This window comes from Sulfitobacter undariae, from assembly GCF_014196805.1.
In the GTDB taxonomy this organism is placed as follows: Bacteria; Pseudomonadota; Alphaproteobacteria; order Rhodobacterales; family Rhodobacteraceae; genus Sulfitobacter; species Sulfitobacter undariae.
In genome coordinates, this window is record NZ_JACIEI010000010.1 from 1 (window position 1) to 55,901 (window position 55,901).

Annotated in this window: 57 protein-coding genes (1 of these 57 running past the window's edge); 30 read left to right on the forward strand and 27 right to left on the reverse strand. The window is 55.2% G+C overall.

Annotated features, from left to right (window positions below; all coding sequences use genetic code 11):
- Positions 1–358 precede the first annotated feature (358 nt).
- Positions 359–742 carry a hypothetical protein gene (locus GGR95_RS12930; protein ID WP_184566496.1) on the reverse strand — a complete coding sequence of 128 codons (384 nt, stop codon included), beginning with the start codon at positions 740–742 and terminating at the stop codon, positions 359–361.
- Between the two features lie 87 nt (positions 743–829).
- Here GGR95_RS12930 and GGR95_RS12935 point away from each other — a divergent pair.
- Positions 830–1,926, forward strand: a protein-coding gene (locus tag GGR95_RS12935) for an IS3 family transposase (RefSeq protein ID WP_184566507.1) whose coding sequence is annotated in 2 segments (ribosomal slippage) — positions 830–1,076 and positions 1,076–1,926 — 1,098 coding nt in all. Because the reading frame shifts where the segments join, the coding sequence is not laid out codon by codon here.
- 460 nt (positions 1,927–2,386) lie between these two features.
- On the opposite strand, the gene GGR95_RS12940 is transcribed toward GGR95_RS12935, so the two are convergent.
- Both GGR95_RS12940 and GGR95_RS12945 read right to left on the reverse strand, forming a co-directional pair.
- On the reverse strand, positions 2,387–2,812 hold the full coding sequence (locus GGR95_RS12940) for a hypothetical protein (RefSeq protein ID WP_184566509.1): 426 nt from the start codon (positions 2,810–2,812) through the stop codon (positions 2,387–2,389).
- 9 nt (positions 2,813–2,821) lie between these two features.
- Positions 2,822–3,598: a phospholipase D family protein gene (locus GGR95_RS12945; protein WP_184566511.1), complete on the reverse strand. Its 777-nt coding sequence runs from the start codon at positions 3,596–3,598 to the stop codon at positions 2,822–2,824.
- Positions 3,599–3,836: 238 nt separating this feature from the next.
- Here GGR95_RS12945 and GGR95_RS12950 point away from each other — a divergent pair, with 238 nt between their 5' ends.
- The 5 genes from GGR95_RS12950 to GGR95_RS12970 all read left to right on the forward strand — a co-directional run bounded on the left by GGR95_RS12950 (position 3,837) and on the right by GGR95_RS12970 (position 10,220).
- Positions 3,837–4,274 carry a hypothetical protein gene (locus GGR95_RS12950; protein ID WP_184566513.1) on the forward strand — a complete coding sequence of 146 codons (438 nt, stop codon included), beginning with the start codon at positions 3,837–3,839 and terminating at the stop codon, positions 4,272–4,274.
- Between the two features lie 1,162 nt (positions 4,275–5,436).
- Positions 5,437–5,787, forward strand: a complete 351-nt coding sequence (locus tag GGR95_RS12955) for a hypothetical protein (protein ID WP_184566515.1) — start codon at positions 5,437–5,439, stop codon at positions 5,785–5,787.
- A 379-nt stretch (positions 5,788–6,166) separates the two neighbouring features.
- Entirely contained in the window at positions 6,167–6,946 is a 780-nt protein-coding gene (locus GGR95_RS12960) for a TnsA endonuclease N-terminal domain-containing protein (protein WP_184566523.1), read from the forward strand.
- Positions 6,943–9,258 carry a DDE-type integrase/transposase/recombinase gene (locus tag GGR95_RS12965; protein WP_184566525.1) on the forward strand — a complete coding sequence of 772 codons (2,316 nt, stop codon included), beginning with the start codon at positions 6,943–6,945 and terminating at the stop codon, positions 9,256–9,258. The genes GGR95_RS12960 and GGR95_RS12965 overlap by 4 nt, the downstream gene beginning before the upstream one ends.
- Positions 9,258–10,220 carry an ATP-binding protein gene (locus tag GGR95_RS12970; protein WP_184566527.1) on the forward strand — a complete coding sequence of 321 codons (963 nt, stop codon included), beginning with the start codon at positions 9,258–9,260 and terminating at the stop codon, positions 10,218–10,220. The genes GGR95_RS12965 and GGR95_RS12970 overlap by 1 nt, the downstream gene beginning before the upstream one ends.
- Positions 10,221–10,459: 239 nt before the next feature.
- Here GGR95_RS12970 and GGR95_RS12975 read toward each other — a convergent pair whose 3' ends face one another.
- Genes GGR95_RS12975 through GGR95_RS13000 form a run of 6 tightly spaced genes read right to left on the reverse strand, consistent with a single transcriptional unit; the run spans position 10,460 to position 16,395 of the window.
- Positions 10,460–11,260, reverse strand: coding sequence for an FAA hydrolase family protein (locus GGR95_RS12975; protein WP_184566529.1), 801 nt, complete (start codon positions 11,258–11,260; stop codon positions 10,460–10,462).
- Positions 11,257–12,111, reverse strand: coding sequence for a fumarylacetoacetate hydrolase family protein (locus GGR95_RS12980; protein ID WP_184566531.1), 855 nt, complete (start codon positions 12,109–12,111; stop codon positions 11,257–11,259). Before GGR95_RS12980 ends, GGR95_RS12975 begins: the two co-directional genes overlap by 4 nt.
- Positions 12,108–13,511 (reverse strand): pyridoxal phosphate-dependent decarboxylase family protein, encoded by a 1,404-nt coding sequence (locus GGR95_RS12985; RefSeq protein ID WP_184566533.1) that lies wholly within the window; start codon positions 13,509–13,511, stop codon positions 12,108–12,110. Before GGR95_RS12985 ends, GGR95_RS12980 begins: the two co-directional genes overlap by 4 nt.
- Positions 13,508–14,488: a 3,4-dihydroxyphenylacetate 2,3-dioxygenase gene (gene hpaD, locus GGR95_RS12990; protein WP_184566535.1), complete on the reverse strand. Its 981-nt coding sequence runs from the start codon at positions 14,486–14,488 to the stop codon at positions 13,508–13,510. Before hpaD ends, GGR95_RS12985 begins: the two co-directional genes overlap by 4 nt.
- A gap of 12 nt (positions 14,489–14,500) precedes the next feature.
- Entirely contained in the window at positions 14,501–16,006 is a 1,506-nt protein-coding gene (gene hpaE / locus GGR95_RS12995) for a 5-carboxymethyl-2-hydroxymuconate semialdehyde dehydrogenase (protein ID WP_184566537.1), read from the reverse strand.
- Positions 16,003–16,395: a 5-carboxymethyl-2-hydroxymuconate isomerase gene (locus GGR95_RS13000; RefSeq protein WP_184566539.1), complete on the reverse strand. Its 393-nt coding sequence runs from the start codon at positions 16,393–16,395 to the stop codon at positions 16,003–16,005. Before GGR95_RS13000 ends, hpaE begins: the two co-directional genes overlap by 4 nt.
- An 84-nt stretch (positions 16,396–16,479) precedes the next feature.
- Between GGR95_RS13000 and hpaR the strand changes: the two genes are divergently transcribed.
- Entirely contained in the window at positions 16,480–16,947 is a 468-nt protein-coding gene (gene hpaR, locus GGR95_RS13005) for a homoprotocatechuate degradation operon regulator HpaR (RefSeq protein WP_184566541.1), read from the forward strand.
- Here hpaR and GGR95_RS13010 read toward each other — a convergent pair.
- On the reverse strand, positions 16,944–18,590 hold the full coding sequence (locus GGR95_RS13010; RefSeq protein WP_184566543.1) for a sulfatase-like hydrolase/transferase: 1,647 nt from the start codon (positions 18,588–18,590) through the stop codon (positions 16,944–16,946). The two genes, hpaR and GGR95_RS13010, sit on opposite strands and share 4 nt — an antisense overlap.
- Positions 18,591–18,887: 297 nt before the next feature.
- Here GGR95_RS13010 and GGR95_RS13015 point away from each other — a divergent pair, with 297 nt between their 5' ends.
- Positions 18,888–19,958 (forward strand): Hint domain-containing protein, encoded by a 1,071-nt coding sequence (locus GGR95_RS13015; RefSeq protein WP_184566545.1) that lies wholly within the window; start codon positions 18,888–18,890, stop codon positions 19,956–19,958.
- A gap of 45 nt (positions 19,959–20,003) precedes the next feature.
- Here GGR95_RS13015 and GGR95_RS13020 read toward each other — a convergent pair whose 3' ends face one another.
- Positions 20,004–20,576: a TlpA family protein disulfide reductase gene (locus tag GGR95_RS13020; RefSeq protein ID WP_184566547.1), complete on the reverse strand. Its 573-nt coding sequence runs from the start codon at positions 20,574–20,576 to the stop codon at positions 20,004–20,006.
- A 24-nt stretch (positions 20,577–20,600) separates the two neighbouring features.
- Between GGR95_RS13020 and argH the strand changes: the two genes are divergently transcribed.
- The 6 genes from argH to GGR95_RS13050 are packed head-to-tail and all read left to right on the forward strand — an operon-like array spanning position 20,601 to position 26,581.
- Positions 20,601–22,010 (forward strand): argininosuccinate lyase, encoded by a 1,410-nt coding sequence (gene argH / locus GGR95_RS13025; protein WP_184566549.1) that lies wholly within the window; start codon positions 20,601–20,603, stop codon positions 22,008–22,010.
- A complete protein-coding gene (locus tag GGR95_RS13030) occupies positions 22,007–22,177 on the forward strand; it encodes a hypothetical protein (protein WP_184566551.1) in 171 nt (56 codons plus the stop codon). Before argH ends, GGR95_RS13030 begins: the two co-directional genes overlap by 4 nt.
- A complete protein-coding gene (locus tag GGR95_RS13035) occupies positions 22,174–22,335 on the forward strand; it encodes an argininosuccinate lyase (protein ID WP_184566553.1) in 162 nt (53 codons plus the stop codon). Before GGR95_RS13030 ends, GGR95_RS13035 begins: the two co-directional genes overlap by 4 nt.
- On the forward strand, positions 22,335–22,652 hold the full coding sequence (locus GGR95_RS13040; protein ID WP_184566555.1) for a DUF2834 domain-containing protein: 318 nt from the start codon (positions 22,335–22,337) through the stop codon (positions 22,650–22,652). Before GGR95_RS13035 ends, GGR95_RS13040 begins: the two co-directional genes overlap by 1 nt.
- 31 nt (positions 22,653–22,683) lie before the next feature.
- Positions 22,684–23,967, forward strand: coding sequence for a diaminopimelate decarboxylase (gene lysA, locus GGR95_RS13045; protein WP_184566556.1), 1,284 nt, complete (start codon positions 22,684–22,686; stop codon positions 23,965–23,967).
- 25 nt (positions 23,968–23,992) lie between these two features.
- Positions 23,993–26,581, forward strand: a complete 2,589-nt coding sequence (locus tag GGR95_RS13050) for a TIGR02302 family protein (protein ID WP_184566557.1) — start codon at positions 23,993–23,995, stop codon at positions 26,579–26,581.
- 26 nt (positions 26,582–26,607) lie between these two features.
- On the opposite strand, the gene GGR95_RS13055 is transcribed toward GGR95_RS13050, so the two are convergent.
- Positions 26,608–27,429, reverse strand: a complete 822-nt coding sequence (locus GGR95_RS13055) for a zinc-ribbon domain-containing protein (protein ID WP_184566558.1) — start codon at positions 27,427–27,429, stop codon at positions 26,608–26,610.
- Between the two features lie 165 nt (positions 27,430–27,594).
- On the opposite strand from GGR95_RS13055, the gene GGR95_RS13060 reads away from it, so the two are divergent.
- The 4 genes from GGR95_RS13060 to GGR95_RS13075 are packed head-to-tail and all read left to right on the forward strand — an operon-like array spanning position 27,595 to position 30,506.
- The gene (locus tag GGR95_RS13060) at positions 27,595–28,272 is read left to right on the forward strand and encodes an ATP-binding cassette domain-containing protein (protein WP_184566559.1); all 678 of its coding nucleotides are present in this window, start codon (positions 27,595–27,597) and stop codon (positions 28,270–28,272) included.
- Positions 28,269–29,177: a cell division protein FtsX gene (locus tag GGR95_RS13065; RefSeq protein WP_425506403.1), complete on the forward strand. Its 909-nt coding sequence runs from the start codon at positions 28,269–28,271 to the stop codon at positions 29,175–29,177. The genes GGR95_RS13060 and GGR95_RS13065 overlap by 4 nt, the downstream gene beginning before the upstream one ends.
- The gene (locus GGR95_RS13070) at positions 29,174–29,908 is read left to right on the forward strand and encodes a lysophospholipid acyltransferase family protein (protein ID WP_184566560.1); all 735 of its coding nucleotides are present in this window, start codon (positions 29,174–29,176) and stop codon (positions 29,906–29,908) included. The genes GGR95_RS13065 and GGR95_RS13070 overlap by 4 nt, the downstream gene beginning before the upstream one ends.
- Positions 29,901–30,506 (forward strand): pyridoxamine 5'-phosphate oxidase family protein, encoded by a 606-nt coding sequence (locus tag GGR95_RS13075; RefSeq protein WP_184566561.1) that lies wholly within the window; start codon positions 29,901–29,903, stop codon positions 30,504–30,506. Before GGR95_RS13070 ends, GGR95_RS13075 begins: the two co-directional genes overlap by 8 nt.
- A gap of 16 nt (positions 30,507–30,522) precedes the next feature.
- Here the strand turns inward: GGR95_RS13075 and lpdA are convergent, their stop codons facing one another.
- The 14 genes from lpdA to GGR95_RS13145 all read right to left on the reverse strand — a co-directional run bounded on the left by lpdA (position 30,523) and on the right by GGR95_RS13145 (position 44,694).
- Positions 30,523–31,911 carry a dihydrolipoyl dehydrogenase gene (gene lpdA, locus GGR95_RS13080; RefSeq protein WP_184566562.1) on the reverse strand — a complete coding sequence of 463 codons (1,389 nt, stop codon included), beginning with the start codon at positions 31,909–31,911 and terminating at the stop codon, positions 30,523–30,525.
- Positions 31,912–31,983: 72 nt separating this feature from the next.
- The gene (locus GGR95_RS13085) at positions 31,984–32,379 is read right to left on the reverse strand and encodes an MAPEG family protein (RefSeq protein ID WP_184566564.1); all 396 of its coding nucleotides are present in this window, start codon (positions 32,377–32,379) and stop codon (positions 31,984–31,986) included.
- Positions 32,379–32,642: a hypothetical protein gene (locus tag GGR95_RS13090; protein ID WP_184566566.1), complete on the reverse strand. Its 264-nt coding sequence runs from the start codon at positions 32,640–32,642 to the stop codon at positions 32,379–32,381. The genes GGR95_RS13085 and GGR95_RS13090 overlap by 1 nt, the downstream gene beginning before the upstream one ends.
- 80 nt (positions 32,643–32,722) lie before the next feature.
- Complete coding sequence (locus GGR95_RS13095) at positions 32,723–33,160, reverse strand: PaaI family thioesterase (protein WP_184566570.1); 438 nt, start codon at positions 33,158–33,160, stop codon at positions 32,723–32,725.
- 24 nt (positions 33,161–33,184) lie between these two features.
- Positions 33,185–33,730 (reverse strand): L,D-transpeptidase family protein, encoded by a 546-nt coding sequence (locus GGR95_RS13100; protein ID WP_184566572.1) that lies wholly within the window; start codon positions 33,728–33,730, stop codon positions 33,185–33,187.
- 19 nt (positions 33,731–33,749) lie between these two features.
- Entirely contained in the window at positions 33,750–35,249 is a 1,500-nt protein-coding gene (odhB, locus tag GGR95_RS13105; RefSeq protein WP_184566573.1) for a 2-oxoglutarate dehydrogenase complex dihydrolipoyllysine-residue succinyltransferase, read from the reverse strand.
- A 3-nt stretch (positions 35,250–35,252) separates the two neighbouring features.
- The gene (locus tag GGR95_RS13110) at positions 35,253–38,210 is read right to left on the reverse strand and encodes a 2-oxoglutarate dehydrogenase E1 component (RefSeq protein WP_184566574.1); all 2,958 of its coding nucleotides are present in this window, start codon (positions 38,208–38,210) and stop codon (positions 35,253–35,255) included.
- Positions 38,211–38,303: 93 nt separating this feature from the next.
- Positions 38,304–39,191 (reverse strand): succinate--CoA ligase subunit alpha, encoded by an 888-nt coding sequence (gene sucD / locus GGR95_RS13115; protein ID WP_184566575.1) that lies wholly within the window; start codon positions 39,189–39,191, stop codon positions 38,304–38,306.
- Between the two features lie 145 nt (positions 39,192–39,336).
- Positions 39,337–40,530 (reverse strand): ADP-forming succinate--CoA ligase subunit beta, encoded by a 1,194-nt coding sequence (gene sucC, locus GGR95_RS13120; RefSeq protein WP_184566576.1) that lies wholly within the window; start codon positions 40,528–40,530, stop codon positions 39,337–39,339.
- A gap of 328 nt (positions 40,531–40,858) precedes the next feature.
- On the reverse strand, positions 40,859–41,893 hold the full coding sequence (locus GGR95_RS13125) for a MaoC family dehydratase (protein WP_184566577.1): 1,035 nt from the start codon (positions 41,891–41,893) through the stop codon (positions 40,859–40,861).
- 2 nt (positions 41,894–41,895) lie between these two features.
- On the reverse strand, positions 41,896–42,099 hold the full coding sequence (locus tag GGR95_RS13130) for a DUF1737 domain-containing protein (RefSeq protein ID WP_184566578.1): 204 nt from the start codon (positions 42,097–42,099) through the stop codon (positions 41,896–41,898).
- A gap of 15 nt (positions 42,100–42,114) precedes the next feature.
- Positions 42,115–42,669, reverse strand: coding sequence for an NnrU family protein (locus GGR95_RS13135; RefSeq protein WP_184566579.1), 555 nt, complete (start codon positions 42,667–42,669; stop codon positions 42,115–42,117).
- Between the two features lie 3 nt (positions 42,670–42,672).
- Positions 42,673–43,530 carry an HpcH/HpaI aldolase/citrate lyase family protein gene (locus GGR95_RS13140; RefSeq protein ID WP_184566580.1) on the reverse strand — a complete coding sequence of 286 codons (858 nt, stop codon included), beginning with the start codon at positions 43,528–43,530 and terminating at the stop codon, positions 42,673–42,675.
- A 408-nt stretch (positions 43,531–43,938) separates the two neighbouring features.
- Positions 43,939–44,694 carry a sulfite exporter TauE/SafE family protein gene (locus GGR95_RS13145; protein ID WP_184566581.1) on the reverse strand — a complete coding sequence of 252 codons (756 nt, stop codon included), beginning with the start codon at positions 44,692–44,694 and terminating at the stop codon, positions 43,939–43,941.
- 231 nt (positions 44,695–44,925) lie between these two features.
- Between GGR95_RS13145 and GGR95_RS13150 the strand changes: the two genes are divergently transcribed.
- From GGR95_RS13150 to GGR95_RS13205, 12 genes are all read left to right on the forward strand, one after another.
- The gene (locus GGR95_RS13150) at positions 44,926–45,483 is read left to right on the forward strand and encodes a PRC-barrel domain-containing protein (protein ID WP_184566584.1); all 558 of its coding nucleotides are present in this window, start codon (positions 44,926–44,928) and stop codon (positions 45,481–45,483) included.
- 183 nt (positions 45,484–45,666) lie between these two features.
- A complete protein-coding gene (gene mdh, locus GGR95_RS13155) occupies positions 45,667–46,629 on the forward strand; it encodes a malate dehydrogenase (RefSeq protein ID WP_184566586.1) in 963 nt (320 codons plus the stop codon).
- 243 nt (positions 46,630–46,872) lie between these two features.
- Positions 46,873–47,256 carry a succinate dehydrogenase, cytochrome b556 subunit gene (sdhC, locus tag GGR95_RS13160; RefSeq protein ID WP_184566588.1) on the forward strand — a complete coding sequence of 128 codons (384 nt, stop codon included), beginning with the start codon at positions 46,873–46,875 and terminating at the stop codon, positions 47,254–47,256.
- A gap of 10 nt (positions 47,257–47,266) precedes the next feature.
- Positions 47,267–47,638, forward strand: a complete 372-nt coding sequence (sdhD, locus tag GGR95_RS13165; RefSeq protein WP_184566590.1) for a succinate dehydrogenase, hydrophobic membrane anchor protein — start codon at positions 47,267–47,269, stop codon at positions 47,636–47,638.
- 139 nt (positions 47,639–47,777) lie between these two features.
- Complete coding sequence (sdhA, locus tag GGR95_RS13170) at positions 47,778–49,583, forward strand: succinate dehydrogenase flavoprotein subunit (protein ID WP_184566592.1); 1,806 nt, start codon at positions 47,778–47,780, stop codon at positions 49,581–49,583.
- A gap of 2 nt (positions 49,584–49,585) precedes the next feature.
- The gene (locus GGR95_RS13175; protein ID WP_184566594.1) at positions 49,586–50,482 is read left to right on the forward strand and encodes a hypothetical protein; all 897 of its coding nucleotides are present in this window, start codon (positions 49,586–49,588) and stop codon (positions 50,480–50,482) included.
- The gene (locus tag GGR95_RS13180; protein ID WP_184566596.1) at positions 50,479–50,802 is read left to right on the forward strand and encodes a hypothetical protein; all 324 of its coding nucleotides are present in this window, start codon (positions 50,479–50,481) and stop codon (positions 50,800–50,802) included. The genes GGR95_RS13175 and GGR95_RS13180 overlap by 4 nt, the downstream gene beginning before the upstream one ends.
- Before the next feature lie 45 nt (positions 50,803–50,847).
- Complete coding sequence (locus tag GGR95_RS13185) at positions 50,848–51,627, forward strand: succinate dehydrogenase iron-sulfur subunit (RefSeq protein ID WP_184566598.1); 780 nt, start codon at positions 50,848–50,850, stop codon at positions 51,625–51,627.
- Between the two features lie 9 nt (positions 51,628–51,636).
- Positions 51,637–52,413 carry a DUF1963 domain-containing protein gene (locus GGR95_RS13190; protein ID WP_184566600.1) on the forward strand — a complete coding sequence of 259 codons (777 nt, stop codon included), beginning with the start codon at positions 51,637–51,639 and terminating at the stop codon, positions 52,411–52,413.
- Entirely contained in the window at positions 52,413–52,628 is a 216-nt protein-coding gene (locus GGR95_RS13195; protein ID WP_184566602.1) for a hypothetical protein, read from the forward strand. The genes GGR95_RS13190 and GGR95_RS13195 overlap by 1 nt, the downstream gene beginning before the upstream one ends.
- Positions 52,629–52,697: 69 nt before the next feature.
- Entirely contained in the window at positions 52,698–54,341 is a 1,644-nt protein-coding gene (locus tag GGR95_RS13200; RefSeq protein ID WP_184566604.1) for an FAD-binding dehydrogenase, read from the forward strand.
- Positions 54,338–55,180 carry an urea carboxylase-associated family protein gene (locus GGR95_RS13205; RefSeq protein ID WP_184566606.1) on the forward strand — a complete coding sequence of 281 codons (843 nt, stop codon included), beginning with the start codon at positions 54,338–54,340 and terminating at the stop codon, positions 55,178–55,180. Before GGR95_RS13200 ends, GGR95_RS13205 begins: the two co-directional genes overlap by 4 nt.
- Before the next feature lie 29 nt (positions 55,181–55,209).
- On the opposite strand, the gene deoD is transcribed toward GGR95_RS13205, so the two are convergent.
- A protein-coding gene (gene deoD / locus GGR95_RS13210) for a purine-nucleoside phosphorylase (RefSeq protein WP_184566608.1) crosses the window boundary here: on the reverse strand, positions 55,210–55,901 show its 3' portion. 19 nt of this gene lie beyond the right edge of the window; 692 of the gene's 711 nt are visible here — the last part of the coding sequence; its start codon lies off the right edge, out of view — the gene reads right to left on this strand; its stop codon occupies positions 55,210–55,212.

Genomic DNA, 55,901 nt, shown 5'->3' on the forward strand with positions numbered 1-55,901 from the left:
GGCGAAATTCGTCCGTCCGTTTCAGTCCCATAGTTTATCTCCTTTGTTACAGTAAATGCTATCAAAGGAGCGGCATCAAACCGCGACAGGTCCACTCTGGTGCCAGAGAACTGCCGAGCAACGCGAGAATAATGCCGTTCAGTTTTATGAATAATCCTTTACATGGCGAAAGGTAAAACTCGCCTGCCTGCTCCTACGGTGCTCAATGGTAGCCATCCGACCGCAACTACCACGTTGTGGTGAAAAAGACTCGAATTTCCATTTTCTTAAAATGAAATGCTACCCAAGATACCTCTCGATGGCCACTTCCTTGCCGTCGATTAAGATACGCCAATATAGTTTTTTTGTCTCCAGGACTTCAACATTTCCATAGTGAGCTTGCCTGTGGTGATTTGGACAAAGGACCATGATGTTGTCGCAACCAAGAGAACCTTTCGCGAGTTCCGATATGCTTACTGATCTTGTACAGAAGCTCTTCAATATCTTGTTCGAGCCATTTTTCTGCATCCCAAAGACGGGGATTGCAGATGAACATCCAGTAGCCTGTTGGAGGCAACTTTCTTGATGTCGGCGTATCGGTTAGCGTGGGATACAATGGAAATGGAGACGTCTTGTGAGAAAGGTGCTCTTCTACATATGCTGTTAAAGAAGGCAAAATGCCACTGCCAATATTGGGAAGTGGCTTGTATCCTTTGATCCAGATTTCTCCCTTCTCGTGCAGTACATGGGAAATGTTTTGCATCCGGTGGTCTACACTGGTTCTGGTGACCTGAGCCCCTAAAACTCCTCCAGATTTGTGTAGAGTCCGCCCAACAAAAGGACGGACAAAATGAAGGCACGATTTACGGACGAACAGATCATTGCGATGATTAAGGAACAGGAATCTGGTGAGAAGACCGCTGACGTGTGTCGACGGCACGGGATCAGTTCTGCAACGTTCTACAAATACAAATCGAAGTATGGGGGCATGGAGCCTTCTGATGCGAAGCGGTTGCGGGCTTTGGAGGACGAGAACGGGAAGCTCAAAAAGCTGCTGGCCGAACAGATGTTGGACAACGCTATGTTGCGAGACATCAATTCAAAAAAATGGTGACGCCTGCTGTGAGACGGGAAGCGGTGGTTCATTTGTGCAAAGTGCACGGTGTGAGCCAGCGGCGGGCGTGTGATGTGCTGCAGATTGATCGGTCAACGGTGCGATATCTGTCGCGTCGTGGTGATGATGCGGAACTGCGAGATGCAATCAAACGCGTGTCGCGCGAACGCCGTCGGATTGGTTGCCGCCGTATTCACGTGATGATCTCCCGAGAAGGTTTTGAGGTGAACCACAAGAAAGTGAGGCGCATCTACCGTGAAGAGAAGCTGCAGGTGCGGCGCAGAGGCGGTAGAAAGCGTGCTTTGGGCACAAGGAAGCCAATGGTGCTACCGGATGGCCCAAACCAACGCTGGAGCTTGGATTTTGTATCCGATGCGCTGACAGACGGTCGCAGGTTTCGCATCTTGGCAGTCGTTGCTGATTTCAGTCGTGAGAACTTGGTTCTGGTGGCTGATACGTCGCTGTCTGGCCACCGCGTTGCACGTGAGCTGGATCAGATCATCATTGAACGCGGCATACCGACGACGACTGTGTCGGACAACCGGACTGAGTTCACCAGCATGGCAATCCTCAAATGGGTTCAGGATACAGATATCGATTGGCATTACATTGCACCAGGAAAGCCCCAGCAGAACGGCTTCATTGAAAGCTTCAACGGCAAGCTGAGAGACGAATGCCTCAATGAAACGCTGTTCGGCACATTGGGCGAGGCCCGCAAAACGCTCGAAGAATGGCAGGAGGATTACAACTGGCGCAGACCACATTCAGCATTGGGCAACCTGACACCAATGGAATTTTTGCAGAGAAAGACGATGGACAAGATGGCGGCCTAACGCCAAAGATTTAACACCAAGGACTCCGCGCAAAGCTGGATGGAACTTGGGGCACAGGTCACTGGTTGGAAGGTGTTGCTCTATCAATTTCCGAATGAAGTATGATTTATTGAACTTTTCGCCACGCTTCTCGAGAGTTAGCATTTGAAAGTATGTATCTACTGCAGCTTTGAGCTCAGTATTTGTCCAGTTATTGTCGGCCATAACGTCTCGCGATCCCCGGGTTTAATTCAGAAATTTTTGTTTCCTGAAGCATAAATATTTTCGTTCGGCTGAATCGGATGTTGATCTGTTTGAAACTGCCAACGATCGCTCCGCCACCTTATACAAGCCGAGCGCCCGGTCGCATATCATCGGCACCAAAGTCGGTGAAACTACACGACCAGGAAAATAGTTGGACGTCAGCCATTCGCGTGGCTCACAGAATAAAGCACCAACTCGGCTACGGTGTTGCCGCCTTTCATCCGACGGGCTCGTAGTAGATGGCATCGAGCATGGCGGCGCGTGCGTCCCATAGCTCCATGTTACGACCGACTGGACGCGGGGCATTGTACCAAGGTGCTTGCTGGATTGGCTGGATCACTCTCTCCCAGTAATTTTCGAGTTTGATAGTGGTAGGCGCAAAGGACAGAGCCTCGGCGAGGCCAGCAGTGTTACCGCCATTCACACAGACAAAAATATCGGGGCGTTTCATAGCGAGAAGCCGGGTTGCAGGGGCAAGGCCTGCGGTTCGGGAGGCCCCTGTGAAAGCAGATGTGAATGTCCCAACAAAAGCGTCAAACTGCGCTTCGGTAACAGTACCGCGCTTTGGTACTGCATCTATAGCATCCCCCAATACAGTGTTTTTCTGGCCGATCAATTCTGCAAACGTACCCGCACCGCCCATTGAGCCAAATCAGCCCCATTCGAGGCCGCTAAGGTCAGTTTCTTTCGCCTCCACAATTCCGAGCACTCCCGCAATACCCTTCCATTCGGCAACAGAAAGGTCACCGAACACAGCAGTCTGCGCGAACATTTGTTGGATCTCGCGAAGTAACTTCATGCGCTTTTCGAAATCGTGGTAGACATCTTTGCGCGCTTCTTTGGCGAAGCGCTTCCACGACATGGTGGCGAGCGGCGAGTTTACACGTGCCCAATCTTTCTGCTGATCCAGCAGGACCGGGTTTTTTGGCCTTGGCGTTTTGGCCGCCGCTTCCGCTGAACGGCGATAGCTATCGGCCAGCGGCTTCGTGATGGGGATACGCAAATTTCTGTAGCCATTAAGCTGCTTGCGCACCTGTTCGAAGAAGGGGTTGTCGGTGGCTCCTTTTGCGTGGACGCTCGCCTCGAAATTGGCCCCAAGTCCGCCGTTCGTCAAATTTGCGCTGCCGACAATCGCTTCAGCTTTGAGCCCTGACTGGAAATAAAAGATTTTTGGATGGAAGCAACCTGGTCGGTTCTTGCTGACAAAGGCGTTGGGGACGTCAACGAGACGGTCAATCAAGTCAGGGTCAGTTGCAGAAAAGTCGAGGCCCAAAAGGAAGGATTCGAGCTTAGATGTGTTGGCGAGCAATGCCTCAGCAACCGGTGTAATCCCGCCCCAGGCAACAGCAATGCTGATATGGTCGTGCTTTTTAATGAGCGCTGTCAGTCGTCGTGCAACCGCCTTGGCCTCTAAGAGTGAAATCTGCATCCCCGGACTTTTCCTTAAATATGACCCGAAAAACAGGCATCGACTGGTGGTCATCATGATTGAGAATAGAGGCGGTTTTGGAAATGTCTCTGACAAAGTCCGAAATCCGGCCATTTGGCGTGCTTGAAGTTCCAGTCATCACGCGCAAAGGGAAGAAAAAATATCATTAGATTCTGGCCAAGGGATGGGGTGTAGCTCATAATGAGCTACACAAACTTGTTACGAGGCAACCAAATTTATGGAAATATCTACCATCGTTCTTAGCGCGATAGTCTCGATCATCGTAGCGTATGCAACAGCAAAGGCATCAAGCTATTCAAAGGATGTCGTGGGCGAACGAAAAGAATGGCGCAATAAAATGCGTGAACTTACTGTTGAAGTTTTTCAGATGGTGCGAAGCGAAGAAACGCAATCGCAAAGATTCAATGACATTGTTGCGGAGTTCCGTCTCCGCCTAAATCCCGATAGTTGTGATGACAATCAGATACTGGAAACGCTCGAAATGTGCATGCGGGCACCAGATTGCATGTTGGGTAAAAAGCTATTAGCGCAAGTTGCCCGCCTTCTGAAACATGACTGGGAACGCTCCAAATCTGAGACACGTTTGCTGGGTTTTTTCAAACCAAATGAAAAAGAAATTAGAAGACTCAGATCCTCTGATTACTTGGATTTATAAGCCTTCGCATGTTTCAAGAAAGTGATATGTAGCGGACCTGCAAGCGCAATGCATTAACGCTGATTTTGTGAAATATGAGTGAGCCACTTCTTTTGCCGCCGTTAAAAGACCGTCCAAAACCCTTTTAGTTGTCGAAAGATTTTACATCTCTTTTGATAGCACCCATTCGCGGCGTTGCTGGATTTTGGTAAGATATGGGAACCAAAGCCCTGATGCCGCAGGGATCAAGGAAGCACTGCAGGAGATCGGATGCTCACTGTCAAAGCAAACATCAGCAGTCGTCGATAATGCTGCACGCGATCTAAAGCTCGATGCCTCTGCAGCCCTGCGCGGGCATGGAACACGAATATGGGATGGCACCCTGTTGTGGCATTCACGTCTACCTGGGCCCGCTCACCGCGGTTGACCGGGCCTAATTTGATATGACATGCAACGAGCTCCTGAAGTTCACAGACCAAAAAATCACCACAGGCTCATCGGAACAGAATAACAGTTTGGCCGGCAAACTGCGACACCGACAATCGGTTGGAGATTTTCTCTATCCAGAGGCGGAATTATGGTGATGGGGCTTTGCTTGGCGCACAGCTCCTGCCCGATTTCCTGTGTCTTGCAGGGACGCAATAGACTGATGACTTTTACTGGCTACAAACCGACACGTAGGTAGGAAGGGCTGCCCTAAGGCAGCCCAAAGATCCGACATACCACTTACCATCCGCTCGCGCAGAAACCTTCAAGCTTCAAGCTTCAAGGTAGGCGGGCGCTGTTTCGGTCGGTCCGTCGCCCTATGCTTATGCTATTGGTTTGATGTTCAGAATTCCAGATGAATTCGTATGAATCTGACTTGATGCTTATGCGGCATTGGACTTTGGAAGAACTGCGTGTCTTGATTCGGAGCGAACATTAGACTCCGCAATGACATCTGCGAAATCAAGCTTACTAACTTGGAATGCGGACATTCATAAAAACATTTTCCGTTCGGCAACTATTTCCTTCGCCCTTTCGAAAACCGGCCAATCTTATTGATACCAGGACAGAAAGCTACCAACCGAAAACGATAAAAGGAACTTAAACCACACTGATCACCTCCCTGAATGCCACGACCATGACGCCGAAGAATAGGCACTCGATTTAGTCGTTTTTCTCGCATGACAGGAGGTTTCTCATGCTCAACACTATCAACTACGACCGCACTCAGGCCGCATTCGACAGAGTCGCCGACACCGAACGACATTTGCGCCGCCACGGAGCTGCTCTTTGTGATTTGTTCAATGTTTTCGACGCGCCGTCAGGCTTCGAAGCGCTATGCGATTTGCACGGGATCTATGGGAACAAGAACCCTGATGCTGCAGCAATCAAAGAAGCACTGCAGGAGATCGAACGCTCACTGTCAATGCAAACAACAGCAGTCGCAGATAATGCTGCACGCCATCTGAAGTTCGATGCCTCTGCCGCCCTGCGCTGGCATGGCGCGCGGATCAGCGAACTGCTTGCACGATTTCACCGTGCGAGCTGAAACGCGCATGCGCCACATGCAAAACGTCCCAAGACCACACCAAAGCATAGCAGGAGCGGAGCCACATCTGTGGGTTGCTACTGCATGTCTGAACGGGTTGGCCGTCTGTTCTCAGGATCTCAATCGCCAGATTTATGTCTGGAGACCAAAGAAAGTTTCGAATTCGAAACAATGGCTTGCGCGAAATTACCACAAAAACAGCATGTTGCCGTTTTTGGGTGAATTCGTTCAACTCAATATTCCTCTCAGACAACGCAACTTGGAGCTCGCGAACGAGCGGGCTCCATATCGCAATCACTGGGGATCGGTGTCTCTGACAGCGAAGCCTGCGTCCGCACACGTCCCCTTGGCGGGATATTTAGATTCAAAAGGCGAAACCATGCCCATTCCTAAACGCAAGTATGTCGAGACGGCTGACACTGTCATCGATAATGATACCTGGAACCATTCGATACCGAAACTCCCACGAGTCAGCCCGATCTCGTTGGGAGATATTAAGGATGTCTTGCCCTTTGATGGGGTCCGAAACCCAAGCTCGCGTAGCAACACTTCGCAGAAGGTGTTTCTGACATACCGAACTGCGGCAAATGACTGGAAGCCGAAAATTGGCATCGCTGAGAGTGCCGCCGAGGCCGCTGCGGGATTGGAGGCTGTCATGTCGTCCAGCATTTACGATGTGGCGTTCCAACCGTCCACCGTCCAATTCTGCGACGAAGATGGAGTTAAGCGATCGTACACTCACGATTTGTTGGTCACTTTCCGAAACGGACATCGACGGTTGATATTCGTGCGAAACGAGGCAAGCCTGCAGAAACCTCGTACCCAACGCCAGATCAATGCCATCGTCGCAGCAACGCCGAAGGGTGCCGCCGACGACATGATTGTGGTCAACGCAAACGACTACAGCCGTCAGCGTCGCGACAACCTGATGCGAATGCATCACTTTGTGTTTCATCCGGATGCCGAGGCGGACGAAGTGCTGCTGGAAACGGCGCGTTCACTAAACTCTTTCTATTTCATGAAGGATCTATTTCCTCACACGCCCATCTCGATGCCCCGGGCATTTGCAGCCTGCTATCGCTTGATCGCGCGCGGCGACCTATGCGCCAACCTTGACCATGTGTTGTGGGAAAACTCGCGTATCGAGGTGGCAGCATGACCATGGAACCTCATTACAACTTTCAACCTGGCACAGAAATCACGCTTCTGGAGCGCCCGATGGTGGTCACAGGTCAGGTCGATAATGGATATAGAGTGGTGGGCCGCGAAGATGGGATCACCACCGTTTTACCGTTCGGAAAATTGGTTGAACAACTCAAGCTTCCAGGGGCGAAAGTGGATACATCGCTGCCCACTACCGGGGGGCGATTGCAGCAACGGCTTGGGGGTTACGCAACCTCGCAAGCCTTGACTGATGAACAGCGCGAGTATGGCCGCTTTCACTTCGCTTTCTGCCAAGCCATGCTCGCGTATCGCACGAAAATTCGTACCGAAAATGGCGACCCAAAATTTGAACTTTCAGATCGAATTGCGGGACGCCCAGAAGCGCGCCGTTTCATAGCCTCTGTTGCAGAACAAATCTTCGGCCAGAAGATCTTGATCAACCCGGGGCGTGGTGGACGGTCCAAAGGTATGTATCTGTATCAAGGGCGTACCCTAATGAAGTACTTCAGAACATTCGAAAGCCTTGAGCCAGATGAAGCGCCGATTGATGCCTTGATCACGCTCGATCATCTGCGCGGCAATCGAACCAGCAGAATTTGCAACCGCCTCCGAGTTTTGATGACTGCTGCGTGGGAAGAGCATGGTCTCGATCTGAAATGCCCTCCTGTCTCGAATATCCACAAAGCGCTCACGGCCAATATATGGCAGGAAAATCAGAAACGGATCGCAAACGAACTTCCGGAACTTATAGTGCCATCCCCGCGGACACTTCGCGAGCATAGAGACATAATTTTAACCCCAACCGAGCATTTAATAGGGACTAAAGGCGAGCGGCAGGCACGAAATGAACGTGGCCGAGGTAGCACAGATTTGCGCGCCCTATTGATCGGAGAGCTGGTAGAGGTTGATGAGTGCAAGATCTCTCTCGTGAGTTCCGCAAAAGAGGCTGGGTTCTGGGAGAAAATGTCTGTCGATGACAAAGTAGCCCTCGAAGAACTTGATACCTATATCAAATCACGTTTTTGGATTTTGGTCATGCTGGACGTGGCAAGTCGCATGCCGTTGGCTTGGGTTATCGCCGAGAACCCCAATAGTGATGCGACCTTGGCGTTATTCCGTATGGCCACACGTGATAAGACCTCAGAAAAGATGCGCTACGGCTGCAGCGGCCAACCCGCGGCTGCAGTCGGCCTAATGCATGTGAAGAACGATAATGGGACGGGCCTGCGAAATTCGGCAACCATCGGTGCGCTTATGGGTACCGAGAGTATCAATACCGTTGCGCGGACGTATTCTCCGACTGACAAGGCGGTCGTCGAGCGGTTCTTCGGGACGCTTGAAATGAACATTTTTAAGATGTTACCAGGCTATACTGGGGGGCGCCCTGGGGAGCTGCCTGGCTATGATGCTAAGGCGAACGGAGTTCTGACTGTCGAACAACTCCATGAGATTGTCACAAAATACTTCATCGATGAGTATCCCTCGACACAGCACTATGGTGTCGGCATGGGCGGTCGTCGCCCATTCGAAGTCTACAAGTCGATTAACGAGACTCGCGGTCAGATCCCACCGATTGATCCACACAAGCGCCGCATACACCTCGGATGGGAGGAGGATGTAACCCCGACTGATGAGGGCGTCCGTGTCTTTCAGGGTATCTGGTTTAATTCAGACGATCTTCAGGAAAAGCGCGAAGAGTACCGGGTCAAAGGAAAGGTGAAGGTTTTCATCGACCCTGGCAATGTAAACATTGCGACTGTGATCCTGCCAGGAGCAAAGGAGCCAGTAGAGGTCCATCTCCAGATCACCGCGTTTGCCGATATGACGCTTCCAGAAATTCTGAAGCTGATGGCGGAACAGCGACGCGAAGATCCCCAAGTCACGGCGTTCCACGATGACATCGTCATGCGCACACGTTTGCAGCGTTATGAGCAGATCAAAGCGATCGGAGTGGAGCATAATCTACCGCGCAGCTACTCCACGATAGCAGAATGCAAGGCGATGGCGAAGGCCGTCTTTGCCGGTGCCCGTGTGGTTCGCTCAATTGCCCAAGCGGACACAACATTACCAGGTGAAATTGCGCATCTGGAACCATCCCGAGGAGTTTACCCTATTGGAGGTGACGAGATGCTAATCGACGGGGTTGCGGTGCCAACCGATGCAGTGAGCTTTCCTGCCCCTGAAAAAACAGCACCTCGCACGCCTTCAAATTCCAACAGTAAGTCAACAAAGGCTCAGTTACGCGGAAAACAAAAGACTTCCAACACCACGCTGCCTCGTCCCCAGAACCTGAAAGATCTCGAATAATGAACTTTATTAATGCCCAAGTTGTCGAGATATCCAAGCCTTTGAAAGCAGCTCACTTTCCGTTTCCCAGAGGAAAGGAGTTGTTCGAAGCTATGTCTTGGTGCGCGACGGATTATTACACCAAGGCGTCGACAGGGCATGCCTTCGAAGCGCGTGGCTTGCTGGTAATAGGTGAATCACGCCAAGGAAAATCCCGCGAAATTCAACGCATCCGCGACAAGTTCAATGACGGATCAGTTATTATGCCTGACGGTCGCCGGGCGGTGATTATCCATTGCATTCTGTCGGGGAAAGTCACGTGGAAGGACCTTGGGGTGAGGATCCTTGGTCTCCTCGAATACCCATTGAGGGGTCGCCACACGCAAGCAGAAATTTGGGAGAAGGTTATCAAAATTGCTAAAATTCAGGGTGTGGTTGGTATCCACTTCGATGAATGCCAGCACGTTTTCACGGAAGATGGTGACAAGATGAACCAACAGATACTCGACAGTTTCAAGACGCTTTTGAAAGAGTCACGCTGGCCTTTGATGCTGATCTTGTCGGGGATCCCGAGCCTCGCCGCATACGTCGCGAAAGAGGAACAGCTTGCTCGCCTACTTCGGACTGTTCGCTTCGAGGCGATCGACCCGTCTAAACAAACCGATATGGATGAGCTGTTACAGTTGACGTTCAGCTACGCCGAAAAGGCTGGAGTTGATTTTAGCTCCCTTGCAACGAATGAATTTTTGGAGCGTCTTGCCTTCGCATGCTGTGACCGCTGGGGATTGGTCATCGAGATGCTGATTGAGGCATTCACCAATTGTCGTATTGCGGGCGAAAAAGTTTGTTCAATAGAAAATTTCTCGCATGCCTATGCGAAAACCTACTCGACACCGTTTGGGTATTCGCCCTTCACCATGTCAAATTACCGCGACGGCTTTGACCAAGACAAACTCATGGAAGCTCTCAATCGAGCGAAGTGACTTCTACAAAATCCATTCTGAACAAGGCCCGCCTCGCGCGGGCCTTTTCTTTTGCCTGCTGCAATGTAGGTGCGCACGGTTATGTTCCTACTGCGTATGGAATTGCCCTACACCTCAGGGAGTGCAGATTTAAGTTCTTTAATATCAGATATTTACACCACACGCACGGCGCGGCGAATCAGTAAGGTGCGCATTCATATGGCCCGTTGTCATCCGTGCAGTTGATGATTCCTGTCTCGTTATTCAAACGTCAGATCAACACGCCCAAATGCGCCAAAGTCGGCGGCAAATACGCTGTTGCAAGGGGCCTCGATCGGGCGGATGAACGAACCGGACAATACGATTTCTCCGGCCTCCAAGCCTTTTCCAAATTGCGCCAAACGGTCCAGCAGCCAGATGATGCCCGTGACAGGATCATTCAGCACACCCGCGCCCAGACCCGTTTCCTCAACCACCCCATTGCGCGAGACAATGGCGCCTGCCCACCGCAGGTCACAGGCATTTGGGGCATGAGTGGTATCGCCCATGACGATGCCAGCATTGGCGGCGTTATCGGATATGGTGTCGGTGATGATGCGGGCGTTGCCCGTCACAGGATCAGCCCGCAAAATGCGTGTGTCGAGGATTTCCAGACAAGGCGCGACATGGTCTGTGGCTGCGATCACATCTGCGCGGCTATGCCCTGCGCCTGCGATGTCAGCGCCCATGACAAAGGCGATTTCGGCCTCGATCCTAGGTTGGATAAAGCGATTTTTGGTCACTGTGTCGCCGCTTTGGAACAGCATATTATCCAGCAATACACCGCTGTCAGGCGTGGTGATCCCTAGGGCCTGCTGCATAGCACGGCTGGTCAGGCCGATTTTCCAGCCAATGCGCGATCGGCCTGCGGCGTAATGCAGATCAATCAGCGCGTCTTGGATGCGGTATGCATCTTCCAACGTCGCGTTTGGATAGGCTGAGGAGATTAGCCCGCATTGAACACCTGTCTGATCCGCCTCAAAAAGCATCGCGGCGGCGTTTGTCACATCATTGGGTGTCATTCGTCCACAACCCCGTTTGTCAGCGTCCCGATGCCTTCGGCAAAGACCTCAATTTGGTCACCGGGAACCAGAAAGCGCGGCGGGTCGAACCGTGCACCTGCACCTGTGGGCGTGCCGGATACGATGATGTCACCGGGCATGAGGGTGGTGAAGGTTGATATATACGCAATCTGGCGCGCCACGGGGAACAGCATGCGGCCTGTGCGATCATCCTGTCGCAAGTCGCCGTTCACGCGGGTTTGCAAAGCCACATCAGTGATTTGGTCGTGGCTGGTAAAAGGCACCAGCCATGGCCCCATCGCGCCTGATCCATCCCAGTTTTTGCCTTGGGTCACGTTGAATTTGGCGTGGCGAACCCAATCGCGCAGGGTGCCCTCATTACACAAGGTCAGTGCTGCAATATGGCTTAACGCGTCTTCTGACGTGATGCGGCGTCCGCCTTTGCCAATGATCACAGCGATTTCGCCTTCATAGTCCAGTTGAGGCGTTTCCGGCGGGCGGGTCAGCGGCGTGCCATGCCCGACAAAGGAGCGTGCAAAACGTGGAAACAACGACATGTTCGGCGGGGCATCTTGGCCGTCTTTGTATTCGGCGTTACGATCCGGAAAGTTCACGCCAACGCAGATGATCTTTTCTGGGTCAGGCACAGGGATATCCCAACGAAATGTGCCATCCGCATGGGTCACATCGCGGCCCTGCGCCATTTGCGCTAATTTATACAAACCATCTGCTGCAATCACGTTGCGCAGTGTCGGCCATTCGGGGCAATCGGGTGATAGGGCAATCACGCCGCCGTCGGCCACTGCGCCGTAAAATTGTTGGCCGTCGACTGTGTATGTTGCAAATTTCATGAGGCCTCCGCCAGTTCGCACAGCACATCATAGGCTGCATTTATGTCATCTTGGGTGCAGTCAAACTGCCCGATTTGAAAACGGATCGCCACAGCATCATCCACCCGCGTCTGGGTGATATAGATGCGCCCGTCATTGTTGATCCGCTCAACAAAGTCGAGCTGCGCCGCGTTGTCCATGCCTGTTACCTTAAAGGTAAACAGCGACAGAATGGGTTGCGTCACGATCTCAAATTTGGGATGCGCCTCGAGCCGTGCGGCAAGGGCATGCGCCCAATCAACATGGTTGCGAATGCGTTCGCGCAATCCTTCCAACCCGTAACTGCGTAGCAAAAACCACAGTTTAAGCGCGCGAAAACGACGGCCCAGCGGAATAGTCCATTCAGAGTAATTTGTAACCGCTTCGCCTGCGGTTTTAAGGTATTCAGGTTCGATCTTCAGCGTGTTGATCTGGTGCTGTGGATCGCGCAGAAACTGGATAGAGCAATCAAACTGTGCGCCTAGCCATTTATGCGGATTGAAAACGATGCTGTCATAGCCTTCAACGCCCGCCCAGAATTCATCGCGGTACTCGGGGCAAATCATTGCCGATCCCGCCCAGGCTGCGTCCAGATGGGTGTATAACCCTTCGCGTTTGGCAATCTCCAACACCGCGTGATGGCGGTCGTAGGCCCCGATGCTGGTGCCGCCTGTAATGGCGATGATGCCCGCAGGGATATAACCTGCGGCGCGGTCTTGCGTGATGCGACTCTGCAACTCCTCGGTGTCCATCGCATAAGATGCGCCGCTGCCATCGGTGCCGATTTTCACCAGATTATCCTGCCCGATCCCCGCCACCCAACAGGCGCGATCAATCGAGGAATGAACCTGATCAGAGCAATAAATGCGCAGGCAGCCTTGGCCTGACATGCCTTCTTTGTTGCCGCGCCAGCCTGATGCGATCTCGCGCATGGTTAACACGGCTGACAAGGTTGCCGAGGAAGCGCTGTCTTGGATCACACCAGAAAACCCGTCTGGCAGGCCAAGCGCTTGTCGCAGCCATTGCACCATCACGCCTTCCATCTCCGTCGCGGCAGGTGAGGTTTGCCATAACATACATTGCGCGGCGATGGTGCTGACCAGCATTTCCGCCAGCATGGAGGGCGGGGCCGCATTGGCAGGGAAATAGGCAAAGAAACGCGGGTGTTGCCAGTGGGTGATCCCGGGCATCACGATGCGTTCAAAATCGGCCATGATGGCGTCCATCGCCTCGCCACCCTCGGGCGGGCTGGCTGGGAGGGCGGCTGCGATTGCGCCTTTGTCGGTTTGCGCCCGCACGGGATTGTTGCGGATATCCTTGTGATAATCCGCCGCCCACTTTGAGATATGCTCACCCCAGTGCTGAAATTCATCCCAGTTCATGGCGCGACAATCGGTTGAGCTTTGAGATCACTTTCGGTCAACGAGGCACCTTGAAAAGTAGAGCCTAATTCAAACCATGATTGCGGTGCGGGTGCGCCCCAAAGGGTTTGGCGTTGCGGGTCTTTTAGGTCCCATTTGATCGGTTCCAGATCGGGGTCCAGTGTTTGATAATCCGAGCAATAAATCTCGGTGCGGTGGCCGTCTTGATCGCGGATATAGAGAAAGAAGGCGTTGGATATACCATGTCTGCCCGGGCCGCGCTCAATATTCGACACATAGCCTGTGGTGGCCATTAGATCGAGCAGATCAATGATGTTAAGCGGCGTTGGCACCCAGAAGGCCATATGGTGCAGGCGTGGGCCCGTGCCATTGGTAAAGGCGATGTCATGCACGCCGCCTTTACGGTGCATCCATGCGGCCCATGTGCGGCCTGTTTCCTCGTCTGCCGTGTATTCGGTGACGCGAAAGCCCATATCGCCATAGAATTTGACCGCCTCATCTACATTCTGGCTGAACAGGTTGAAGTGATCGATGCGCAAGGGCTTTACCCCACGGTAGAGTTTATACTCCTGCGCGATGACGGGCAGGCGGTCCATCTGGGCGTAAAATTCCAGCGGCACACCCCAAGGGTCGCGGGTGCGCAGCACACGGCCCATAAAGGGGCGCTCGATCCATTGGGTCGGCAGATCACGTGTCTTAAACCACGCTTCGGCCTTGTCCAGCTCACCCTCGTCCCAGACTTTGAAGCCCAACACGCCCACTTCGCCACCAGTGCCTTTGCGCAGGATCACGCAATGGTGGCCGCGTTCTTCCATGGCGCGCAGATAGATGGCATCGGCGTCTTCAAAGGTGACTTGCAGGCCCAAGGTGTCCACGTAATAGGCGCGTGACCACGCGAGGTCAGAGACAAACAGCTCAACATGGCTGAGGCGGATGATGTTGAAATCAGGATAGAGGTTTGGTGCGGGAATGGGCATGTCTTATCCTCCTCAGGCGCCAAGTTGCGGGATGCGGTGCAGACCCGTAGCAATGGCGATATTTTTCTGTTCCATGTAAAACTCGAACGACCAGTCACCACCATCACGGCCAATGCCGCTGGCTTTGGTGCCGCCGAAAGGCGCAGGCAGGTGGCGCACGTTTTCGGAATTGACCCAGATCATGCCCGCGTCCAGCGCGTCTGAAACACGCAGCGCACGGGTGAGATCATTGGTCCAGACATAACCCGCAAGTCCGTAGGCCACATCATTGGCGATGTGCAGCGCCTCAGCTTCGTCGTTAAACGGGATCGAAGTGAGGACAGGGCCAAAGATTTCCTCTTGGGCTATGCGCATATTGGGGGTGGCATTGGTGAACAGGGTTGGCGTGACGTAATGACCTGCCCCATCGGGGGCGGTGCCGCCAGCGGCAATTGTTGCGCCGTCTTGGCGGGCGATGTCAAAATAGCTGCATACTTTGTCATGGTGCACTTGGTGGATCAGCGGCCCGACTTCGGTATCTGGGTCCAGCGGATGCCCCATGCGGATGTTGTTTACCCGTGCAGTCAGTTTTTCCTCAAACTCGGCGCGAATGTTCTCTTGGATCAACAGGCGTGAAGAAGATGTACAGCGTTCGCCATTGAGCGAGTAAATCATAAACACAGCCGCATCCAATGCACGGTCCAGATCGGCATCGTCAAACACGATGACGGGGTTCTTGCCCCCAAGTTCAAAGTGGACTCTCTTGAGTGTATCCGCCCCTTGTTTCATGATCATAGAGCCTGTTTTGCTCTCGCCGACAAAGGCGATGGCTTTGATGTCGGGATGTTCGGTGAGGGCACGGCCTGCGTCTTCGCCCATGCCGTTGACGAGGTTAAGCACCCCGTCAGGCAGCCCTGCATCGCGGCATATTTCCGACAGCAAACGCGCAGTCAGGGGCGAGAATTCGGCAGGTTTATGCACCACCGTACAGCCAGCCGCCAAAGCAGGGGCGATTTTCCAAGTGGAGAGCATGAAAGGCGTATTCCACGGTGTGATGACCCCCACAGGCCCGATAGGCTTCCGGCCTGTGATGTTCATATGGTCGGGTGAGGGGAGGGATTTGCCGTCACGCGCATTGGGGGCCTGATCCGCGTAAAAGCGAAAGTTGGCCGCGCCGCGCAGAGCGGCTTTGGACATAAACCGCATCGCTTGGCCTGTGTCCCAGCATTCGCACAGGGCAATTTCATCTGCGCGGGTCTCAATGGCATCCGCAATCTTGTGCAACAAGGCTTTGCGGTCTTTGCCGGGCAGGGCGGCCCATGCGGGAAACGCGGCTTTGGCGGCTTTGGCAGCGCGGTCAATGTCGGAGGCATCGCCCCGTGCGACCGAGGCGATCAGGCTCTCGTCGATCGGGGAGTGGACCTCGAAACTGGAAGAGCCTGCATCGTCTTTGCCATTGATCAGATTGAGGATGCCGTTTTTGCGGTATCGATCCAGATGCGGCGCAAGGCGCGATAGGTTGTCGTCAAGTTTGCTCATGCCATATCCTCCGGCAGGTAATCGCGGATCGAGCTGGTTTTACGGCTCAGATCAGCATCAATGTCGCGCATTTCCAGCGACAGCATAAAGGGATGCGCAGCCATATAGGCGGCGGTGAATTCGCAAGCGGTGGCAAACAGCGCATCCGTGGCGGCGGTTTTTGCCGCATCCGTACGGCCTGCGCGCAGACGGATGTGGATGTCGATAAACCCGTGCTGTGGATCGCCGTCTGCAATGACGCTGTGGGTGCACGCGGTGGCGCGCACGCGAATGCCTGCTGGGGGAAAGATGCCTGTGGCCGCTGCTGAATTTTTCAATGCGACACATAAACCGTGCATGTCGAGCGCGGTTTCCAGATTTGCAGAATACTCCAATGAAATATGTGGCATCTGCTCTCCTCCCAAAGATTACTTGCTTTGTTAATTAATAATAATGGTTGTGTCAAGCTCAAGAGGATGGCTTTTATTCGCGTTATGACATCTGAACATATCTCCAAACCTACTGTAACCGCGCTGCGCCGCACGAACCGTTCTTTGCCGATTGCGCTTTTGCGTGCGCGTGAAACGGTCATGGGGCCCATTCGGGACATGCTGGCTGACAGCCCTGTAAATGAGCAGAAATGGCGGGTGCTGCGGGTGCTGGAAGAAAACGGGCCGCAAGATCAAAATTCGATCGCGCGTGAGGCGTGTCTGTTGTTGCCCAGCCTCACACGGATATTGCGGACGATGGAGGCTGAAGGTCTGGTCACCCGCCGCGTCGCATCGGATGACCGCCGCCGTAGTATCGTCAGCATCGAAGCGGCGGGCCTCGCTATTCTGCAAGACCATAGTGTGCAGGCCTCTGCATTGGTAGACAGACTGCGTGCGCAATATGGCGAGGAGAAGTTAGAGCAGCTTCTGGACCTGCTAGAAGACTTACAGGTCGCAGAAGAAAAACGCTAATCTGTGTTTCCGCTGTGTCGTTGGCGCGCTGGCCCGCGGCACTTTTCAGTCAACTCATCGGGTACTTCTGATCCGTCAAAGAGAAATGGCAAAATGCCTTTGCGGATAGATTTCCCGCGCATGGCTTTGATATCATCTTCGGATTTGGTCACCCGCTGCGACATCCTGCGGCCCCATTTCGCCAGCATCCCATAGAGGCGGTCAATCTGGTCGTTGTGGGTATCACCTTTGGCCAGATCGTGGAATTCATCGGGATCTTCTGCCAAATCAAACAGCATCGGACGGAATCCGCCTTCGGCGTGGATCAGTTTGTAGCGGCCGTCAAACACCATGAACAGTCGTGCGTCGCGTGGTTCTAGCCCCAGTTTCTCACATTGGGGGGTCACTGAATAATCATATTCCGAGATCACAAATTCACGCCATTGCGGGGTTTCCCCACGCAACCATGGCAGCAGGGAACGCCCCTCAATGATATGATCAGGTACTTTGGCACCAGCGGCGTCAACAAAAGTCGCGGCCAGATCGATGCTCTCTACCAGTGCATCAGACACCGTGCCGCGGGTGACATCGGCTTGCGCACGGGGATCATAAATGATCATCGGCACTTTGACGGATTGTTCGTGAAACAGGTCTTTTTCACCTAACCAATGATCGCCCAGATAATCCCCGTGATCCGATGTCAGCACAATCATCGTGTCTTTGAGAGTGTCTGTCGCCTCTAGGTGATCCAGCAGGCGGCCCAACTGGTCATCACATTGTTTGATTAAGCCCATATAAGCGGGAATGACTTTCTCGCGGACTTCGTCACGCTGAAAGGCGCTGGCGATCTTGTTTTCCATATAGGCGCCATAGACGGGGTGCGGGTTTTCGCGCTCAACCGTGTGGCGGCGCGGGGGCGGCACATGTTCGGGGCCGAACATATTGTGGTAGGGCGCGGGCACGATATAGGGCCAATGCGGCTTGATAAAGCTGACATGAGCGCACCACGGTCCTTCGGTTTTTTCCATAAACTCGATGGTTTGCGAGGTCAGCCAAGGCGTTTCACTGTCTTCCTCACGGATGTTGGCGGGTTGGTCGGCATTGCGAAACATCCAGCCCGACGCGATTTGATCATCGGTGACAGCAGCATTGGCATAATCTGCCCAAGGGTTTTCACCATCATAGCCACGCGATTTCAGGTATTCATTATAGGGCGAGCGTTTTTCATCGTAAAACCCGTCAGGGCCTTCACCCCACAGCCCGTCGTCGCGCGCCCATGCATCAAATCCGCATTCAGCTTGGCGTGCCCCAATGGTGCTGTCAGGGGCAAGCCCAAGGCGCGCCATCCCTTCTGCGTCAGCCTTCATGTGGGTTTTACCCAGCAGCCAGCACGCCATGCCTGCCTTGCGCAGGTGGTCGCCTAACGTGTGTTCTCCGACGCGCAGCGGGAAGCCGTTCCAATGGGCGCCGTGGCTAGAAGCATAACGGCCCGTATAATAGCACATCCGGCTGGAACCGCAGATCGGTGATTGGATATAGGCGTTGGAGAATCGCACACCCATGGACGCGACACGGTCAAAGTTGGGCGTATGCAGATGCGGGTGACCTGCACAGCTGAGATAATCAAACCGCAATTGGTCGTACATCACGAAGAGTATGTTCATTTGGTCGGTTCTCCCTTCTGGACACGTAACCATACTCTACGCCACCTGTGCCAGAGATAAAGTACTGTAACGATGACGCAATTACAGCAGGGCCTTGATGGACCCTACCCAATAGACCGTTGGCCGGATGTGTGCACTGCCGCTTGGTAGGGGTCATTCCGCCACAGTTATTGTGAAATGCCATCCAAATGTCTTTTCAATCGGGCCCTGTGTTAGTATCGTTAACTATATAAGCGGCATGGCCACGTTGGTTGTGCACGATAAAAAAAATATGTAACGAGGTAGGCGGATTAGTGAATGAGAACGGGCTTTAGAGGCACGTTTGTCATTTCCTGGGCGCAAACAGAAATTGATGGTCTTGATGCTGCACCGCTGCAGGCATTAAGCGTAGGTGCAGCTTGGGCATGGCGTGGAGACGCAGTGCGTGTGGATGGACCATCAGATGTTTTGCAACTGGGTGAGGCAGACGGAGCAGAGAATTTGCGCAAACGGGCCGCACGTATGGTGCACCGTTTGGTCGGAGCGGCATTGGATCGCGAACCCGATTCGCAGACATTGGCTGCTGATGAGGGCGGCTCGCCGTTGGTACATAATAGCTTTGTCGTTACTGATGGCGGTAAAAGCTATAGCGTCACACTGATTGAGGTAGGTACAGGGAAACAGCCATTATTGATGTTTCTCAACGATCTGCCGCCGCGAAATAGTGACCTGTGGGTTGTGCATCACTCGTTGGGGACAATGGGCAGAACGGATATTGCCCCGCAACAATCAGGGGTCATTTGTTTTACGCCGGGAACACGCATCCTGACGGAGTCAGGTTCTTCGATGATCGAAGATCTGCGCGAAGGTGATCTTGTGCAAACGAAAGACAACGGCCTTCAGCCTCTGCGTTGGGTGGGTAAGCGCAGAATGTCGGGCGCACGCCTGTTTGCGATGCCAAAACTGAGGCCGATCAGAATTTCAGGTGGGGCGATGGGTTTTAAACGCCCCGATGCTGATTTGCTTGTCTCGCCTGAACACCGGATGTTGGTCACGGGGGACGCTGCGCGGAGCCTGTTCAATACGTCGGAAGTGCTGGTATCGGCTAAGGATCTGGTCAACGGCAATTCTATTACGGTCGACACGCGACTGCGGGAAGTCACCTATATTCATGTTCTGTTGGAGGAGCACCAAATCGTTTGGGCAAACGGGTTGGAAACCGAGAGCTTCCATCCTGCGTCTGCCGCGCTTGCGACATTGGATGCTGGTGACTTGCAGCGCCTGTTGGCCGAGTACCCCGATCTGGAATGTGATCCGCACAGCTACGGCGGTTTTGCGCGCAGGACATTGTCGCCTTCAGATGCGGCGATATTGATGCACGCCGCCTAGGAATAAAGGCCGGCCTTTGATATGGGCCGGCCTGTCAGGACAGGTTTAGCTGTCTTTTCTGCTTTCAATGAGGGACTTGATGACGGCTTTGGCGCTGTCACTGGCCCAGTCGGCATCCCCGCGCAAACGCGCAATTTCACGACCTTCGGGATCAATTAGAACGGTGATCGGCAGGCCAAAGATTGCCATCTGGCTGGCGAGCGCCTGTTTGGGGTCTTGGTGGCGGGGTAAGTTGGTGATGCCTATGTCGCTGAAGAACTTTACAATCCCTTCGGGGCTATTGCGCCCTGTGGCGATGGTCAGGACTTCGAAGTCATCGCCGCCGAATTCTTTTTGCAATTCGGACAGATGCGGCATTTCCTTGCGACACGGCGCGCACCATGTTGCCCAAAAATTCACCAGCACATATTTGCCGCGATAATCTTCTAGTGTTGCGGTGCCTGCGCCATCCGCCAGATTGAATGCCGCGTTTGACGTCGCCTGAGGCGCATCATGAACAGCCAGTTTTTTCATATCACCTGCAAGCAGCGGCATGATGATATCCGCATCATCGGCCAGCACGGGGTTTGCACCTGCCGCGAGGGCTGTATAAACGAAAGCGAATAGTAGTTTCTTCATGGGTCCCTCCGAGGGAATAGGCATATGGCAAACGATACATCGAACACGACCAAGACATCGAACAAAATGTGGGGCGGCCGTTTTTCCGCAGGTCCTGATGCGATCATGGAAGCAATTAACGCTTCGATCAGTTTCGACAAGCGGATGGCAGCCCAGGATATTGCCGGGTCTCGGGCCCACGCAGCCATGTTGGCCGCAACGGGTATCATCAAGACTAACGATGCCGAAGCCATTCGGGAAGGCCTGCTCACGGTCTTGTCAGAAATCGAGGGCGGAACGTTCGAATATTCTGCTGCTTTGGAAGACATTCACATGAATGTGGAGGCGCGCCTGAAAGAAGTCATTGGTGAGCCAGCAGGCCGGTTGCACACAGGGCGGTCGCGCAACGACCAAGTTGCGACTGATTTCAAGCTGTGGGTCCGTGACCAATTTGATGCCGCCGAAGAATCGCTCCTCGCTCTCATTCGTGCGCTTCTCGCTCAAGCTGAAGCAGGCGCGGATTGGGTGATGCCCGGATTTACGCATTTGCAAACCGCCCAGCCCGTAACGTGGGGCCACCATATGATGGCATATGTCGAGATGTTTGGCCGTGACCTGAGCCGCATGCGCGATGCCCGTGCACGGATGAATGAATGTCCGTTGGGCGCGGCTGCACTGGCGGGGACATCTTTCCCGATTGACCGCGATGCAACTGCCAAGGCGCTGGGCTTTGACCGTCCCTCTGCCAACAGCCTTGATGCTGTAAGTGACCGTGACTTTGCGCTGGAATTTCTTGGGGCGGCCAGCATTTGCGCCATGCACCTTAGCCGCTTTGCAGAAGAATTGGTGATCTGGTCTTCAGCGCAATTCCGCTTTGTGGCTTTGTCGGATCGTTTCTCGACGGGTTCCAGCATCATGCCGCAAAAGAAAAACCCTGACGCAGCCGAGCTGATCCGCGCCAAGATTGGCCGGATTTTTGGTGCGAATGTCGCGCTGATGATGGTGATGAAGGGGCTGCCCTTGGCCTATTCAAAGGACATGCAGGAAGATAAAGAACAAGTGTTTGACGCTGCCGATAACCTCATGCTGGCACTGGCCGCAATGGAGGGGATGGTGCGCGACATGACGGGCAACCGAGAAAATCTGGCCGCCGCAGCGGGCAGCGGGTTCTCAACCGCGACCGATCTGGCCGATTGGCTGGTGCGTGTGTTGGGTCTGCCGTTCCGTGACGCACATCACATCACCGGATCGCTGGTTGGTGTTGCCGAAGCGCAGGGGTGTGACCTGCCTGATTTGACGCTGGACCAGATGCAGGCGGCCCATGCTGGCATTACCGAAGGCGTGTTTGATGTTCTCGGTGTTGATAACTCGGTCAATTCGCGCATGTCCTATGGCGGCACCGCGCCTGCGCAAGTGCGTGCACAGATCGCCCGTTGGAAAGAAGTGTTGGAATGAAATATCTGGTAGCTCTTGCCGTTCTGGCGCTGGCGGCTTGTGGTGTGGACGGTGAACCCGTTCAACCCGCTGGCGGCGTTAGCGTGTCGTTGACACCGTCTGCGGGCGCTCTGGAAGCAGAACTGGGCGCTGGGCAAGAACCTTTGCAGGTAGGCACGGGGCTATGAGAGGGGTAGCGATTGTGCTGCTGTTGTTTGTGGCGGCCTGTGGCAGGCCAGACCCAAACGCCCCGCGTGAAACATCGCCGCGCCAACACACGACAGTCACAACGCCTGGCGTTACGGTGTCTGGCTCTGCTGAGTTCGGCGTTACAGGCCGTTGGTGATGTCGGTCTCCCGCATGATCTATCTGGTGCTGGCTGTTCTTGGAGCAGTGGTGCCGATGTATTATTTCTTTCAGTGGTTTCAGGAAAACAGCTGGAATATCAGGGCGATGGTTGACGCGTGGCATGCAAATGCTGCAAGCACCGGATTGGTGTGGGATCTGACGATCACGGCCATTGCGCTGACTGTGTGGATCATCGTCGAGGTTGCAACACGCCGCAACTGGACGGCGCTGATCGCCATCCCCGCAACGTTTTGTATCGGGGTAAGCTGCGGCTTGCCACTTTATCTATTTTTACGCACCGCACCTGTTCGATAGGGCGGAATTGAGTCTAGAGGCAAAATAACAAATGGATCACTTCCTGTATAAAAACGGCGCGCTTTTTGCCGAAGACGTTCCTGTGGCGGAAATCGCAGCAGCAGTCGGGACACCTTTTTACGTCTATTCCACGGCAACATTGCTCCGTCACTTTCAGGCCTTTGACGAGGCGCTGGAAGGGATGGACCATCTGGTTTGTTATGCCATGAAAGCCAACTCCAATCAGGCTGTTTTGCGGACACTTGCGCAGGCGGGCGCTGGCATGGATGTGGTGAGTGAAGGCGAATACCTGCGCGCGCGCGCGGCGGGTGTGTCGGGGGATAAGATCGTGTTTTCCGGTGTTGGTAAAACGGCGCGGGAAATTCGTGTGGCGCTAGAAGGTGGCATTCGGCAGTTCAACGTGGAAAGCGAACCAGAGATGGAAGTGCTGAACGCGGTGGCGCTGGAGCTGGGTAAGGTGGCACCGATTACCGTGCGGGTGAACCCCGATGTAGACGCCAAGACCCATGCAAAAATTGCGACTGGAAAATCAGAGAATAAATTTGGCATTCCGATCGCCCGCGCGCGTGAGGTCTATGCGATGGCCGCCGCGATGAAGGGCCTTGAGGTGATCGGGATCGATGTTCACATCGGATCACAGTTGACCGATCTGGCCCCGTTTGAGCAAGCCTATCAAAAAGTTGCTGAACTGACGGAACAATTGCGCAATGACGGTCATGTGATCAAACGGCTTGATCTGGGCGGCGGTCTGGGCATCCCGTATGAGACAAGCAACCAAGCACCGCCTTTACCGCGTGATTATGGCGCAATGGTGCAGCGTACCTTGGGGCATCTGGATTGCGAGATCGAGATTGAACCGGGCCGTTTGATTGCAGGTAATGCAGGCCTGATGGTGAGCAAGGTGATCTATGTGAAATCTGGCGAGGGTCGCGATTTTCTGATCCTTGACGGGGCCATGAATGATTTGATCCGCCCTGCAATGTATGACGCGCACCACGATATTGTGCCTGTTGTTGAGGCCGCTGTTGGCGTTGAAAAGCAGCCCTATGATATCGTCGGCCCTGTTTGCGAATCCGGTGATACGTTTGCCAAGCAACGCCAGATGGTGCCAATGGCTGCGGGGGACTTGGTGGCGTTTCGTAGTGCGGGCGCTTATGGTGCGGTGATGGCCAGCGAATATAACTCGCGGGCGCTAATCCCCGAAGTCTTGGTCCATGGTGATCAATTTGCGGTTATCCGCCCACGGCCCACCTTTGACGAAATGATAAATCGCGATACCATACCTGAATGGCTTGAGCCGCTTCCCGCGTCCTAAGCGCCGAACGCCCTGAGAGGTCACTATGGTTCAATTCACTGCCGATGATCTGAAGCGGACGCTGCAGGGTCTGCGCTGGCCGCTGCGGCTGACGCGTATGGGAATGGTTGCCGAAACTGTTGTCCGCAGCTTTTGGCCTTTCTTGACTGTGGTCTTGTTCGCCACTGCCGCCGCGATGATGGGGCTGCACGAGGTGCTCCCGATCACGCTGCTGTGGACCGTTGTCGGCGGGATCGTTGGTGTAGGGCTTTGGGCGCTGATCTATGCGCTGCGCCGCTGGTCGTGGCCCACGCGTGATGATGCTATGGCGCGTCTGGATGGGAGCCTGAAAGGGCGGCCTTTGACGGCCTTGTTGGATGATCAGGCCATTGGCGGCGGCGATGAAGCATCGGCGGCTGTGTGGCGGGCGCATAAACGGCGCATGGCCGAGCGTGCTGCAACCGCGCGGGCGGTGGCAGGTGACCTGCGGGTGGCTGCCCGTGATCCTTATGCGTTGCGCTATGTTGCTGTCTTGGCATTTGGCATAGCGGTTTTGTTCGGGTCGGTATGGCGGCTGGGCACGGTCGCCGACATGGCACGTGGGGGCACGGTTGATTTGGCGTCAGGGCCTGTGTGGGAAGGCTGGGCAGAACCGCCGCGCTATACGGGCAAGCCAACGCTTTATTTGAATGACCTGGCCGAAGGATCGCTTGAGCTGCCGATTGGGACACTGATCACCCTGCGTCTTTACGGAGAAGTGGGCGCGTTGGAGGTTTCCGAAGAGGTGTCGGGTGCTCTGCGTGCAAAAAATGATGATACCCCGCCGCAGATGGCCTTTGATTTCAAAGTGAACCGTGGGGGTTCCATTGCGGTTGAGGGGCCAGCAGGGCGGACATGGAATGTGATGGTGCGAGCCGATGAGGCACCAGAAATCGAAATCCTTGGTGCGCCAAACGTCTCTGCGATGGGTGAAATGCAACTGCCTTTTGTGGCTACGGATGATTACGGGGTTGAGGCAGGCGAAGCGCGGATCATGCTTGATCTGGCCTCTGTGGACCGCCGCTATGGTCTGAGTGCGGAGCCAGAAGCGCGTGCAGAAATCACTGTTCCACTACCCATGCCAATATCTGGAAGCCGCATCAATTTTGAAGAAAAGCTAGTGGATGATTTTTCACAGCATCCATGGGCGAATCTGCCTGTTACCGTCGCAATGACAGCATTGGACGCGGCAGAGCAGCAAGCGCAGACAGCGCCAATGCAGATGACCTTGCCAGGGCGGCGGTTCTTTGATCCGACGGCGGCAGCGGTGATCGAATTGCGCCGTGACATTTTGTGGAACCGTAGCAACGCCAAGCGCACGGCGCAGATTTTGCGCGCTGTTAGCTATCTGCCGGAGGATGCCTTTCGCGACGAGACAACAGCGTTGCGGGTGCGCGAATTGATTGAGCAGATTGAGACGTTGGCGCGTTTCGGGCTGGATGATGCAGCGCAGGATCAGCTTGCGCAGGATATGTGGGATCTGGCGCTGGAGCTGGAGGAAGGCGATCTGGAAGACGCTCGCGAGCGGATGCGCCGTGCGCAAGAGCGCCTGAACGAAGCAATCAAAAATGGGGCCTCGGATGAGGAAATCGCGGAACTGATGCAAGAACTGCGCCGTGCCACGGATGAATTCATGCAGCAGCTTCAACGTGAGCAGGCAGAGAACGGCGAAGGCAAGGACCAGAGCCAGCAAGAGCAAGGCGAGTCCATGCAGATGACTCAGGACGATCTGCAACGCATGATGGACCGCATTCAGGAGTTGATGCAAGAAGGCCGTATGGCCGAGGCCGAGCAGGCCCTGCGTGAATTGCAAGACATGATGGAAAACATGCAGGTGACTGAGGGCGAATCCGGTCAAGGTGGCCAATCCCCGGGCGAGCAGGCGATGGAAGGTCTGGCAGATACACTGCGCGAGCAGCAAGGGCTGAGCGACCAAGCGTTCCGTGATCTGCAGGAGCAATTTAATCCAAATGCCCAAACGGGCGAGAGCCCAAATAACGAGGGCCGCAATGGGGGCCAAGGGCGTGGTGAAAACCAAGAAGGCCAACAAGGGGAGGGCGAAAGCCAGCCCGAGGGGGAGCAAGGTAACGGCCAAAGCGCGGAGCAAAGTCTGGCTGAGCGTCAGCAGCAGCTACGGGATGAGTTAAACCGTCAGGAAGGCCGTCTGCCGGGGCAAGGCACAGCTGAAGGAAATGCGGCAGGTGAGGCCTTGGGGCGTGCAGGCCGTGCGATGGACGATGCCGAGCAAAATTTGCGTGACGGTGATCTGGCTGGAGCGATCGACAACCAGTCGCAAGCGATGGAAGCACTGCGTGAGGGCATGCGGTCCCTGAGTGATGCGCTGTCTGCCGAAGAACGTGAGCAGCAACCGGGGCAGGGCGAGCAGCAAGGCGAGCGCCGCGCTGGCAACCGTGATCCATTGGGGCGTAGTCAGGGTAGCGAGGGTGCGTCAGGCAGCGATAACGAAGCCGACCTGAACCGTGACTCATATGGTCGCGCACGTGAGTTGCTGGACGAAATCCGCCGCCGCTCGGGTGAGGCCACACGCCCAGAGGTTGAGCGTGATTACCTCAACCGGTTGTTAGATCGATTCTGAAGGGATGATGTAGGGTAGGGGATGTATCAGGCGCTATTTGCGGCCATATCATCAAGCGACTTCAGCAATGACTGCACCTTACCATCAAGCCAGACGCGGCCCATATCCACCGCACTGACATACCCGCTCAGCGGGGCCTCAAGTGCGGGAACTGCAACGGCCAGACGCGGTGCTGCGATATAGAGCGCCATCAATGCGATGAACACCAAGAGCATCGTCAAAAAGCCGGTGCGAAAGCCGCGCCGCTTGCGTTGGTGTGTAGGCGCTTCGATTTCAGGACCGCTGTCAGGGCTGGCCGCACCTGTGCGCGTGGCGCTGGACCTCAGAGTTGAATTGATTTCTTCGATGTCAGGCAGCAAGTCGCGCCGCGATCCAAGGGACCCCAATGCAGTTGCCGCAGCTTCGGGCGCGCGACCACCTGATGCCTGAACTTCTGGAACATCCCTGCCGCGTAAGCGCTCCATGCGCTCATGGGCTTCACGGTTGCGGACGTCTGCGGTTTCTTGCGATACCGCTTCTTCCATATCCATGCCCAAGTCAGGTTGGCTTTCTAGCCCGCCAGACTGCATGTTGCGCCGCGCAGCCTGTTCGGCCTCGGCTTCTTCGCGCAAGATATCTGTCACATCTGGCGTAAGGGATTTGCGCCGCGGTGTGGGGTGTGGTGGAGGGGCCGTTTCTTCGTCTGGGGCGAATGCGTCCTCATCGTCAGCATCCGCTGGGATATGATCCGCATGATGCTGGAACCATGTTTTACCACAGTTGGAACACTGCACATCACGCCCTGCGGCAGGCATCACATCATCTGGCACTTCGTACTGTGCATCGCAATTTGGACAAATAAGTCTCATTTAACGCCCCGAAACTTTACTTTGTAAACAGTTTACCACCCGTAGAGCCTACCCTATTACGTAAGTAACCGTACGAAAAGTGCAATCTGGCCTGTTTGGCCTATGCGAATGGATTGAATCTCAAGCGATGCTAAGGCACAACAGGCTAACAAAAAGGGGCGTGTCGTGATCGAGCTGGAAAATGTGGCCTACAGCTATGGCGGGGCAGAGTTGTTATCGGACATCTCGCTCAAGCTTGCGCCCGGATCGTTTCACTTCCTGACGGGGCCATCCGGGTCGGGGAAAACCACCTTGATGAAGCTGTGCTACGGGGCATTGCTGCCCACTGCTGGCTATGTCCGCATCTTCGATACTGATGTCCGCTCGCTCTCTCGCGATGATGTGGCTATGCTGCGCCGTCGGGTTGGGGTGGTGCATCAGGATTGCCAATTTTTAAACCACCTGTCGGTAAACGAGAACATTGCCCTGCCTTTGAATGTCTCGGGTCGCGGCGCCGAAGCGCAGGGCGAAGATTTAGGCGACTTGTTAAATTGGGTCGGGCTGAATGAGCGTGCAAAAGCACTGCCGCCGGAGTTGTCAGGCGGTGAACGCCAGCGTGCGGCGTTGGCGCGTGCGGTGATTATGTCTCCTGACATTGTACTGGCGGATGAGCCGACCGGGAACGTGGATTGGGAAATGTCTCAACGGCTGCTGCACTTGTTGATCGAGTTAAATAGGATGGGCAAAACCGTTCTGATCGCCACCCATGATCTCAGTCTGATCCGCGCCACAAAATCCCAAGTCCAAGCGCGTGTGTTGCGCATTGCTAACCGCCGCATCCAATTGGCAGGGGCGGATCTGTGAGGGTGCTGTCGGGACTGACTTCGGTGTTGTTGCGTGCCGAGACACAGGCAGACCGTGTTGTGCCGCCGTCGGGCTTTACCGCGCAGTTGACGTTGTTTGCGGCAGGAGCCATGGCGTTTCTTGCTGTTTTCGCGTTGGCCTTGTCACTGGCGTCGGGGCGTTTGGCGCAGCAATGGGGGGCCGAGCTGGCGCGGACTGCTACAATCCGTATCGCCGCACCGCTAGAACAGCGGCAGGCTCAAACAGATGCGGCATTGCGAATTCTGGAGACCACGCGCGGAGTGGATACGGCACGTGCGCTGAGCGATGAAGAGCAGGCAGCCTTGCTTGCCCCGTGGTTCGGGGCAGAATTGCAACTGGATGAGTTGCCTGTGCCACGGTTGATCGAAGTCATCGAAACATCCGAAGGCATGGACGCCGTTGGGTTGCGCCTGAGGCTGGCAGCAGAAGTCCCCAGCGCGGTTCTGGACGATCACAGCCGCTGGCGCGCGCCTTTGGTCAAAGCCGCGTCGCGGTTGAGAATGCTGGGGTGGGCGTCCATTATTTTGATCGGTGCTGTGACGGCTGCGATGGTGACACTGGCTGCAAATGCAGCGCTTGCCGCCAACGCACAAGTGATTGCTGTATTGCGGCTGGTCGGGGCCACAGATGACTATATCGCACGTGCCTTTATTCGTCGCTTTACGCTGCGCGCCTTGATTGGTGCGGCGGTGGGAATGGTGTTGGGTATGATTGCGGTTTTGTTCCTGCCGAGCGGGGGGGATGAGGCGGCCAGCTTTTTAACGGGACTCGGATTTCAGGGGGTGCATTGGCTGGTGCCTTTGATGATCCCGCCGCTCGCAGCGGGTGTTGCTTTTGTTGCCACGCGACTGGCTGCGCGGCGGACTTTGGAAGGACTGTCATGAATATACTGCAATGGGTTCGATCGGTTCTGTTTTCGGCGCAGGCCACCGTGATGATGCCGATCATCGGCTTGGCTTATGCGCCATGGGCGATGTTTTCCAAACGCGGAGCCTATGCGGCCTGTCATGCCTATGCAGGTTGGGTGATCTGGACAGCGGGTTGGATGGTGAACATGCGGTGTGAAGTTCGCGGTACACCGCCTACAGGAGAGGCGTTGGTCGCGTCCAAACACCAGTCGTTCCTAGACATCTTGATGATCTACCATGCGCTGCCACATGCCAAGTTTATCATGAAAAACCAACTGCGTTGGGCACCTGTTCTAGGGCAATATGCACGCAGAATGGAGATGGTTTTTGTGGATCGCGGCAAACGCGGTGCGGCCATCACGAAAATGACCCAAGAGGTCAACGCGGGGTTGCGTACGCCGGGACAGATCGTGATTTATCCGCAGGGCACGCGCTCGGCTCCGGGAACCAAGATGCCTTACAAAGTGGGTACGGCGGTTCTGTATGAGCAGTTGAGCCAGCCCTGTGTGCCTGTGGCAACTAACGCAGGCGTGTTTTGGCCACGGCGTGGATTGTACCGCAGGCCCGGTGTTGTTGTGGTGGAGTTCTTGGACCCGATTGAGCCCGGAGAAGACCGCGCAGCCTTCCTTGCGACATTGGAAGAGCGGATTGAAAGCGCATCGGAACGGTTGCTGCAAGAAACGGGTGTGGCGCATCTCTATGAATAAGATCGAAAACATTCAGGCGCTTGAAGCGCTGTACGGCACACCGGGCGCGGCATCTTTGCAAAAGGTCGCGGACCATCTGACGCCGCTGTATTTGAAGTGGATCATGGCATCGCGGCTATGCATTTTAAGTACGGTTGGGCCGAACGGCACCGATGGTAGCCCGCGTGGTGATGACGGCCCTGTTGTCTTGCCGCTGAGCCCACACAGGCTGGCGATGCCCGATTGGCGGGGCAATCAACGCTTGGATACCTTGCGCAATATCGTTGAGGACGGGCGGGTGTCGTGCATGTTCCTTGTTCCCGGATCGAACAATGTCATACGGGTGAATGGGACTGCTTTTGTCACTGATGATGCAGAACTGGCATCGCGTTTTGAAAAGCGCGGGATCAAACCTGCGACCGTGATCGTGATTGATGTTCTTGAGGTTTATAGCCAATGCGCACGGGCGTTGATGCGTGCGAAAACATGGACATCAGGGGATGAAAGCCAAGGCTTGCCAAGTGCGGGTGACATCCTTGCTGAGGTGTCGCAGGGTGTTGAAGGCGGTCCTGAATATGACGCCGCTTGGGCGCCGCGTGCGGCCAAAACCATGTGGTAGGCCGCACGCCGTAAGTTTACGCGTGGATCGCACCATCACCGCAAGCAAGCGCCGCTTCGCGCACAGCTTCGGAATAGGTCGGGTGCGCGTGGCATGTCATTGCCAAATCTTGTGCAGATGCACCAAATTCCATCGCAACGCAGACTTCGTGGATCAATTCACCTGCGGATGGGCCGATGATATGGCAGCCCAAGATGCGATCCGTTTCTTTATCTGCGATCAGTTTGACAAAACCATCACCCGAGAAGTTGGCCTTGGCGCGGGCGTTACCCATAAAGCTGAATTTGCCAACTTTATAAGCGCGGCCAGCAGCCTTTAACGTCTCTTCGGTTTCGCCAACATTTGCGACCTCTGGGTGGGTGTATATCACACCAGGGATTACAGAGTAGTTAACGTGACCATGTTTGCCAGCAATCTGCTCGGCGGCGGCCATGCCTTCGTCTTCGGCTTTATGTGCCAGCATCGGGCCCTCAATGACGTCACCGATTGCGTAGATGCCTTTGACGGATGTTTCCCAATGATCGTTGACGGCGATCTGGCCACGCTGGGTCATGGAGATGTTCAGCGCTTCAAGGCCCAACCCGTCGACATAGGGACGGCGGCCGGTGGAGACCAAAACAGTGTCCGCATCGAGCACATGTTCGCTGTCATCCTTGCGCAGTTTGTAATGCACTTTGGCTTTGCCACGGGCGGTTTCGGTTTTCTGAACAGCAGCACCCATGACAAAGGTAATGCCTTGTTTCTTCAATGTCTTTTGAAGTTGGCGGCTGATTTCGGAATCCATGCCGGGGGTGATGTGATCAAGGAATTCAACGACGGTCACTTCGGCACCCAGACGGGCATAGACAGAACCCAACTCAAGCCCGATGACGCCCGCGCCGATCACAACCATTTTCTTGGGAACTTTGCCCAATTCAAGCGCGCCAGTAGAGGTTACAACGGTGGTTTCATCGACTTCCACTCCAGGGAGTGAAGACGGCTCGGAGCCAGTAGCGATGATGATGTTTTTGGCGGTGTGCACGTCGTCGCCGACTTTGACTTTGCCCGCTTCGGGGATGGTCGCCCAGCCTTTGATCCAGTCTACCTTGTTCTTTTTGAACAAGAATTCGATACCTTTGGTGTTGGTATCAATGGTGGATTGTTTGTACTTGAGCATTTGGGGCCAATCCACGGAAGGGCTTTTGCCCTTGAGGCCCATTTCGGCAAAGTTATGCTCGGCTTCGTGCAGCATGTGGGAGGCGTGCAGCAGGGCTTTGGAGGGGATACAGCCTACGTTCAGGCAGGTGCCGCCGAGGGTCTCACGGCCCTCTACGCAAGCGGTTTTCAGGCCGAGTTGCGCGCAACGGATTGCGGACACATAGCCGCCGGGGCCTGAGCCGATGATGATGACGTCGTAATCCGACATGGGGTTCTCCTTAGTAAATTAGCTTGGTGCGGAGGGTACAGCACATGTACACCCCCTGTACACCGATGAGGCTCAAATGAGAGCGGCGATGAGGATGAGGGTTGTGGCGAGGAAACCAGTGACCCAGATGAGCGTCCGGCCCGGTGTCCAGCCGAAGAAATAGGCTGGAACAAACAGAACCCGTGCGGCCAGATAAACCCACGCACAAGTGGCGGTGAAGGCGCTGTTTTGCCCAGACATCTGCGTTACGGCGACGGCAATGCCAAATAGGATCAAGCCTTGGAAGTGGTTTTCAAATGCACGGCCCAGACGGGCTGTGCCGTCTGACATCTGGCGGCTGGGCGGGCGATCACGCGGTGACATCATATAGCCAGAGCCAACTTGTATGTTGGCAGGCACGGCAACAAGAACGAATTGTAGCACCTGCAACAAGGCGGCAAGCGTGAGGACGGTGAGTTCGGGAGTCATTATACTGTCTCGATGAAATAATGGCTCGCTTGGGTGACGGTAGAGGCGTCATCCGAGCTGAGCGCGTTTGAGCGGGTGATCCATTGATCGGCGCGGTCACGGTCATTGACCGTTAGTAGGGTGAAGGCGCGTTTGGGGTTGTCGGCATCGCGCCAGATTTGCAAAACGCTCAGTCCCGCGTCGCGGCGCGCTTCTTCATCGGCAGCAAAGGCAGTTTGCCAAGCGGTGAAATCAGTAACTTCGAAGTGGCAGATCAGTTGCATGGCGTCTCTCCTTCGGGGCTGTTGCCCTTTAACATATGGGGCAGGGTAGGCGGGTTTCCAAGGTGAATCCTGTGTGGTTTCTAACCAAGGGTGGTCCTACGCCCTGTCGCGATGAGCGTCCCACACGCGATCCACTCTCCATTTTGCTGAACGAATATATCAGCGGCCCCGACGCAAGTGTTTTTACCAACCTGTTTGGCCTGTCCGACAGCCCGTAATCTGGCACCTTGGGAGTTGCCCAGCATTTTGATCGTGAAATCCATTGTAGACATAGCATCGGTCAAGGGCAGTTTGGTGGTGACAGAGAGCATCGCCGCCATATCACCCAAAGCGCCAACCGAACTGGCTGCGAAGCAGCCGGGGGGCGCTTCGAATGGCGGGGTGAGGGGGGCCTCTAGTGTAACTGTCCCATCCGCCGCGGCGATGACCTCAACGCCAAGGGCGGCGCCAAAAGGCATCATACCCATCAAGGCCGTGAGGCGTTTGACAAGTTTGGGATCAGAAGGGAGCGAGGACATGCGCGGAGTTCCTTTGGAAAGGGGTCATTCGACAATTTCGATTGGGGTGCCGTCAGGAACGAGGGACCAGATTTTTTGCATCTCTTCATTTGTCACGGCGATGCAGCCATTTGTCCAATCCCATTTACGGTGTAGTTTCCCCAAGAAACCCCAGCCGTTTGCGATGCCGTGGATCATGATATTGCCGCCTGCCGAGACGCCCAGTTTTGCTGCATTGGCTGTGTCTGCGGCGTTTGGATAAGAAATATGCAAGCTGAGATGCGCGACGGAATTCTGGTTGCGCCAGTCGATCTGATAGGTGCCAACGGGCGTGCGTTCGTCGCCTTCTTGGACTTTGTGGCCCTGCGGGACCGCGCCTAGGGATACGGGAACCGACATGATCACTTGATCGTCGCGCAACAGGGTCAAGTTGCGGTCGGATTTATCAATGAAGACGCGGGTTGCTTGGGTTTCGGGGGCGGCCATCACAGGCGGTTGGCCCGACCCGATATAGCGCATTCCGTAGGTATAGGCCGTAATTGCGCCGACAATGACAATAACAAACAGTATGGCGATGGCTGTCTTTTTCATCATTGTCGGCGCGTTTCTTTTACAGGTCCATCAACAGGCGACGTGGGTCTTCCAGTGCTTCTTTTACACGTACAAGGAAGGTCACAGCGCCTTTGCCGTCTACGATGCGGTGATCATAAGACAGGGCGAGGTACATCATCGGGCGGATCACAACCTGGCCGTTGATGGCCATGGGGCGGTCTTGGATTTTGTGCATGCCGAGGATGCCGGACTGCGGTGGGTTCAGGATCGGCGAAGACATGAGCGAGCCGTAAACACCGCCGTTGGAGATGGTGAATGTGCCGCCCTGCATTTCTGCCATGGACAGTTTGCCGTCACGCGCACGCGCGCCTTTTTCACCGATGGCTTTTTCGATGTCGGCAAAGCTCATCGCGTCGGCGTCACGGATTACGGGAACAACAAGGCCCGTTGGCGTGCCTGCGGCGATGCCCATGTGGACGAAGTTTTTGTACACAACATCTGTGCCGTCGATTTCGGCGTTGACCTCTGGCACTTCGCGCAAGGCATGCACACAGGCCTTGGTAAAGAAGGACATAAAGCCCAGTTTAACGCCGTGTTTTTTCAAGAACAGGTCTTTGTATTCATTGCGCAGTGCCATCACCTCGGTCATGTCGACCTCGTTATAGGTGGTCAGCATGGCAGCCGTGTTCTGGCTTTCTTTCAGACGACGGGCGATGGTCTGACGCAGGCGTGTCATCTTTACACGCTCTTCGCGGCTGGCGTCATCTGCACTGACCGGTGCGCGCGGGGCGCTGGCGGCAGGTGCTGGGGCGGCTGATGCGCCAGACAGTGCCTTTGCAACGTCGTCTTTCATGACGCGGCCATCGCGGCCCGTGCCAGTAACCTGATCACGGTTCAACCCTGCTTCGGCCATCGCTTTTTTGGCGGAAGGGGCGTCTTCTACGTCTTTGCCACCAGTAGAGGCTGCTGCTGCGGGGGCAGGTGCGGCAGCGGGGGCGGATGCTGCGGCGCCTTCGCCCGAAGAAATAACGGCCAGTTTGGCAGAGGCGTCCACGGTGGAGCCTTCAGCGGCGGTGATTTCTGTCAAAACGCCTGCGGCGGGGCTTGGCACTTCGACGGACACTTTGTCAGTTTCAAGTTCACAGAGCATTTCATCTTGGGCGACGGTATCGCCGACCTTTTTGAACCAAGTGCTGACGGTGGCTTCGGTCACGGATTCACCCAAAGTAGGGACCATAACGTCAACGGCTTCGCCTGCGGCCTCTGGTTTGGCCTTGGGCGCTTCGGCGGCGTCTTGTGATTTGGGGGCTGCTGCTTCGCCGCCCTCGGATACCATGGCGAGTAGGGCGTCAACGCCTACGGTTTCGCCTTCGGCTGCAACGATCTCGCTGAGCGTGCCAGCAACGGGGCTGGGCACTTCGACGGTGACTTTGTCGGTTTCCAGCTCACACAGCATTTCGTCAACGGCGACGGTATCGCCCGGCTTTTTGAACCATGTGGCGACGGTGGCTTCTGTAACGGATTCGCCCAGAGTTGGGACGCGGACTTCATTGCTCATGGCTCAGGATCCTTTGACTGTTAGCGCATCGTTAATCAGCGCTGCTTGTTGTGCTTTGTGTTGGGACGCGAGGCCAGTTGCAGGCGATGCTGCGGTGGCGCGTCCGGCGTAATCGGGGCGTTTGTGTTTGGCTTTGATGCGGCCCAAAACCCATTCGATGTTCGGCTCAATGAAGGTCCAAGCACCTTGGTTTTTGGGTTCTTCCTGACACCAGACCATTTCGGCGTTTGTGAAGCGTTCCAATTCCTTGACCGCCGATTGGGCGGGGAAGGGGTAAAACTGCTCAAACCGCAGGATGTAGACATCTTTGATGCCGCGTGCGTCGCGTTCTTCCAGCAGGTCATAGTAGACTTTGCCCGAACACATGACGACGCGTTTGATTTTGTCGTCCGCCACCAGTTTGGTGTCTGAATTACCAAGTTCCGCATCATCCCACAACACGCGGTGGAAGCTGGAGCCTGTCTGGAATTCCTCGGCCTTGCTGACGGCCAGTTTGTGGCGCAGCAAGGATTTGGGGGTCATCAACATCAGCGGTTTGCGGTAGTTGCGGTGCAACTGGCGGCGCAGGATGTGGAAATAGTTGGCGGGTGTGGTGCAGTTCGCCACGATCCAGTTATCGCCGCCACACATTGTCAGGAAACGTTCCAGACGTGCAGAGGAGTGCTCTGGCCCTTGGCCTTCATAGCCGTGGGGCATCAGGCAGACGAGGCCGGACATGCGCAACCATTTGCTTTCACCGGAACTGATGAATTGGTCAAACATGATCTGTGCGCCGTTGGCGAAGTCGCCAAACTGGGCTTCCCACAGGGTCAGGGCGTTGGGTTCAGCCAGTGAATACCCGTATTCAAAACCCAGCACGGCATATTCGGACAACATGGAGTCGATGACTTCATATTCTGCCTGACCCTTGCGGATGTTGTTAAGCGGGTAGTACCGCTCTTCGGTGTCTTGGTTGATCAGGGCGGAATGGCGTTGGCTGAAGGTGCCGCGCGCACTGTCCTGACCGGACAGGCGTACTTTGTAACCTTCGGTCAACAGTGAACCAAAGGCGAGTGCCTCGGCGGTGGCCCAGTCGATGCCTTCGCCCGTTTCCATCATCTTGGCTTTGGCTTCCAAGAGGCGGGTGACGGTTTTGTGCAGCGGATAGCCATCCGGCGCAGAGGAGAGCGCGGTGCCTACTTCTTGCAGCGTTTCTGGGGCGATGGCGGTTTTGCCGCGCTGGTATTTCTTCTCGGTGGGGCGGCCCATGCTGGACCATTTGCCATCCAGCCAGTCGGCTTTGTTGGGGCGGTATTCTTTGCCAGCTTCAAACTCGTCATTCAGCTTGGCCTGAAACTGTGCCTTCATATCCTCGATTTCGCCTTCGGGGATCAGGCCGTCTTTGACCAGACGATCCGTATAAAGCGTCAGCGTGGTTTTTTGCTTTTTGATCTTTTTATACATGACGGGGTTTGTGAACATGGGTTCATCCCCTTCATTGTGGCCAAAGCGGCGGTAGCAGATCAGATCAATAACCACGTCTTTGTGGAACTTTTGACGGAATTCAGTTGCCACACGGGCGGCGTGCACAACGGCTTCTGGATCGTCGCCGTTGACGTGGAAAATCGGGGCCTCAACCACCAGCGCGTTATCGGTGGGGTAAGGGGAGGAGCGTGAGAAATGCGGTGCGGTGGTGAAACCGATTTGGTTGTTCACCACGATATGCATAGTGCCGCCTGTCTTGTGACCGCGCAGGCCAGATAGGGCAAAACATTCTGCCACAACACCTTGGCCCGCGAATGCTGCATCGCCGTGCAGCAAGATGGGCATAACTGCGGTGCGGTCTTTGTCACCCAATTGGTCCTGTTTGGCGCGGACTTTACCGATGACAACAGGGTTCACCGCCTCGAGGTGTGAGGGGTTTGCTGTCAGTGAGAGGTGGACGGTGTTGCCGTCAAATTCACGGTCACTGGACGCGCCGAGGTGGTATTTCACATCGCCGGAACCATCGACATCTTCGGGCTTAAAGCTGCCGCCCTGAAATTCGTTAAAGATGGCGCGATAGGGTTTCTGCATGACGTTGGCCAGAACCGACAAGCGGCCACGGTGCGGCATGCCGATAACGATGTCTTTGACGCCAAGGTTGCCACCGCGTTTGATGATCTGTTCCATCGCGGGGATCAGGGATTCACCGCCATCTAGACCGAAACGTTTGGTGCCCATGTATTTGACGTGCAGGAATTTTTCAAAACCTTCGGCCTCTACCAGCTTGTTCAGGATGGCTTTGCGGCCCTGTTTGGTGAACTGGATTTCCTTGCCATAGCCCTCAATCCGCTCTTTGAGCCACGCGGCCTCTTCGGGGTTGGAGATGTGCATGTATTGCAGCGCAAAAGTGCCGCAATAGGTGGTTTTCAGAATATCGGTGATCTGGCGCATGGTTGCGATTTGCAGACCCAGCACATTGTCGATGAAAATCGGACGGTCCATGTCAGCGTCTGTGAAACCGTATGATTTCGGGTCCAGCTCGCTCTGCTTGGTGTTTTCGCGCATGCCCAGCGGATCAAGATCAGCAGCAAGGTGGCCGCGAATGCGGTAGGCGCGGATGATCATCAGCGCACGGATGCTGTCCAGCACGGCACGTTGGATTTGTGTGTCGGTAATCTCGATGCCTTTAGCCGCGGCTTTTTCGGCGATCTTGCCGCCTGCGGCTTTGGCTTCAACGGGCCATTCGCCTGTCAGCGCAACAGTCAGGTCGTCCGTTGGCATGGGGGGCCAATCGGCCCGCGCCCATGAAGGACCAGATGCTTCTGCTTTGACGGAATTTTCATCATCGCCAAGAGCCTTGAAAAATTCTTGCCACGAGGCATCAACCGCATTCGGGTCGTTGGCATAACGGGCGTACATTTGCTCCAGATACTCGGCATTGTGGCCTTGCATGAAAGAGGATGCGTGGAGTTGGTCGTTTGCTGGCTGGTCGGTCATGGCGAGGCCTCACTGGAGAACACTTGACTTGTGGAACGGCGGCGGATGAACCGCCGCCGTTTAGAAAATGGGCTATTTTAGCCCATTAGAGATTTAGCCTTTGTTGATGGCTTCTTGCACAGCTTCACCAAGTGTCGCTGGGCTGTCTGCAACAACAATACCCGCTGCCTTCATGGCTTCGATCTTGCTTTCTGCGTCGCCTTTGCCGCCCGCAACAATCGCGCCTGCGTGGCCCATGCGGCGGCCTGGAGGGGCTGTGCGGCCTGCGATGAAACCAGCGGTTGGTTTCCAACGGCCTTTTTTCTTTTCATCCGCAAGGAACTGCGCCGCTTCTTCTTCGGCTGTACCACCGATTTCACCGATCATGATGATCGACTGTGTTTCTGGATCGGCAAGGAACATTTCGAGGATGTCGATGTGCTCGGAACCCTTGATCGGGTCGCCGCCGATGCCCACAGCGGAAGATTGGCCAAGGCCCAGATCCGTTGTCTGCTTTACCGCTTCGTATGTCAGCGTGCCGGAACGGGACACAACACCACAGGACCCACGTTTGTGGATGTGGCCGGGCATGATGCCGATTTTGCAAGCGTCTGGTGTGATAACACCGGGGCAGTTTGGCCCGATCAGACGGGATTTGGAGCCGTCCAACGCGCGCTTGACGCGCATCATGTCCAGTACCGGAATGCCTTCGGTGATACAGATGATCAGTTCCATTTCGGCGTCAATCGCCTCAAGGATCGAGTCTGCCGCGAAGGGGGGCGGTACGTAGATGACGGAAGCATTTGCTTCGGTCACGTGACGTGCTTCGTGTACCGAGTTGAAAACTGGCAGGTTCAAATGTGACTGGCCGCCTTTGCCGGGTGTGACGCCGCCAACCATTTTCGTGCCGTAAGCAATTGCTTGCTCGGTGTGGAATGTACCCTGCGAGCCGGTGAGGCCCTGACAGATAACTTTTGTGTTTTCGTTTACGAGGACTGCCATTTCAGTCGCCCTTTCTATTGTCTTTGCCGATGTCTGCTCAACTCACTTTGCATATCGCTGCGGTGGTCGGGCGTCGTGGCGTATTTAAAATAGGCGTTGCGGTAGGGTTTTGTACCGCAACGCGGATATCTTTTATTGGGGCGACTTAACCTTTTACGGCTTTCACGATCTTCTGTGCGCCGTCTTTCAGGTCATCAGCGGCGATAACATCAAGGCCGGAGTTGTTGATGATGGCTTTGCCTTCGTCAACATTTGTACCTTCAAGACGCACAACCAGTGGCACTTTCAGACCGACTTCTTTCACCGCGGCAACAACGCCCTCGGCGATGACGTCACAGCGCATGATGCCACCAAAGATGTTGACCAAGATGCCTTTGACCTGTGGGTCAGACGTGATGATTTTGAATGCTTCTGTTACTTTCTCTTTGGTCGCACCGCCACCAACGTCGAGGAAGTTTGCAGGTTCTGCACCGTAGAGTTTGATGATGTCCATTGTGGCCATCGCAAGGCCCGCACCGTTCACCATGCAACCGATTTCACCGTCCAGCGCGATGTAGTTGAGGTCGTATTTGGATGCTTCAAGCTCTTTCGCGTCTTCTTCTGTCTCGTCGCGCAGCTCGGCGACTTCGGCTTGGCGGTACATGGCGTTGCCGTCGAAGGAAACTTTGGCGTCGAGAACTTTCAAATCACCGCTGTCGGTAACGATCAGTGGGTTGATTTCCAGCATTTCCATGTCGCGCTCGATGAATGCTTTGTAGAGCAGACCCATCAGGTTAACGCACTGTTTAACTGCTTTGCCTTCCAGACCCAGCGCGAATGCGACGCGGCGGCCGTGGAATGCTTGGAAGCCAGTTGCAGGATCAACGGAGAAGTTGATGATTTTTTCTGGTGTGCTTTCGGCGACTTCTTCGATGTCCATGCCGCCTTCGGTGGAGCAGACAAAGCCAACGCGCGATGTTTCGCGGTCAACCAGCAGGGCAAGGTACAATTCGGTTTCGATGCCGGAACCGTCTTCGATGTAGACGCGGTTCACTTGCTTGCCAGCGGGGCCAGTCTGATGTGTGACCAATGTGCGGCCCAGCATCTTTTTGGCTTCTTCTGCTGCTTCTTCAACGGATTTGGTCAGGCGAACGCCGCCAGCCTCGCCTGCGTCGGCTTCTTTGAATTTACCTTTGCCACGGCCACCTGCGTGGATTTGTGCTTTGACAACCCACAGCGGGCCATCAAGTTCGGCTGCTGCGTTTTTGGCGTCTTCGGCTTTCAGCACGATGCGCCCGTCGGATACTGGTGCGCCATAGCTGCGCAGAAGGGCTTTGGCCTGGTATTCATGGATGTTCATATTGAGACGGTCCCGTTTGGTTTAGTTGATGCGTAATATACGCGCGAAATCTAATTTTTCCTGAATACCTTTTCGCAATGCGTTGGATTTGGCTAGTAGAAAATGACATTTGTGATCACACGGCAAAACCCTGTGATCACAAATCTGGTGATATTCTACGAATCGGCGGTGCGTTGCGGGGAATGGGGCATAAATCAGCAATTTATTGCTTAGATTATGTCTAAAACTATTGGTTCGTTAGGTTTCGACCTGAGCGTTGAGCCGCGCAGGGAAGGGAAAGTTCCCCGCCTTTTGGATCCGAATGTACCAAAGGCGGGGAGGATTCGGTTTAGAGCGGCATCAGCGCCCAGTAGTCGAGATCAAGCAGGACCGAGGGCAGATACTTGCCGTCTTCGCCGCGCAGATCGAAGGGGGCGCCGCCTTTGGTCGCAACCAAACGCAGGCGGATCGCGCCGACGCCGGGGGCGGATGTTTCGGCTTTGTCGAGCACTTCGGACCATGCGCGCACGGTGTCGCCTGACAGACAGGGATTCGCATGCGCGCCACCGTTGAGGCCGACCATCATTTGCGCATTCGCCAAGCCGTTGAACGACAGGGCGCGTGCCATCGAGATCACATGACCGCCATAGATCAGGCGGGTGCCGTCGGGGCGGGCCGAGGTATCGAAATGCACTTTTGCGGTGTTTTGCCACAGGCGGGTGGCCATCATGTGTTCGGCTTCTTCAATCGTCACGCCGTCGACGTGATCAATCTTTTCGCCCACTTCATAATCGCCCCAGCGGTGTGGTTCGCCCGCCAGATCAAAGTTGTAGTTGGAGAAATCCAGACCCTCGGGAATGACCAGATCGGCGGCTGCAATCGCATTGGGCAGATCAGGCACAACTGTTTCTGGTGCGGCTGCATTGACATCACGTTTGCGCACCATGACCCAGCGGACATATTCCATGACGGCTTCGTCGTGCTGGTTCAGGCCCGTTGTGCGCACATAAACGACACCGGTTTTCCCGTTTGAATTCTGCTTGAGGCCGATCACTTCGGATTGGCTGCGCAGCGTGTCACCGGGCCAGACGGGCAGCAACCAGCGGCCTTGGGCATAGCCCAGATTGGCGACTGCGTTCAGCGACACATCCGGCACGGATTTCCCGAACACCACATGAAAGGCGATCATATCGTCCAGCGGGCTGAAGGGCAGGCCGCAATCTTGGGCGAATTGATCGGAGGAGTAGAGCGCGTGGCGCGCAGGGTAGAGCGCATGATAGAGGGCGCGCTCGCCCATTTTCACGGTACGCGGTACGGCGTGGGTCAGGATTTGGCCAACACTGTAATCCTCAAAGAAATTGCCCGAATTGGTTTTGGTCGCCATGTTTAATGTGCCCCCAATTTTGTGTCTGGTGTGTAGGTGCCTTCGACTTCTTTCACCACGGATTGACCGCAGCGCATGACGCCAGCTGCATGGTCCCATGTTTGGGTGGGCGTACCGTAAAGCTCCCACCCTTTGTTCAGGGCGTCGGTGACTTTGTGACAGAAGGCTGAGGTGTCTTCCTCGGATAGGAAACGGTAAAGTTTCATGGCTGGTCCTTTGGTTCAGGAGAAGGGATTGACGCCAAGCGCGATGTGGATGCCGGCGATTGCGGCAAACATCACAAGCGAGATAACAATGAGGCGGATATAGGTGGGGCGGCCAGCGGGGGCAGGGGGTGTCCATGCTGGTTCGGATTTATTGATCAGGATGACCGAACCAACGGCCCAAGCCAGAATGCCACCGAACAGAATGATCGAGGCGAGATCACCGTTGACCAATAGGTGCGCGGCGGCCCAGATTTTGACTGCGGTGAGTTGTGGGTGACGTAATTTATAGGCGGGCCATGCTTTTGCGCCCTTGGCTGCGCTGGAGCCGTAAACCCAAAGCGCAAAGAGCATCGCAAGATTGTTGATGCCCTTTAAGAAGGCAGGCGGGTACCAGACGTTGATAAAGTCCGCTGTGCGGTACCCGATGATTATCAGGATCAGTGACGCGACAATGGCAAGAGCGATGAGGCCCTTGCCTTTGTCACCCAATGCCGCGCGTTGGGCGGGCATCAGGCGTTTGAAATAATGGGCGGCGGTCCAAAGGATCAGGCCGATAATCAATAGGGTCATGGGTTACTCCGTGGCGAGTGCTGCGATAGCCTCCAGCTTTGCCAGTGTTTCACGTGCCGTGGCAACATGTAGATTTTCCACGATCTTGCCATCGACCACCGCAACGCCTTGGCCTGTGGCTTCACACTCCTCAAACGCGGCGATCTGACGCTGGGCCAATTCGACCTCGGCCTCGGACGGGGTGAAGGCGGTATTGGCCCCTTCAAGCTGTGCAGGGTGGATCAGGGTTTTGCCGTCAAAGCCCATGTCACGGCCTTGGTCGCATTCTAGCTTCAAGCCTTCGTCATCTTTATAGGCGTTATAAACCCCGTCGATCAGGGCGATGCCGTAGGCCTTGCCTGCCAGCACGCACAGCCCCAAGCCCGCCATCATCGGCAGGCGGTCGGCGCGGAAGCGGGTTTGCAAATCTTTGGCCAGATCATTGGTGCCCATAACCATGCCTTGCAGTTTAGGATGCGCGGCGATGGCGGCGGCGTTCAACATACCCAGCGGCGTTTCCATCATGGCCCAAAGCGGCACATCCCCTGTGATCGCGGCCAATGCATCCAGATCCGCAGGTGTGTTTACCTTGGGCAGTAGAATTGCATCGGCACCCATGGCAGCGGCGGCTTTTGCATCGTCAGCGCCCCATTCTGTGTCCAGCCCGTTGATCCGAATGATTTTCATCCGTGCGCCGTAACCGCCTGTTTCCAGTGCTTCGGCCAAGGTTGCGCGCGCGGCTACTTTTTCTTCGGGAATCACCGCATCTTCGAGATCAAAGATGATGGCATCGGCAGGCAGGCCGCGGGCTTTGTCCAAGGCACGCGGTTTGGAGCCGGGGATATAGAGGACTGAGCGTAGCGGTCGGGCGATGGAGGGCATAGGGGGCTCCTGATTTGATTGGCTGCGAAATAATGTTGCGCACAAAGGGGCATTTTCACAGGTAAAGTTCAAGGTCAAACGCGCCGCGGCGCAGCAAAAATCAAATTGTCTCTAAGAGTGTGGTGCCGCGTTAACGGGTTTTCAGGTCTTTTGTACGAGGTTGCAGGCATTGGGCCAAAGCAAATCTGGCAGATCATTGGAGGATTATATCGTGACGCGGACAGAGAAATTTATACGCTTTGCTATCCTCACGCTAGCCGCCGCGCTATTCATAGCGGCGACAAAGCAAGTTGACGCGCAAGCACAGCCCTTGTGGGGTGTTGGTTTTGTTGGAGGGCTATAGTGCAATGTTGCGATTAAGTGGCCAGCCTTCAAAACGCCTGTGGTGCCGTTAAGTATCCCAAGAGGTCAGGTGAGCCCGTCCCAGATGAGTTTTAGGCCTGTTAAAGTCAGAAATACATAAGTGAGGGCGAAAAACAGGCGTTCTGGCACAATCCGATGCGCGCGAACGCCCAGCCATGCGCCAAGGATGGCGAAGGGAGCGAGCACTAGATTCGCCTTGGCGGTTTGCAACGTAAACATTCCTAGAAATGCATAAGGGATGAATTTGGTGAGGTTCACGGCCCAGAAAATCAGGACAGATGTGGCTTGGTAACCCGTTTTCCCTAGATTGCGGGACAAAAGGAATACTGCGGCAGGCGGGCCGCCTGCGTGGCTGACAAAACTGGTGAACCCCACGGCGAGGCCCGCAACCACGCCTGCGCCATCAGACATGTGCCGCGCCCCGAAACGCAGCCAGCCGCGTTTGGCACTGATTTGCCAGACGACAAACCCGACGGATACGGTGCCAATCAACAGACGCAACAAATCCGGCGAAGCAATACGGTAGAGCGCCGCTCCTAGCGCGATGCCCGGCAGCGCACCGGCAATGACCAGCAGCGCCTCGCGTGTGTGCCAGCGCCCCCAGTAAGATTTGAGCGAAACCGCATCAATCAGCATCAGCATGGGTAACATGACGCCCAAGGCAAAGCCCGGATCGACCACAATCGCCAGAACGGAAGACGCCGCAAAAGCCGCGCCAGAGCCGAAACCGCCTTTGGATATGCCAGCAAACAGCACAGCCGGCCCAGCGATTGCGAAGAACCAAAGATCTAGTGTGAGCATTGTCGCCCTGTGGGTTGTATGCCGTAGGGCTGATTGGTTGAAGGCTTATAGCAAGGGTTGGTCATGCACACCGATGATTTCGGCGAAGGGGCAATGTTTCTGGAAGTAGGGCTGCGCTTCCCTGTGATGACGTTTGTAAGATTATTTTATCGGGCATTGGAACCGAATGCAGGCCGGTACGTTGATTAGGCAGAAGATCAATAACTGGAACAACATCTTAGGAGTATCATTATGACACGTCTTCTCACCACTACAGCTGTTCTTTTGTCCATGTCCGGCGCGGCCTTTGCCGAGGCCGAGGCAACCAAGCCCGTAGCGGACCCGGTGACGGGTTCCTCAATGGAAGCGCCTGCAACAGCAACCGATCCTGTTGCAACTGATCCCGCAGCATCGGCCACAGCACCAGACAGCGCGATGGCCAATGAAATGGGCATTGCAGCAGCAGAGGCGTCCATCACGGACTTTTATGCATCTGACCTGATCGGCATGCGTGTGTACAATGTTGAGGCCGACTATGACATGGCGGCGCCACTTGCTGCGGGCGGCGAAACGGAGTGGGATGATATCGGCGAGATCAACGATATCGTTGTAACCGCAGACGGCAAAGTTTCGGCGGTGATTCTCGGTATCGGCGGTTTCTTGGGCATTGGTGAGCGTGATGTCGCGGTCAACATGGGGGCAATTAATGTCCTCACCCAAGACGGTGACGCAAATGATCGCTTCCTCGTGGTTCAGACTTCCAAGGAAGAACTGGAGCAGCTGACAGAGTTCACCCGCGACGACTTGTAAGCCGCTATAGCTGGACTGTTTGCGTAAACTTACGCTGGGCAGTCCACGCGCAAAACAGTGCAGAAGGCCACCCGCGCGGGTGGCCTTCTGTGCGTCTTGGGAGCGCAATGCGTCAGCCTTCTTGCACGTTGCTGCTGATGGGTTTATCCCCTCCCCAACGCAAACCTCATGGAGTACTGCACAATGGCTAGAGCCAAGATTGCACTGATCGGCGCGGGTAACATCGGTGGCACACTTGCCCACCTCGCAGCTGTTAAAGAATTGGGCGACGTAGTGATGTTCGACATCGCTGATGGTCTGCCACAGGGTAAAGCACTGGATATCGCAGAATCAGGCCCGTCCGAGGGTTTTGACGCCGCCATGTCTGGCACGTCGGATTACGCCGATATCGCAGGCGCAGACGTTTGCATCGTGACTGCCGGTGTTGCACGTAAACCAGGCATGAGCCGCGATGACCTGCTGGGCATCAACCTCAAAGTAATGAAGTCCGTAGGCGAAGGCATTGCCAAGCATGCGCCAAACGCCTTTGTGATCTGTATCACAAACCCGCTGGACGCGATGGTTTGGGCCTTGCGCGAATTCTCTGGCCTGCCACATGAAAAAGTCTGCGGCATGGCGGGTGTTCTTGATTCGGCACGCTTCCGTCACTTCCTTGCGGAAGAATTCAACGTTTCCATGCGCGACGTTACCGCGTTTGTTTTGGGCGGCCACGGCGACACAATGGTGCCGCTGACACGTTATTCGACTGTTGCGGGCATTCCTTTGCCTGACATGGTGAAAATGGGCTGGACCACACAAGAGAAACTGGACGCAATCGTTCAGCGTACGCGTGATGGCGGTGCCGAAATTGTTGGCCTGTTGAAGACTGGTTCCGCGTTCTACGCGCCTGCGACGTCCGCAATCGAGATGGCAGAAGCCTATCTGAAAGACCAAAAACGCGTGTTGCCTTGTGCGGCATATGTTGATGGCGCTTACGGTTTGAACGGTTTCTACGTAGGTGTTCCAACAGTGATCGGCGCTGGCGGCGTTGAGAAGGTTGTGGAGATCTCCATGGATAAAGACGAGCAAGCAATGTTCGACAATTCTGTTAACGCGGTCAAAGGCCTTGTTGACGCATGCAAAGGCATCGACAGCTCCTTGAGCTAAGTCGCAGCTTTAATGATTTTGAAAGGCGTACCCCCGTGGGTGCGCCTTTTTTAGTGTCTTTGACTGACATAAGCGAATTGGCCCTTTTGTGATCACAGGTATAATTGTGTGATCACAAAATGTAATCTAGATGCAGTTTTGTGGCGAATTAGCGCAAACAGCTGCGCGAATCCCTGCTTGTCTACGTGACAGCGCCGAAAAATTTGTTAGAACTACTCTCAAGTAGCCACAAAGGAGCCTGACATGGCTGATGTGAACCGGGGCAATCGCCCACTCTCGCCGCACTTGTCCATCTATCGCCCGCAGCTAACTTCGATAACATCGATTTTGACGCGGATTACCGGCAATGCAATGTTGATTTCGTCCCTGCTGATTGTGTGGTGGTTTCTGGCAGCAGCCAGCGGCCCTGCGTATTTCGCAATTGTGAACGGTTTCCTGACCAGTTGGTTTGGCGATCTGATCATGTTCTTCTCGGTACTGGGCCTGTGGTATCACTCGCTTGCGGGTATCCGGCATCTGATCTGGGATAACGCCAAAATGATGGATATCCCGACAGCAGAAAAACTGGGCTGGGCCTGTATCGGTGGCTCTGTGCTGCTGACACTGATCACAGTCATCGTGGTGTAAGGAGAGCATTATGTCCTATTTGACAGACCGCAAACGCGCAACGGGCCTCGGCTCGGCTAAATCTGGCGCTGCGCATCACTGGTCCATGACCATCAGTTCGGTTGCGTTGTTGGTGTTGATCCCGTTGTTTGTGTTTACTTTCGGGTCCGCATTGGGTGGCACTTACGAAGAAATCCTTGCGTATTACTCTCGCCCGTTCCCTGCGATTGTGGCGGTATTGACCATCGCGGTGACCTTCAAACATTTTAACGGCGGCGTGCAGACCCTCATTGAGGATTATGTGCACGGTATGGCGCAAAAAGTGTCGATGATTGTGATGACATGCATCAGCTACGGTGCAGCAGCGGTTGGCATCTTTGCGATTGCCAAGCTGGCGCTGTAAGCGCAGCAACAAGCGGCATGGCAGGATGACGTGGTCTTGCCAGCCAATACAAACCGGATTTTCAGGCGCTTGGCGCTGACTATAGACTGGGTCCAGTACGATTACACGGACAGACCCCAAGCTTTGAAGAGGGCACGATATGGCTGCTTATGAGTACGAGACCCACGAATATGACGTTGTTGTTGTAGGAGCAGGGGGCGCGGGTTTGCGCGCCACATTGGGCATGGCGGAGCAGGGGCTGCGCACAGCCTGTGTGACCAAGGTTTTCCCGACACGTTCCCACACGGTTGCGGCGCAGGGCGGCATTGCGGCATCCCTGTCCAACATGGGTCCGGATAACTGGCAGTGGCACATGTATGACACTGTAAAAGGCTCTGACTGGTTGGGCGATACGGATGCGATGGAATACCTCGCCCGTGAAGCCCCCAAAGCGGTTTACGAGCTGGAGCATTACGGTGTGCCATTCTCGCGTACCGAAGAAGGCAAAATCTATCAGCGTCCCTTCGGTGGCCACACAACCGAATTCGGTGAAGGCCCCCCCGTGCAGCGTACCTGTGCGGCGGCGGACCGGACGGGCCACGCGATTTTGCACACGCTTTATGGTCAATCGCTCAAGCATAACGCAGAATTCTACATCGAATATTTCGCCATTGATCTGGTGATGTCCGATGATGGCGTCTGCCAAGGTGTTTTGTGCTGGAAACTGGATGACGGCACAATGCACCTGTTTAGCGCCAAAATGGTTGTGCTGGCGACAGGCGGCTATGGCCGTGCGTATTTCAGCGCGACATCTGCCCACACCTGTACAGGTGATGGCGGCGGTATGGCGGCACGTGCAGGTCTTGCGTTGCAGGATATGGAATTTGTTCAGTTCCACCCCACGGGCATCTACGGTGCAGGCTGTCTGATCACCGAAGGTGCACGCGGTGAAGGTGGTTATCTGACCAACTCTGAAGGCGAGCGTTTCATGGAGCGTTATGCGCCGACCTATAAAGACCTTGCGTCTCGTGATGTTGTGTCGCGCTGTATGACAATGGAAATCCGCGAAGGCCGCGGCGTGGGCGATAAAGGGGATCACATCCACCTGCACCTCAACCACCTGCCGCCAGAAACGCTGGACCTGCGCCTGCCGGGTATCTCTGAATCCGCACGTATCTTTGCGGGTGTTGACCTGACCAAAGAACCAATCCCCGTTATTCCAACGGTGCATTACAACATGGGCGGTATTCCAACCAACTATTGGGGTGAGGTGCTGGCACCAACTGCTGACAAACCCGATGCGGTTTCGCCGGGCCTTATGGCTGTGGGTGAAGCGGGCTGTGCGTCTGTACACGGCGCAAACCGCCTTGGCTCGAACTCTTTGATTGACCTTGTTGTGTTTGGCCGTGCTGCTGCCATTCGCGCAGCCGAAATCGTGGACCCGAAAACTGCCGTGCCAACGCCAAACCAGAAATCCGTTGATGCGGCTTTCGCCCGGTTTGACGCGCTGCGGTATGCTAAAGGCCAGACAACCACTGCCGAGCTGCGCCTAGAGATGCAACAAACCATGCAAGCTGACGCTGCTGTTTTCCGTACGGATAAAACACTGGCCGAAGGCGAAGAGAAGATGAAGGCAGTTTCTGCGAAAATCGCTGATCTTAAAGTCACCGATACGTCGCTTGTCTGGAACTCGGACTTGATGGAAACGCTGGAGCTGACTAACCTGATGCCAAACGCGGTGGCCACCATTACCGCTGCGGCAGCTCGTAAGGAAAGCCGTGGCGCGCACGCCCATGAGGATTATCCTGATCGTGACGATGTGAACTGGCGCAAGCACAGCTTGATCCGTTTTGACGGTGATAAGGCTGCTCTTGATTTCCGTCCTGTGCATCTTGATCCGCTAACCAAGCTGGATGAAGGTGGGATTGATATGAAGAAAATCGCGCCAAAGGCACGGGTTTACTAAGCATGACTGTAGCGGTGCAGAGTCTGAGCAACTGGCAGCAGATGGGGTTTACCCCTGTCTGTGCGCTTCAGGTGTTTGGTATGCGCCGCTCGGGCAACCACGCGATCATTGACTGGCTAATGCGCAACGCGCCCGAGGCCGCGACAGGTGGCGTGTTTTTCAACAACTGCAAGTTTGGCAAGAACCCCCAGCGTGCCTTTGGCTCGATGGATGTTTATGGTACCGATTATGCGGTGTTGCCGCACCAGAGCATGACAACGGGCGAGCGGGTTGCGCAAGCAGGCGGCACGCCTATGGCGATTGTATCTTACGAAGACCGTATGCCGCAGCCCGATGGCCAGCCGCAAAAAGCCAGTGCAGACATGAGTGCCGCAGATTTCAACCATCAGGTGATCATCTATCGCAGTTTTCTAAACTGGTCTGCCTCGATGGTGGCCAAGCTGAAACGCAACGAAGGGTATGGTGCGACTGACCGTGTGCGCATTTTGTCTGTTGCTTTGGACACCTATAAACAAGGGCTGGACCGTGTGGCGAAAGCCAAAGGCGCGATTGCGATTTGTTATGACGATTGGATGACATCCGAGGTGTATCGCGGTGGCATCTTGCAGCAATTGGGTTTGCCGCAACGTGACCTGAGCCGTGGCAAGATGCAACGATATGGCGGCGGGTCTTCGTTTCAGAGCAAAGTAACCGAGGTTGATCAGCTAGATTCCGTTTCTCGTGATACCGCCATGGCGGATGATCCAGAATATCAATTCTTGCTATGGACTGCGGCCCATGATCTGGCATTCATGGAACGTATCCTCACACATTTCGAACAAGATGCAGAGCGTCTGGCCACGTTGGCTGAGACGGCGAAATTGCACATCAAACTACCGCCAAGAGAGGCTTCCACATGATCCGAGCACTTCTATTGACCGGCGTTCTGGCGCTGACGGCTTGCACTGAAGTGCAAAACGCAGCGGATAGTACTGGCCGCAAAGCGGCGACTTCCGCCGTGACCGAAATCATCGCGATCCACTTTCCGCAGGTGCCAAAGCCGCTGATCCAGACCTTTACGGGCTGTGTGGTGGATAACGCCCAAGCGGTTGAAGTTCGCGAATTGGCCAAAGCCTCCATTGTGGGTATCGACGATGACACTGTTGCTGTCGTCCGCAACGTGCTTTCGCGTCCTGCGACCCAGACCTGCCTGAAATCAGGCGCGACCCAACTTTTCTAGATATTCCATGGCGCGTTGCGCCGTCTCACACAAAGGAACTGCATCATGGTACAACTGACGCTCCCCAAGAACTCCCGTATGACCAGCGGCAAAACATGGCCCAAGCCTGCGAACGCGAAAAATCTCAAGGAATTCCACATCTATCGCTGGAACCCTGATGATGGCAAAAACCCTTCGGTGGATACATATTTCGTTGATCTGGACGATTGCGGCCCGATGATTTTGGACGCGATCATCAAGATCAAAAACGAGATCGACCCCACGTTGACCTTCCGCCGTTCGTGCCGCGAAGGCATCTGCGGTTCTTGCGCAATGAACATCGACGGTATCAACACGCTGGCCTGTACTTATGGCATGGCCGAAGTCAAAGGTGTGGTGAAGATCTATCCGCTGCCGCACATGCCGGTGATCAAAGATTTGATCCCTGACCTGACGCATTTTTATGCCCAGCACGCCTCTATCAAGCCATGGCTTGAGACAGAGACACCTGCGCCAGTGAAAGAGTGGAAGCAATCGGTGGATGACCGTTCTAAACTGGATGGTCTTTATGAGTGCATCATGTGTGCCTGTTGCTCCACATCTTGCCCCAGCTACTGGTGGAACGGCGATCGCTACCTCGGACCCGCAGCATTGTTGCACGCTTACCGCTGGATCATCGACAGCCGCGATGAAGGCACAGGCGAGCGTCTGGATGAGTTGGAAGATCCGTTTAAACTGTACCGCTGCCACACCATCATGAACTGCGCAAAAACATGCCCCAAGGGCCTGAACCCTGCGCTGGCGATCAGCCAGATCAAAAAGCTGATGGTTGAGCGGACTGTCTAAGTCAGCCCGATGTTTGGTTGGCTAAAAAATATGATGGGCGGCGCGCGGTTATCCGGTGCGCCGCCCATTCCACGAGGGCCGTTGCCCGAACAAGCGTTGCGACAAGCGCTGGAGCGCCCCTGCGCGCCGATTGTGTTTGATCGGCCTGCCACAATTGATCCTTTTACATCCATGTTCGGCGCAATCCGTTTGTCGCGCAAGGATGAGGTATGGCCCGAATATGAAGGCACGCCACTCTGGCCTCTGTGCCAGATCAACCTGACCCAAGCGCCGATACTGCCGCAATCCCTGAGCGACCTCGCGCTGCTGACGGTCTTTATCTCGCCTCAACATGCAATGGCGCCGACGCAGATCATCAATACAGCCAAACCTGATCCGAATGCGACATGGGCGCTGCGCAGCTATACCACGTTGGATCTTTTGACGATTCCAAAGCAGCCTGCACATGGCAGCACTCTGTCGCCACGTTTGGGTGAATGGGCGGATATCACCGCCGATTATGCAAACCATGACGTTGCTGGGCAGGTTGTGGACACCACTGAGAATGATGTCTACGGCTATGAGTGGTGCAAGTCAGTACAGCAAACCAAACTGGGCGGATGGCCCCTCACCGCACAATCCGAGCCGTGGTGGGACTATCAAAAGTCGCGCGATACATGGGATTTTGTCATGCAGATTGAAAACGAACCAAACGCGGGTTGGCACGGCTGGGGCGATGGCGTCGCCTTTATTGCCCGTTCGCGACAACGTCCGCATTTGTGGGCCATTGATGTGCAGTTTACCTGATGGTGATCCTTCTCCTCCCGCTGATATTCGCCGTTGTGGTGTATTTTACGTGGCGTGGCCGTGCAGTGCGCGAATGCCGTTGGCGCGCCGATAGCAGCCGCGACAAAGGCAGTTTGCGCATGTATCACTGTGTGAGTTGCGGTGCCGAAGCCTATACCGCCACAAATGGGCCGCCTGAAACCTGCAAGAAAGGTGTTGGCGGAAAAGGTCTGTAAACCTTGCGTCACCCTCGACAGGGCAGCCCTGCCGCCGTAGCCTGAAACTGTAATGTCAGGGAGCGGGCAATGGGCGAGTTTTCACCAGAAGTTATCATCATCGGGGCAGGGCTTGCGGGGATGACGGCAGCCCATGAGGCGATCCTGCGGGGCCGCCGCGTGCTGCTGCTGGACCAAGAAGGCCCACAGAGCCTTGGCGGTCAGGCGTTCTGGTCACTGGGGGGGTTGTTTCTGGTTGATAGCCCTGAACAGCGGCGTCTGGGGATCAAGGACAGTGCCGAACTCGCGTGGAGCGATTGGCAGGGTTCGGCGCAATTTGACCGCGATGAGGATGCGAACCCGCGCAAATGGGCCGAAAAATTTGTCGAATTCGCGGCGGGCGATATGCGCAGTTGGCTGCATGGGCTCGGCATGCGCTGGTTTCCCGTTGTGGGCTGGGCCGAGCGCGGCGGTGCGCTGGCGGGCGGGCATGGCAATACGGTGCCGCGGTTTCACATCACTTGGGGGACGGGCACTGGCGTGGTTAAACCCTTTGCCGATCTAATGGTGAAATACGCGGCTGAGGGGCGGTTAAAGCTGGGCTTTCGCCACCGCGTAAATAACCTGATTGTAGAAAACGGTGTGGTCAAAGGGGTCAGTGGTGACGTGCTGGAAGCCACTACCGCCCCACGTGGGGTTTCGAGTTCACGCAAAGTGAGCAGCGGTTTTGAATATCGCGCCGAAGCCGTGATCACCACATCGGGCGGTATTGGTGGCAATCACACGATGGTACGCAAATACTGGCCCGAGAGGTTGGGCAAAGCGCCCAAAGTGATGGTGGCAGGTGTGCCCGACTATGTGGATGGCCGCATGCATGGCATCGCCGCCAAAGCGGGCGCAGGGCTGATCAATGGCGACCGCATGTGGCATTATTGCGAAGGTTTGCAAAACTGGGACCCGATCTGGCCCAATCACGGCATCCGCATCTTACCTGGCCCGTCCTCACTGTGGTTCGACGCCAAAGGTGATCGTATGGAGGCGCCGTTCTTGCCCGGGTTTGATACGCTTGGCACGTTGAAACGTATCCTGAGTGCGGGTGAACATAGCTGGTTTATCCTGACGCAAAAAATCATCGAAAAGGAATTTGCGCTCTCAGGGTCTGAGCAAAACGAAGATCTGACCAATGGCGGCTGGCGCGAGGTGTTGAGCGCACGTCTGGGCAAAGGCGCCACGCCTGCGGTTGAGGCATTTAAGGAGAAAGGTGCGGATTTCATCGTGGCTGATGATCTGGAAACACTGGTGGGACGTATGAATGCGCTTACTCCAGACGCACCAGTGAAATTAGACCACATCCGCAGTCAAATCCGCGCACGTGACCTGCAATTGAACAATAGATTCTGTAAGGATGCACAAATCACGGCAATACATGGCGCACGTAACTACAAGGGAGACAAGCTTATCCGTACCGCAAAACCTCATGAAATTCTGGACCCGTCCAACGGCCCGCTTATCGCGGTGCGCCTGAATGTGATTACGCGCAAATCATTGGGCGGCTTACACACAGATATCCAAGGGCGCGTGCTGACACCTTCAGGTGAGGTTCTGCAAGGGGCCTATGCTGCGGGCGAGGCCAGCGGCTTTGGGGGTGGTGGCTATCACGGATATAACGCGCTGGAGGGGACGTTCCTTGGTGGTTGTCTGTTCTCGGGCCGTATCGCAGGACAAAACGCATGAGCGCCCCGTCAGGCGCCGCTGCGCGCCGCGCTATTGCCCCTGTTATTTGCTATCCGGTTGAAACTTTGCCTGCGCCCGATATGCCCATGCTGGACGCCGCACGCGCGACGCTTATCAAAACGGGTGAGGTCATTGTGCCGCCACGCGATGCGGCCACATTCACTGTCCCCGCTGGCCATTTCTTTCGCATCACCAGTGTTGAGGGATCACAGGTCGGTGACCTGAATTTATGGAACGCCATCGACCTGTCAGAGCGGTTCTATTCTGGCAAAACCCGTGCGCTGCACGGCACCCATATCACACGTGGCCAGCGGATGTGGTCCAGTTTCCCCGCGCTGCGCCCGATGGCGACCCTGACCTATGATAGCCTTGAATGGTACGGCAAAGACGAATTTGGCGGTTCAGTGCATGATGTGATTGGCACCCGCTGCGACCCCTATACTCACAACCTGCTGTCAGGAGGGCAGTATCATTATTGCTGCCATTCTAACCTCACACGCGCATTGGCCGAACATCTGAACATTCCTCGCATAGAGGCTGAGACGCACATCCATGATGTTCTAAATGTCTTTATGTGTACTGGTTTCACCCGTGATACGGGGCAGTATTTTATGAAGGCCAGCCCTGTCCGCGTGGGCGACACGCTGGAATTCTTTGCTGAAATTGACCTGCTCGGTGCGCTGAGCGCCTGTCCCGGTGGTGATTGCAGTACAGTCCATTCTTCGGATCATGCAAAATGTCACCCGCTGTTGGTAGAAATCTTTAAACCAGCCCCAGATACGCTAGCAAAATGGACCCCACCGCAGCCAAATGGATACAGCCGCCAACACGGCGACTGATCCAATTTTTTGAGCTAAGCCGAGCGGCCTTATGCCTCGCTAAAGGCTGCTTCGAGTGCGATTTCAACCATCTCGCCAAAAGACCGCTCGCGTTCTTCTGCTGGCAGCGCTTCGCCAGTTTGCAGGTGGTCAGACACCGTCAAGACTGCCAGCGCACGGCGGCCATGGCGGGCGGCGAGTGTATACAGCTCGGCTGCTTCCATTTCTACTGCCAGAATACCGTGGCGCACCATCTGTTCATCCAGATCGGGACGTTCGGCGTAGAAAACATCGGATGAATAGATGCCGCCGACATGGGTTTTGGTCCCTTTTGCTTCGGCAGCGGCAACAGCCGCTCGCAAAAGTCCCCAATCTGCGCAGGGTGCGTAATTCATCTCGCGCAAAATGCCAGAGGAAGGTGAGGTGATTGTGCTGGCTGTCATCGCTACGATTACGTCACGAATACCGACATGTGGCTGCATGCCACCACACGATCCAATACGGATCAGGGTTTGGGCATCGTAATTTGTAATCAGCTCATTGGCGTAAATGGACAGGGACGGCATGCCCATGCCCGACCCTTGTATCGTCACGCGGTGCCCACGCCATGTGCCTGTAAAGCCCAACATGCCGCGGACTTCATTGACCAGCACTGCGTTATCGAGAAACGTTTCTGCGGCCCATTTGGCGCGATATGGATCGCCGGGCATCAAAACGGTTTGTGCAATTTGGTCAGGGGCCG

What these genes read in the sequence shown, in the direction of transcription:
- GGR95_RS13130 (WP_184566578.1), bottom strand. Translation starts at nt 42,099, where the DNA reads ATGAAACTTTACCGTTTCCTATCCGAGGAAGACACCTCAGCCTTCTGT.
- GGR95_RS12940 (WP_184566509.1), bottom strand. Translation starts at nt 2,812, where the DNA reads ATGGGCGGTGCGGGTACGTTTGCAGAATTGATCGGCCAGAAAAACACT.
- GGR95_RS13135 (WP_184566579.1), bottom strand. Translation starts at nt 42,669, where the DNA reads ATGACCCTATTGATTATCGGCCTGATCCTTTGGACCGCCGCCCATTAT.
- GGR95_RS13090 (WP_184566566.1), bottom strand. Translation starts at nt 32,642, where the DNA reads ATGCAACTGATCTGCCACTTCGAAGTTACTGATTTCACCGCTTGGCAA.
- sdhA (WP_184566592.1), top strand. Translation starts at nt 47,778, where the DNA reads ATGGCTGCTTATGAGTACGAGACCCACGAATATGACGTTGTTGTTGTA.
- GGR95_RS13190 (WP_184566600.1), top strand. Translation starts at nt 51,637, where the DNA reads ATGTTTGGTTGGCTAAAAAATATGATGGGCGGCGCGCGGTTATCCGGT.
- GGR95_RS12975 (WP_184566529.1), bottom strand. Translation starts at nt 11,260, where the DNA reads ATGACACCCAATGATGTGACAAACGCCGCCGCGATGCTTTTTGAGGCG.
- GGR95_RS13200 (WP_184566604.1), top strand. Translation starts at nt 52,698, where the DNA reads ATGGGCGAGTTTTCACCAGAAGTTATCATCATCGGGGCAGGGCTTGCG.
- sdhD (WP_184566590.1), top strand. Translation starts at nt 47,267, where the DNA reads ATGTCCTATTTGACAGACCGCAAACGCGCAACGGGCCTCGGCTCGGCT.
- GGR95_RS13085 (WP_184566564.1), bottom strand. Translation starts at nt 32,379, where the DNA reads ATGACTCCCGAACTCACCGTCCTCACGCTTGCCGCCTTGTTGCAGGTG.
- GGR95_RS13140 (WP_184566580.1), bottom strand. Translation starts at nt 43,530, where the DNA reads ATGCCCTCCATCGCCCGACCGCTACGCTCAGTCCTCTATATCCCCGGC.
- mdh (WP_184566586.1), top strand. Translation starts at nt 45,667, where the DNA reads ATGGCTAGAGCCAAGATTGCACTGATCGGCGCGGGTAACATCGGTGGC.
- GGR95_RS13070 (WP_184566560.1), top strand. Translation starts at nt 29,174, where the DNA reads ATGAATATACTGCAATGGGTTCGATCGGTTCTGTTTTCGGCGCAGGCC.
- GGR95_RS13050 (WP_184566557.1), top strand. Translation starts at nt 23,993, where the DNA reads ATGGTTCAATTCACTGCCGATGATCTGAAGCGGACGCTGCAGGGTCTG.
- GGR95_RS13110 (WP_184566574.1), bottom strand. Translation starts at nt 38,210, where the DNA reads ATGACCGACCAGCCAGCAAACGACCAACTCCACGCATCCTCTTTCATG.
- sdhC (WP_184566588.1), top strand. Translation starts at nt 46,873, where the DNA reads ATGGCTGATGTGAACCGGGGCAATCGCCCACTCTCGCCGCACTTGTCC.
- GGR95_RS13205 (WP_184566606.1), top strand. Translation starts at nt 54,338, where the DNA reads ATGAGCGCCCCGTCAGGCGCCGCTGCGCGCCGCGCTATTGCCCCTGTT.
- GGR95_RS12950 (WP_184566513.1), top strand. Translation starts at nt 3,837, where the DNA reads ATGGAAATATCTACCATCGTTCTTAGCGCGATAGTCTCGATCATCGTA.
- GGR95_RS13185 (WP_184566598.1), top strand. Translation starts at nt 50,848, where the DNA reads ATGGTACAACTGACGCTCCCCAAGAACTCCCGTATGACCAGCGGCAAA.
- GGR95_RS13180 (WP_184566596.1), top strand. Translation starts at nt 50,479, where the DNA reads ATGATCCGAGCACTTCTATTGACCGGCGTTCTGGCGCTGACGGCTTGC.
- GGR95_RS13150 (WP_184566584.1), top strand. Translation starts at nt 44,926, where the DNA reads ATGACACGTCTTCTCACCACTACAGCTGTTCTTTTGTCCATGTCCGGC.
- GGR95_RS12945 (WP_184566511.1), bottom strand. Translation starts at nt 3,598, where the DNA reads ATGCAGATTTCACTCTTAGAGGCCAAGGCGGTTGCACGACGACTGACA.
- GGR95_RS13175 (WP_184566594.1), top strand. Translation starts at nt 49,586, where the DNA reads ATGACTGTAGCGGTGCAGAGTCTGAGCAACTGGCAGCAGATGGGGTTT.
- GGR95_RS13055 (WP_184566558.1), bottom strand. Translation starts at nt 27,429, where the DNA reads ATGAGACTTATTTGTCCAAATTGCGATGCACAGTACGAAGTGCCAGAT.
- GGR95_RS13035 (WP_184566553.1), top strand. Translation starts at nt 22,174, where the DNA reads ATGAGAGGGGTAGCGATTGTGCTGCTGTTGTTTGTGGCGGCCTGTGGC.
- lpdA (WP_184566562.1), bottom strand. Translation starts at nt 31,911, where the DNA reads ATGTCGGATTACGACGTCATCATCATCGGCTCAGGCCCCGGCGGCTAT.
- GGR95_RS13015 (WP_184566545.1), top strand. Translation starts at nt 18,888, where the DNA reads ATGAGAACGGGCTTTAGAGGCACGTTTGTCATTTCCTGGGCGCAAACA.
- GGR95_RS13100 (WP_184566572.1), bottom strand. Translation starts at nt 33,730, where the DNA reads ATGAAAAAGACAGCCATCGCCATACTGTTTGTTATTGTCATTGTCGGC.
- GGR95_RS12985 (WP_184566533.1), bottom strand. Translation starts at nt 13,511, where the DNA reads ATGAACTGGGATGAATTTCAGCACTGGGGTGAGCATATCTCAAAGTGG.
- GGR95_RS13030 (WP_184566551.1), top strand. Translation starts at nt 22,007, where the DNA reads ATGAAATATCTGGTAGCTCTTGCCGTTCTGGCGCTGGCGGCTTGTGGT.
- GGR95_RS13125 (WP_184566577.1), bottom strand. Translation starts at nt 41,893, where the DNA reads ATGGCGACCAAAACCAATTCGGGCAATTTCTTTGAGGATTACAGTGTT.
- sucC (WP_184566576.1), bottom strand. Translation starts at nt 40,530, where the DNA reads ATGAACATCCATGAATACCAGGCCAAAGCCCTTCTGCGCAGCTATGGC.
- GGR95_RS13010 (WP_184566543.1), bottom strand. Translation starts at nt 18,590, where the DNA reads ATGAACATACTCTTCGTGATGTACGACCAATTGCGGTTTGATTATCTC.
- GGR95_RS12960 (WP_184566523.1), top strand. Translation starts at nt 6,167, where the DNA reads ATGCCCATTCCTAAACGCAAGTATGTCGAGACGGCTGACACTGTCATC.
- GGR95_RS12955 (WP_184566515.1), top strand. Translation starts at nt 5,437, where the DNA reads ATGCTCAACACTATCAACTACGACCGCACTCAGGCCGCATTCGACAGA.
- odhB (WP_184566573.1), bottom strand. Translation starts at nt 35,249, where the DNA reads ATGAGCAATGAAGTCCGCGTCCCAACTCTGGGCGAATCCGTTACAGAA.
- GGR95_RS13195 (WP_184566602.1), top strand. Translation starts at nt 52,413, where the DNA reads ATGGTGATCCTTCTCCTCCCGCTGATATTCGCCGTTGTGGTGTATTTT.
- hpaR (WP_184566541.1), top strand. Translation starts at nt 16,480, where the DNA reads ATGACATCTGAACATATCTCCAAACCTACTGTAACCGCGCTGCGCCGC.
- GGR95_RS13145 (WP_184566581.1), bottom strand. Translation starts at nt 44,694, where the DNA reads ATGCTCACACTAGATCTTTGGTTCTTCGCAATCGCTGGGCCGGCTGTG.
- GGR95_RS13000 (WP_184566539.1), bottom strand. Translation starts at nt 16,395, where the DNA reads ATGCCACATATTTCATTGGAGTATTCTGCAAATCTGGAAACCGCGCTC.
- sucD (WP_184566575.1), bottom strand. Translation starts at nt 39,191, where the DNA reads ATGGCAGTCCTCGTAAACGAAAACACAAAAGTTATCTGTCAGGGCCTC.
- GGR95_RS12980 (WP_184566531.1), bottom strand. Translation starts at nt 12,111, where the DNA reads ATGAAATTTGCAACATACACAGTCGACGGCCAACAATTTTACGGCGCA.
- lysA (WP_184566556.1), top strand. Translation starts at nt 22,684, where the DNA reads ATGGATCACTTCCTGTATAAAAACGGCGCGCTTTTTGCCGAAGACGTT.
- GGR95_RS13040 (WP_184566555.1), top strand. Translation starts at nt 22,335, where the DNA reads ATGTCGGTCTCCCGCATGATCTATCTGGTGCTGGCTGTTCTTGGAGCA.
- argH (WP_184566549.1), top strand. Translation starts at nt 20,601, where the DNA reads ATGGCAAACGATACATCGAACACGACCAAGACATCGAACAAAATGTGG.
- hpaE (WP_184566537.1), bottom strand. Translation starts at nt 16,006, where the DNA reads ATGAGCAAACTTGACGACAACCTATCGCGCCTTGCGCCGCATCTGGAT.
- GGR95_RS13075 (WP_184566561.1), top strand. Translation starts at nt 29,901, where the DNA reads ATGAATAAGATCGAAAACATTCAGGCGCTTGAAGCGCTGTACGGCACA.
- GGR95_RS13020 (WP_184566547.1), bottom strand. Translation starts at nt 20,576, where the DNA reads ATGAAGAAACTACTATTCGCTTTCGTTTATACAGCCCTCGCGGCAGGT.
- GGR95_RS12965 (WP_184566525.1), top strand. Translation starts at nt 6,943, where the DNA reads ATGACCATGGAACCTCATTACAACTTTCAACCTGGCACAGAAATCACG.
- GGR95_RS13095 (WP_184566570.1), bottom strand. Translation starts at nt 33,160, where the DNA reads ATGTCCTCGCTCCCTTCTGATCCCAAACTTGTCAAACGCCTCACGGCC.
- GGR95_RS12930 (WP_184566496.1), bottom strand. Translation starts at nt 742, where the DNA reads ATGCAAAACATTTCCCATGTACTGCACGAGAAGGGAGAAATCTGGATC.
- hpaD (WP_184566535.1), bottom strand. Translation starts at nt 14,488, where the DNA reads ATGCCCATTCCCGCACCAAACCTCTATCCTGATTTCAACATCATCCGC.
- GGR95_RS12970 (WP_184566527.1), top strand. Translation starts at nt 9,258, where the DNA reads ATGAACTTTATTAATGCCCAAGTTGTCGAGATATCCAAGCCTTTGAAA.